61 protein-coding genes and 1 riboswitch (1 of these 62 only partly in view) are annotated in these 57,537 nt (G+C 45.2%); of the genes, 38 read left to right on the top strand and 23 right to left on the bottom strand.

Features of this window, described 5'->3' with window-relative positions; translation table 11 throughout:
• The 4 genes from AB4323_RS19205 to AB4323_RS19190 form a co-directional block, all read left to right on the top strand.
• A protein-coding gene (locus tag AB4323_RS19205; RefSeq protein WP_017063738.1) for an ornithine carbamoyltransferase crosses the window boundary here: on the top strand, positions 1–833 show its 3' portion. It extends 172 nt beyond the left edge of the window; 833 of the gene's 1,005 nt are visible here — the last part of the coding sequence; its start codon lies off the left edge, out of view; its stop codon occupies positions 831–833.
• A gap of 287 nt (positions 834–1,120) precedes the next feature.
• Positions 1,121–2,050, top strand: coding sequence for an aspartate carbamoyltransferase (gene pyrB, locus AB4323_RS19200; RefSeq protein WP_012604860.1), 930 nt, complete (start codon positions 1,121–1,123; stop codon positions 2,048–2,050).
• Between the two features lie 12 nt (positions 2,051–2,062).
• A complete protein-coding gene (gene pyrI / locus AB4323_RS19195; protein ID WP_017058927.1) occupies positions 2,063–2,524 on the top strand; it encodes an aspartate carbamoyltransferase regulatory subunit in 462 nt (153 codons plus the stop codon).
• 136 nt (positions 2,525–2,660) lie between these two features.
• The gene (locus tag AB4323_RS19190) at positions 2,661–3,050 is read left to right on the top strand and encodes a RidA family protein (protein ID WP_004735319.1); all 390 of its coding nucleotides are present in this window, start codon (positions 2,661–2,663) and stop codon (positions 3,048–3,050) included.
• 124 nt (positions 3,051–3,174) lie between these two features.
• Here AB4323_RS19190 and AB4323_RS19185 read toward each other — a convergent pair whose 3' ends face one another.
• The 8 genes from AB4323_RS19185 to mlaF all read right to left on the bottom strand — a co-directional run bounded on the left by AB4323_RS19185 (position 3,175) and on the right by mlaF (position 8,654).
• Entirely contained in the window at positions 3,175–3,900 is a 726-nt protein-coding gene (locus AB4323_RS19185) for a 1-acylglycerol-3-phosphate O-acyltransferase (RefSeq protein ID WP_017058926.1), read from the bottom strand.
• A 152-nt stretch (positions 3,901–4,052) separates the two neighbouring features.
• Positions 4,053–5,318: a UDP-N-acetylglucosamine 1-carboxyvinyltransferase gene (gene murA, locus AB4323_RS19180; protein WP_017058925.1), complete on the bottom strand. Its 1,266-nt coding sequence runs from the start codon at positions 5,316–5,318 to the stop codon at positions 4,053–4,055.
• Positions 5,319–5,326: 8 nt separating this feature from the next.
• Positions 5,327–5,581 carry a BolA family iron metabolism protein IbaG gene (ibaG, locus tag AB4323_RS19175; protein ID WP_017058924.1) on the bottom strand — a complete coding sequence of 85 codons (255 nt, stop codon included), beginning with the start codon at positions 5,579–5,581 and terminating at the stop codon, positions 5,327–5,329.
• Positions 5,582–5,594: 13 nt separating this feature from the next.
• The gene (locus AB4323_RS19170; RefSeq protein WP_017058923.1) at positions 5,595–5,903 is read right to left on the bottom strand and encodes a lipid asymmetry maintenance protein MlaB; all 309 of its coding nucleotides are present in this window, start codon (positions 5,901–5,903) and stop codon (positions 5,595–5,597) included.
• Positions 5,903–6,532: a phospholipid-binding protein MlaC gene (locus AB4323_RS19165; RefSeq protein WP_120459707.1), complete on the bottom strand. Its 630-nt coding sequence runs from the start codon at positions 6,530–6,532 to the stop codon at positions 5,903–5,905. Before AB4323_RS19165 ends, AB4323_RS19170 begins: the two co-directional genes overlap by 1 nt.
• A gap of 52 nt (positions 6,533–6,584) precedes the next feature.
• Complete coding sequence (mlaD, locus tag AB4323_RS19160; RefSeq protein WP_017058921.1) at positions 6,585–7,076, bottom strand: outer membrane lipid asymmetry maintenance protein MlaD; 492 nt, start codon at positions 7,074–7,076, stop codon at positions 6,585–6,587.
• Between the two features lie 2 nt (positions 7,077–7,078).
• Positions 7,079–7,858 carry a lipid asymmetry maintenance ABC transporter permease subunit MlaE gene (gene mlaE / locus AB4323_RS19155; RefSeq protein ID WP_017058920.1) on the bottom strand — a complete coding sequence of 260 codons (780 nt, stop codon included), beginning with the start codon at positions 7,856–7,858 and terminating at the stop codon, positions 7,079–7,081.
• 1 nt (position 7,859) lies between these two features.
• A complete protein-coding gene (gene mlaF / locus AB4323_RS19150) occupies positions 7,860–8,654 on the bottom strand; it encodes a phospholipid ABC transporter ATP-binding protein MlaF (protein ID WP_017058919.1) in 795 nt (264 codons plus the stop codon).
• 264 nt (positions 8,655–8,918) lie between these two features.
• Here mlaF and AB4323_RS19145 point away from each other — a divergent pair, with 264 nt between their 5' ends.
• From AB4323_RS19145 to mgtE, 12 genes are all read left to right on the top strand, one after another.
• Positions 8,919–9,884 (top strand): calcium/sodium antiporter, encoded by a 966-nt coding sequence (locus AB4323_RS19145; protein WP_017063737.1) that lies wholly within the window; start codon positions 8,919–8,921, stop codon positions 9,882–9,884.
• Between the two features lie 34 nt (positions 9,885–9,918).
• Entirely contained in the window at positions 9,919–10,890 is a 972-nt protein-coding gene (gene kdsD, locus AB4323_RS19140) for an arabinose-5-phosphate isomerase KdsD (RefSeq protein WP_017058917.1), read from the top strand.
• Positions 10,890–11,447, top strand: coding sequence for a 3-deoxy-manno-octulosonate-8-phosphatase KdsC (gene kdsC / locus AB4323_RS19135; RefSeq protein ID WP_017058916.1), 558 nt, complete (start codon positions 10,890–10,892; stop codon positions 11,445–11,447). The genes kdsD and kdsC overlap by 1 nt, the downstream gene beginning before the upstream one ends.
• Positions 11,444–12,007, top strand: a complete 564-nt coding sequence (gene lptC / locus AB4323_RS19130) for an LPS export ABC transporter periplasmic protein LptC (RefSeq protein WP_004735306.1) — start codon at positions 11,444–11,446, stop codon at positions 12,005–12,007. Before kdsC ends, lptC begins: the two co-directional genes overlap by 4 nt.
• A complete protein-coding gene (gene lptA, locus AB4323_RS19125; RefSeq protein WP_017058914.1) occupies positions 11,988–12,482 on the top strand; it encodes a lipopolysaccharide transport periplasmic protein LptA in 495 nt (164 codons plus the stop codon). Before lptC ends, lptA begins: the two co-directional genes overlap by 20 nt.
• 2 nt (positions 12,483–12,484) lie before the next feature.
• Positions 12,485–13,210 (top strand): LPS export ABC transporter ATP-binding protein, encoded by a 726-nt coding sequence (gene lptB, locus AB4323_RS19120; RefSeq protein WP_004735304.1) that lies wholly within the window; start codon positions 12,485–12,487, stop codon positions 13,208–13,210.
• A 54-nt stretch (positions 13,211–13,264) separates the two neighbouring features.
• Positions 13,265–14,725 (top strand): RNA polymerase factor sigma-54, encoded by a 1,461-nt coding sequence (locus AB4323_RS19115; RefSeq protein WP_017058913.1) that lies wholly within the window; start codon positions 13,265–13,267, stop codon positions 14,723–14,725.
• Positions 14,726–14,787: 62 nt separating this feature from the next.
• Positions 14,788–15,075: a ribosome hibernation promoting factor gene (hpf, locus tag AB4323_RS19110; protein WP_009847742.1), complete on the top strand. Its 288-nt coding sequence runs from the start codon at positions 14,788–14,790 to the stop codon at positions 15,073–15,075.
• A gap of 1 nt (position 15,076) precedes the next feature.
• Positions 15,077–15,538 carry a PTS IIA-like nitrogen regulatory protein PtsN gene (gene ptsN, locus AB4323_RS19105; RefSeq protein ID WP_004738707.1) on the top strand — a complete coding sequence of 154 codons (462 nt, stop codon included), beginning with the start codon at positions 15,077–15,079 and terminating at the stop codon, positions 15,536–15,538.
• Between the two features lies 1 nt (position 15,539).
• Positions 15,540–16,409 (top strand): RNase adapter RapZ, encoded by an 870-nt coding sequence (gene rapZ, locus AB4323_RS19100; protein ID WP_017063735.1) that lies wholly within the window; start codon positions 15,540–15,542, stop codon positions 16,407–16,409.
• A gap of 2 nt (positions 16,410–16,411) precedes the next feature.
• Positions 16,412–16,687, top strand: coding sequence for an HPr family phosphocarrier protein (locus tag AB4323_RS19095; protein ID WP_017066670.1), 276 nt, complete (start codon positions 16,412–16,414; stop codon positions 16,685–16,687).
• Between the two features lie 148 nt (positions 16,688–16,835).
• Entirely contained in the window at positions 16,836–18,191 is a 1,356-nt protein-coding gene (mgtE, locus tag AB4323_RS19090; protein WP_017058911.1) for a magnesium transporter, read from the top strand.
• Between the two features lie 96 nt (positions 18,192–18,287).
• Here mgtE and pmbA read toward each other — a convergent pair whose 3' ends face one another.
• Positions 18,288–19,631: a metalloprotease PmbA gene (gene pmbA, locus AB4323_RS19085; RefSeq protein WP_017058910.1), complete on the bottom strand. Its 1,344-nt coding sequence runs from the start codon at positions 19,629–19,631 to the stop codon at positions 18,288–18,290.
• A 118-nt stretch (positions 19,632–19,749) separates the two neighbouring features.
• Between pmbA and yjgA the strand changes: the two genes are divergently transcribed.
• On the top strand, positions 19,750–20,274 hold the full coding sequence (gene yjgA, locus AB4323_RS19080) for a ribosome biogenesis factor YjgA (RefSeq protein WP_017058909.1): 525 nt from the start codon (positions 19,750–19,752) through the stop codon (positions 20,272–20,274).
• A 125-nt stretch (positions 20,275–20,399) separates the two neighbouring features.
• On the opposite strand, the gene thiQ is transcribed toward yjgA, so the two are convergent.
• From thiQ to mpl, 5 genes are all read right to left on the bottom strand, one after another.
• Entirely contained in the window at positions 20,400–21,104 is a 705-nt protein-coding gene (thiQ, locus tag AB4323_RS19075) for a thiamine ABC transporter ATP-binding protein (protein WP_372153125.1), read from the bottom strand.
• Positions 21,104–22,717: a thiamine/thiamine pyrophosphate ABC transporter permease ThiP gene (gene thiP, locus AB4323_RS19070; RefSeq protein WP_017058907.1), complete on the bottom strand. Its 1,614-nt coding sequence runs from the start codon at positions 22,715–22,717 to the stop codon at positions 21,104–21,106. The genes thiQ and thiP overlap by 1 nt, the downstream gene beginning before the upstream one ends.
• Positions 22,718–22,808: 91 nt before the next feature.
• Positions 22,809–23,801, bottom strand: a complete 993-nt coding sequence (thiB, locus tag AB4323_RS19065) for a thiamine ABC transporter substrate binding subunit (protein ID WP_229647438.1) — start codon at positions 23,799–23,801, stop codon at positions 22,809–22,811.
• 53 nt (positions 23,802–23,854) lie between these two features.
• A riboswitch (TPP riboswitch) is annotated at positions 23,855–23,974 on the bottom strand.
• Positions 23,975–24,017: 43 nt separating this feature from the next.
• A complete protein-coding gene (locus AB4323_RS19060; RefSeq protein WP_372153123.1) occupies positions 24,018–24,641 on the bottom strand; it encodes a flavin prenyltransferase UbiX in 624 nt (207 codons plus the stop codon).
• 38 nt (positions 24,642–24,679) lie between these two features.
• Positions 24,680–26,038 carry a UDP-N-acetylmuramate:L-alanyl-gamma-D-glutamyl-meso-diaminopimelate ligase gene (mpl, locus tag AB4323_RS19055; protein ID WP_372056157.1) on the bottom strand — a complete coding sequence of 453 codons (1,359 nt, stop codon included), beginning with the start codon at positions 26,036–26,038 and terminating at the stop codon, positions 24,680–24,682.
• A 270-nt stretch (positions 26,039–26,308) separates the two neighbouring features.
• Between mpl and fbp the strand changes: the two genes are divergently transcribed.
• Entirely contained in the window at positions 26,309–27,319 is a 1,011-nt protein-coding gene (gene fbp, locus AB4323_RS19050) for a class 1 fructose-bisphosphatase (protein ID WP_008220458.1), read from the top strand.
• Between the two features lie 87 nt (positions 27,320–27,406).
• Here fbp and AB4323_RS19045 read toward each other — a convergent pair whose 3' ends face one another.
• From AB4323_RS19045 to AB4323_RS19035, 3 genes are read right to left on the bottom strand one after another with little or no spacing between them, the layout of a single operon-like run.
• Positions 27,407–27,763, bottom strand: a complete 357-nt coding sequence (locus tag AB4323_RS19045) for a gamma-glutamylcyclotransferase (protein ID WP_136973682.1) — start codon at positions 27,761–27,763, stop codon at positions 27,407–27,409.
• Between the two features lie 18 nt (positions 27,764–27,781).
• Positions 27,782–31,540, bottom strand: coding sequence for a translocation/assembly module TamB domain-containing protein (locus tag AB4323_RS19040; RefSeq protein WP_372153121.1), 3,759 nt, complete (start codon positions 31,538–31,540; stop codon positions 27,782–27,784).
• Positions 31,537–33,249, bottom strand: a complete 1,713-nt coding sequence (locus AB4323_RS19035; RefSeq protein WP_372153119.1) for an autotransporter assembly complex family protein — start codon at positions 33,247–33,249, stop codon at positions 31,537–31,539. Before AB4323_RS19035 ends, AB4323_RS19040 begins: the two co-directional genes overlap by 4 nt.
• Before the next feature lie 195 nt (positions 33,250–33,444).
• On the opposite strand from AB4323_RS19035, the gene msrA reads away from it, so the two are divergent.
• Entirely contained in the window at positions 33,445–34,074 is a 630-nt protein-coding gene (gene msrA, locus AB4323_RS19030; RefSeq protein WP_017058899.1) for a peptide-methionine (S)-S-oxide reductase MsrA, read from the top strand.
• Between the two features lie 110 nt (positions 34,075–34,184).
• Here the strand turns inward: msrA and AB4323_RS19025 are convergent, their stop codons facing one another.
• Entirely contained in the window at positions 34,185–34,385 is a 201-nt protein-coding gene (locus tag AB4323_RS19025; protein WP_017058898.1) for a DUF1107 family protein, read from the bottom strand.
• A gap of 253 nt (positions 34,386–34,638) precedes the next feature.
• On the opposite strand from AB4323_RS19025, the gene AB4323_RS19020 reads away from it, so the two are divergent.
• The 7 genes from AB4323_RS19020 (at position 34,639) to AB4323_RS18990 (ending at position 40,417) form a co-directional block, all read left to right on the top strand.
• A complete protein-coding gene (locus AB4323_RS19020) occupies positions 34,639–35,190 on the top strand; it encodes a YtfJ family protein (protein WP_017063723.1) in 552 nt (183 codons plus the stop codon).
• A gap of 91 nt (positions 35,191–35,281) precedes the next feature.
• Positions 35,282–35,572 (top strand): DUF2607 family protein, encoded by a 291-nt coding sequence (locus tag AB4323_RS19015; RefSeq protein WP_017063722.1) that lies wholly within the window; start codon positions 35,282–35,284, stop codon positions 35,570–35,572.
• 40 nt (positions 35,573–35,612) lie between these two features.
• Entirely contained in the window at positions 35,613–36,350 is a 738-nt protein-coding gene (locus AB4323_RS19010; RefSeq protein ID WP_372153117.1) for a DUF2796 domain-containing protein, read from the top strand.
• A 141-nt stretch (positions 36,351–36,491) separates the two neighbouring features.
• Positions 36,492–37,208: an ABC transporter ATP-binding protein gene (locus AB4323_RS19005; RefSeq protein WP_017058894.1), complete on the top strand. Its 717-nt coding sequence runs from the start codon at positions 36,492–36,494 to the stop codon at positions 37,206–37,208.
• Positions 37,205–38,464: an ABC transporter permease gene (locus AB4323_RS19000; protein WP_372153115.1), complete on the top strand. Its 1,260-nt coding sequence runs from the start codon at positions 37,205–37,207 to the stop codon at positions 38,462–38,464. The genes AB4323_RS19005 and AB4323_RS19000 overlap by 4 nt, the downstream gene beginning before the upstream one ends.
• A 14-nt stretch (positions 38,465–38,478) precedes the next feature.
• On the top strand, positions 38,479–38,994 hold the full coding sequence (locus AB4323_RS18995; protein WP_017058892.1) for a DUF3299 domain-containing protein: 516 nt from the start codon (positions 38,479–38,481) through the stop codon (positions 38,992–38,994).
• 514 nt (positions 38,995–39,508) lie between these two features.
• Entirely contained in the window at positions 39,509–40,417 is a 909-nt protein-coding gene (locus tag AB4323_RS18990) for a TIGR03899 family protein (protein WP_017058890.1), read from the top strand.
• Between the two features lie 163 nt (positions 40,418–40,580).
• Here the strand turns inward: AB4323_RS18990 and cysC are convergent, their stop codons facing one another.
• The 4 genes from cysC to cysD form a co-directional block, all read right to left on the bottom strand.
• Complete coding sequence (gene cysC / locus AB4323_RS18985; protein WP_102320278.1) at positions 40,581–41,201, bottom strand: adenylyl-sulfate kinase; 621 nt, start codon at positions 41,199–41,201, stop codon at positions 40,581–40,583.
• 24 nt (positions 41,202–41,225) lie between these two features.
• Positions 41,226–42,950: an SLC13 family permease gene (locus AB4323_RS18980; protein WP_017067554.1), complete on the bottom strand. Its 1,725-nt coding sequence runs from the start codon at positions 42,948–42,950 to the stop codon at positions 41,226–41,228.
• 65 nt (positions 42,951–43,015) lie between these two features.
• Positions 43,016–44,446, bottom strand: coding sequence for a sulfate adenylyltransferase subunit CysN (cysN, locus tag AB4323_RS18975; RefSeq protein ID WP_372153113.1), 1,431 nt, complete (start codon positions 44,444–44,446; stop codon positions 43,016–43,018).
• 18 nt (positions 44,447–44,464) lie between these two features.
• Positions 44,465–45,409 (bottom strand): sulfate adenylyltransferase subunit CysD, encoded by a 945-nt coding sequence (gene cysD / locus AB4323_RS18970; protein WP_226088532.1) that lies wholly within the window; start codon positions 45,407–45,409, stop codon positions 44,465–44,467.
• Positions 45,410–45,823: 414 nt separating this feature from the next.
• On the opposite strand from cysD, the gene AB4323_RS18965 reads away from it, so the two are divergent.
• From AB4323_RS18965 to AB4323_RS18920, 10 genes are all read left to right on the top strand, one after another.
• Positions 45,824–47,800 (top strand): bifunctional 2',3'-cyclic-nucleotide 2'-phosphodiesterase/3'-nucleotidase, encoded by a 1,977-nt coding sequence (locus tag AB4323_RS18965; RefSeq protein WP_372153112.1) that lies wholly within the window; start codon positions 45,824–45,826, stop codon positions 47,798–47,800.
• A 286-nt stretch (positions 47,801–48,086) separates the two neighbouring features.
• Complete coding sequence (locus AB4323_RS18960; RefSeq protein ID WP_017071303.1) at positions 48,087–48,674, top strand: DedA family protein; 588 nt, start codon at positions 48,087–48,089, stop codon at positions 48,672–48,674.
• A complete protein-coding gene (locus tag AB4323_RS18955) occupies positions 48,671–49,804 on the top strand; it encodes an ATP-grasp domain-containing protein (protein WP_102427909.1) in 1,134 nt (377 codons plus the stop codon). The genes AB4323_RS18960 and AB4323_RS18955 overlap by 4 nt, the downstream gene beginning before the upstream one ends.
• A gap of 19 nt (positions 49,805–49,823) precedes the next feature.
• Complete coding sequence (locus AB4323_RS18950; protein WP_032545608.1) at positions 49,824–50,366, top strand: hypothetical protein; 543 nt, start codon at positions 49,824–49,826, stop codon at positions 50,364–50,366.
• Between the two features lie 2 nt (positions 50,367–50,368).
• A complete protein-coding gene (locus AB4323_RS18945) occupies positions 50,369–51,118 on the top strand; it encodes an NRDE family protein (RefSeq protein ID WP_372153110.1) in 750 nt (249 codons plus the stop codon).
• A 12-nt stretch (positions 51,119–51,130) separates the two neighbouring features.
• Entirely contained in the window at positions 51,131–51,568 is a 438-nt protein-coding gene (locus AB4323_RS18940) for a YHS domain-containing (seleno)protein (RefSeq protein WP_017058881.1), read from the top strand.
• A gap of 12 nt (positions 51,569–51,580) precedes the next feature.
• A complete protein-coding gene (locus AB4323_RS18935) occupies positions 51,581–53,335 on the top strand; it encodes a lysophospholipid acyltransferase family protein (RefSeq protein WP_017058880.1) in 1,755 nt (584 codons plus the stop codon).
• Positions 53,336–53,406: 71 nt separating this feature from the next.
• Entirely contained in the window at positions 53,407–53,973 is a 567-nt protein-coding gene (locus tag AB4323_RS18930; protein ID WP_017058879.1) for a Crp/Fnr family transcriptional regulator, read from the top strand.
• Positions 53,974–54,030: 57 nt separating this feature from the next.
• On the top strand, positions 54,031–54,483 hold the full coding sequence (locus tag AB4323_RS18925; protein WP_372153108.1) for a GNAT family N-acetyltransferase: 453 nt from the start codon (positions 54,031–54,033) through the stop codon (positions 54,481–54,483).
• Positions 54,483–55,331: a DMT family transporter gene (locus tag AB4323_RS18920; RefSeq protein WP_017058877.1), complete on the top strand. Its 849-nt coding sequence runs from the start codon at positions 54,483–54,485 to the stop codon at positions 55,329–55,331. The genes AB4323_RS18925 and AB4323_RS18920 overlap by 1 nt, the downstream gene beginning before the upstream one ends.
• Before the next feature lie 59 nt (positions 55,332–55,390).
• Here the strand turns inward: AB4323_RS18920 and AB4323_RS18915 are convergent, their stop codons facing one another.
• Positions 55,391–55,975 (bottom strand): LysM-like peptidoglycan-binding domain-containing protein, encoded by a 585-nt coding sequence (locus tag AB4323_RS18915; RefSeq protein WP_017068022.1) that lies wholly within the window; start codon positions 55,973–55,975, stop codon positions 55,391–55,393.
• Positions 55,976–56,188: 213 nt separating this feature from the next.
• Between AB4323_RS18915 and AB4323_RS18910 the strand changes: the two genes are divergently transcribed.
• The gene (locus AB4323_RS18910; protein ID WP_008220519.1) at positions 56,189–56,809 is read left to right on the top strand and encodes an FKBP-type peptidyl-prolyl cis-trans isomerase; all 621 of its coding nucleotides are present in this window, start codon (positions 56,189–56,191) and stop codon (positions 56,807–56,809) included.
• A gap of 134 nt (positions 56,810–56,943) precedes the next feature.
• A complete protein-coding gene (locus tag AB4323_RS18905; RefSeq protein ID WP_065584306.1) occupies positions 56,944–57,438 on the top strand; it encodes a DUF2780 domain-containing protein in 495 nt (164 codons plus the stop codon).
• Positions 57,439–57,537 lie beyond the last annotated feature (99 nt).

Here is a 57,537-nt window from a genome sequence, read left to right as displayed (position 1 = left end):
CTCGAACACGATGTGCGTTTGAAGTGGCCGCCTTTGATCAAGGTGCTCAAGTCTCTTACCTTGGCCCTTCTGGTTCTCAGATTGGTCAAAAAGAATCAATGAAAGATACGGCGCGTGTATTGGGACGCATGTACGATGGCATCGAGTATCGTGGCTTTGGTCAGAGTATCGTTGAAGACTTAGGCGCTTATGCGGGCGTGCCGGTTTGGAATGGCTTAACCGATGAGTTCCACCCTACTCAGATCTTGGCTGATTTCCTCACTATGCTTGAGCATGGCCGCGGGAAGCATCTACACCAAATCAGCTTTGCTTATCTAGGCGATGCACGCAATAACATGGGTAACTCTCTGTTAGTCGGAGCCGCGAAGATGGGCATGGATATTCGCCTTGTCGCGCCAAAAGCCTTTTGGCCAGAAGAGCAGCTTGTTGAAGAGTGCCAAACCATTGCGCAAAACACTGGCGCAAAAATCACGTTAACTGAAGACGTTGCTGAAGGCGTGAAAGGTTGTGATTACCTATACACCGATGTTTGGGTTTCGATGGGCGAAGCCCCTGAAGCTTGGGACGAACGTGTGGCGGTAATGAAACCATACCAAGTGAATATGGATGTCATTAAGCTAACTGGTAACCCTCAAGTGAAGTTCATGCACTGCCTACCCGCTTTCCACAACAATGAAACTGTGATTGGTCAGCAAGTCTCTGACAAGTATGGAATGAACGGCTTGGAAGTGACTGACGAAGTGTTTGAATCTGACTACTCGATTGTATTTGATGAAGCGGAAAATCGCATGCACACCATCAAGGCGGTGATGGTCGCGACGCTTGGTCAATAGACAATAATGAAAGTAAACAAAAGCTTGATGTAATCGCTTGCGCTCACAAATTGAAAGCGTATAATTCTCGGCAATTTGTCTGAGAGTAGTGAAAATGACGCCAACCAATATTGTGATAACACATAGTAATATTGTGATAACACATAGTAATATTGTGAAAACACCAAATATTGCTCGTAAGCTAAGATGCTTACCAGGCCGTCTATTCTGCTTTTCAGCACTTTTTTAAAGCCTCCCATTATGGGGGGCTTTTTTATGGCCAATACATTATTGTGGGGAAGAAGATCATGGCGAATTCGCTCTATCAAAAGCACATCATCTCAATTCCAGAGCTTTCTCGTGAAGAGCTAGAATTAATTGTTCAAACGGCAGGTCAGCTAAAGGCTGAGCCAAACCCAGAACTCATCAAGAACAAAGTTGTTGCCAGCTGCTTCTTCGAACCTTCTACGCGAACTCGTCTCTCTTTTGAAACTGCGATTCAACGCATCGGTGGTGATGTGATTGGTTTCGACAGTGGTGGTAACACTTCTTTGGCAAAGAAAGGCGAAACGCTAGCGGACTCGGTACAGGTTATCTCTTCATACGTTGACGCTTACGTGATGCGTCACCCTCAAGAAGGCGCAGCGCGTCTGGCTTCTGAGTTCTCAAACGGTGTACCTGTTATTAACGCAGGTGACGGCGCAAACCAACACCCAACACAAACGTTACTAGACCTATTCTCTATCGCTGAGACACAAGGCCGCCTCGACAACCTAAACGTTGCATTCGTTGGTGACCTTAAGTACGGCCGTACGGTTCACTCGTTGACTCAAGCACTAGCAAAATTCGACAACATCTGTTTCTACTTCGTGGCTCCAGAAGCACTAGCGATGCCAGACTACATTTGCGAAGAGCTTGATGAAGCGGGCATCAAGTACCAACTATTGACGGACATGGAAGATGTGATTCCTGAACTAGATGTCTTGTACATGACTCGAGTTCAAAAAGAGCGCTTCGATGAGTCAGAATACGCGCACATAAAATCCGCATACATCCTGACCGCTTCGATGCTGGAAAATGCACGCGATAACCTGAAGGTTCTGCACCCTCTTCCTCGCGTTGATGAAATTACTGTCGATGTCGATAAAACACCTTACGCTTACTACTTCCAGCAAGCAGAGAATGGTGTTTACGCCCGTGAAGCATTGCTAGCCCTTGTTCTTAACGAAACGCTGTAGAGGAGAGATATAATGTCTAAAGAGACTCAATTAAAAGTTGAAGCAATCAGAAACGGTACTGTTATCGACCATATCCCAGCCAATATCGGGATCAAGGTTCTAAAACTGTTCGACATGCACAATTCTCATCAGCGCGTGACGATTGGCCTGAATCTACCGTCTTCTGCACTAGGCGGAAAAGACCTGCTCAAGATTGAGAATGTGTTTATCACAGAAGAACAGGCGAGCAAGCTGGCACTTTATGCGCCTCACGCAACAGTGAATCAAATCGAAGATTACGAAGTGGTTAAGAAACTACCACTAGAACTTCCTGAGCAAATCAACGATGTGTTCGAGTGTCCAAACACCAACTGTATTACTCACAATGAACCGGTTGAAAGTAGCTTTAAGATCTTTGAAAAGAAAGAAGATATTCGATTGAAGTGTAAGTATTGCGAAAAAGTCTTCTCTCGCGAGATCGTAACAGAAAGATAACGTCATACGGCAAAGCAGACCGAATGTAAAAACTATCAAATACCTCGCCTGTGCGGGGTATTTTGCGCTTTACCTATCCAAAGTTTGAAGGCACACTGAAAATTGATTTTTATCTAATAACTGATGGAATAAACCAATGACTAAAGTACTTCACACAGAATCTGCTCCAGCTGCAATCGGCCCATACGTACAAGGCGTTGACCTTGGCAACATGGTACTGACTTCTGGTCAAATCCCAGTAAACCCAGCAACTGGTGAAGTATCTGCTGATATCGCAGAGCAAGCTCGCCAATCTCTAGACAACGTTCAAGCGGTTGTTGAAGCTTCAGGCCTGACTGTAAAAGACATCGTAAAACTAACGGTATTCGTTAAAGACCTAAACGACTTCGGCACAGTAAACGAGGTTTACGGCAAATTCTTCGATGAGCACGGCGTTGCAAACTACCCTGCACGTTCATGTGTTGAAGTAGCTCGTCTACCAAAAGATGTAGGTATCGAGATCGAAGCTATTGCGGTTCGCAAATAGCTTTTAATCTCTAGATTAAACACCTTCGGATAAACGACTTAGCGTAATGCTGAGTGTTTATTAGATACAAAAAAGGTTGCCCCGTTGGCAACCTTTTTTATTGTTCATCGTTTCGCTTAGATAATTACTTTTTATTAAGCTCAACCACTTCTTTGTCTAACTCTTCAAGTTTCGCAGCCATCTGCTCACGAGCTAGGTTAGCCAGTTCACGAACATTAGACTTGTCGTAGCCTTCAGTGCTGATTGGTGGCAGCATTTCAACAATCACGTGACCATTGTTCCAACGGTTTAGCTTCACGCCACCGGTTGAGCTACACACGATAGGGATGATAGGCAAGCCAGCACCAATCGCAGCATGGAATGCACCTGTTTTGAATGGCAGCAGACCACGGCCACGAGAACGAGTGCCTTCAGGGAACATCCAAACTGAAACATCGCTCTCTTTTAGACTCGTCACGACCTGATCAATCGTACCTACCGCTTTGCTACGGTTAGCACGGTCAATTAGGATGTTACCCGTCAACCAGTAAAGCTGACCAAATAGAGGCATCCACACTAGGCTTTTCTTACCAACAGTTACCACTTTTGGCGTTACCGCTGATGAAATCGTGAATAGATCCCAGCTGTTTTGGTGGTTCGCCACATAAACATGTTGGCCGCGAGAGTAGGCATCTTCTGGGATGCGAAGCTCTAACTTCATGCCGAAGATCTTCGACATGCGACCGAAATAACGGCCAAAGGTAAATACGTGTTTCGGGTTGCGTGGACTTAATAGGCAGTAACCACAACCAAATACAAACATAAGAATCGCAAATATCGCCACTGCGAAAATACGTAATATTGCTATCATTTTGTTCCTCACCGACCGCCAAGTTGATTCATCTATTCGCGCACAAATGAGCAATAGATTTACTCGCGGTAAATACAACTATAAAAAAGCCGAAACCAAGGTTCCGACTTTTATGTTTTCATCTTACTGATTCATGAATCCACTAACCTAGGTTAGTTCGACTCACTAAATCGTGTAATGTTTGCGCCTAAGGCTGACAATTTATCTTCAATCTTATCGTAGCCACGATCGATGTGATAAATACGGTCAACGATGGTTTCACCTTGAGCAATACAGCCAGCAATAACAAGGCTCGCAGATGCGCGAAGGTCCGTTGCCATTACTTGAGCGCCGCTCAGTTTTTCCGTTTCACCACAGATAGCCGTGTTACCTTCGATTTCCGCTTTTGCACCCATTCGCTGTAACTCAGGAATGTGCATAAAACGGTTTTCAAAGATAGTCTCAGTGATAACACCACTGCCCTTCGCCATCATGTTAAGCAGAGTAAACTGTGCTTGCATGTCGGTTGGGAAACCAGGGTGAGGTGCCGTTACTATTTTCACCGCTTTCAGTTCACGACCCGTCATATCAAGACTGATCCAGTCTTCGCCCGTTTCAACCTTCGCACCCGCTTCTTCAAGCTTCGCTAAGGCAGCTTCAAGAAGATGAGCGTTGGTGTTGCGACAAACCACTTTACCGCCAGAAACAGCAGCAGCAACCAGGAAAGTACCTGTTTCAATACGGTCAGCAACCACAGAGTGTTGGCCACCACCAAGACGTTCAACGCCTTCGATAGTAATCGTATCTGTACCTGCGCCAGAAATTTTAGCACCCAGTTTGTTTAGGAAGTCAGCCGTATCAACAATCTCAGGCTCACGCGCTGAGTTATCGAGTACTGTTGTTCCTTCCGCTAGCGTTGCTGCACACATGATAGTAATGGTGGCACCCACACTTACTTTATCCATCACGATGTGCGCGCCTTTCAGACGGCCATCAACACTTGCTTTCACATAACCATCTTCCAACTTAATGGTCGCACCTAGTTGCTCTAGGCCGTGGATATGCAGATCAACAGGTCGAGCACCAATTGCACAACCGCCTGGAAGTGACACTTGGCCTTCACCAAAACGAGCGACTAGAGGACCTAAAGCCCAGATAGAAGCACGCATTGTTTTCACTAAATCGTAAGGCGCACAAAATTCATTAATTTCGCTGCCATCAACATGAACACTACCATTACGCGATACTTTTGCGCCTAAACGCTTAAGCAGTTCCATCGTAGTATCGATGTCACGTAGGTGAGGAACATTACTTACTTCCACTGGCTCTTCAGCAAGAATTGAAGCAAATAAGATAGGTAGCGCTGCATTTTTTGCGCCTGAGATCGTCACTTCACCGCTTAGCGGCTTATCCGATCCAATAACTCGAAACTTTTCCATCATAAACCTTAAAGTGACATCAGTTTCTTATCACGTTCCCACTCTTCCGGCGTGAAAGCCTTAATAGAAAGAGCATGGATGTCATTGCGTTGAATGTATTCCATTAGTGGGCCGTAGATTAGTTGCTGCTTCTTAACTCGATTCATGCCGTCAAAACATGGATCAACCGCAACAACTTCGTAATGACTGCCTTCCCCTTTCACGAAAATTTCCTGAAGGTTCAGTGCTTCTGCTAATAATTCTTGTACTTTTGTGCTGTCCACAAATAGCTCCTGCCTAATTTTTTATGTGTTCTGCCATCATTGGCTGGATATTGCTCAATTGGAACAACGTTCGTAATTGTTCTGGCACGAAACTGAGCATTATATGACAGTTTTGATTTTTTGCATGCTCTAATAAGTGAATTAGCATCACCATTCCTGCTGAATCGACTCGATTTATATGGCTAAGGTCAATTTCAACGCTCGATTCCGTCGTTTGCCACTTTTCCAATATACGCCAGATTGCAGGGACACTGTCTCGGTCTAAATCACCGAACAGTTGATACTCTTTAGAGCTTAGTGCTTGCCATTGAGAATGGCTCATTATTTGTTACTCTCAAAACGAATCGGTTGTGCGGCTAATTTCTCTAGTTCGTCTGCAACTTGTAAGATGCCTTCTTGACGAATCTTAGTATTCCACTCCGATTGCTTGCTCGACAACAAGCTAATACCTTCGGCAACCATATCAAATGCTTTCCACTCGCCAGATTTCTTGTCTTTGCGAAGCTTAAATTCAAGCTTAATGTTTGGTCGCGGCGTATCGATGATGTCGACCTTGATACTGGTAATGCGGCTATCCGCTTTGATTTTTGGTTCTGGACCAAATTCAATCGTCTGATCTGTGTATTGAGTCAGCACTTGGGCATAAGAAGAAACAAGGTATTTACGGAATGAATCGATAAACACGCCCACGTCTTTTCTATCCGCGCCTTTCAAGTTTGGTCCAAGTAACTTAAGAGCTGCATATTGTGCATTCACATAAGGCATCAACTCTTCTTCCACGATGACCTTCAATAACTCTGGATCTTGGTGGATGTTGTCTTGTTCACTCTTCAAACGCTCAAATGCCACTTCGGCAACTTGAGTCATCATCTGGTAAGGCTGAGTACGGTCAATCGATTCTGCAGCAAAGGCTTGGGTAGAAATAAGCAACGCCATTGCCGCCATAAACATTGATTTCAAGTAACCAATAGCTTTTAAATAACTAATAGTTTTCAACATTATCTTATTCCTTAGCTTCGCTGTCATTAGAACCACCAACGCTATACAGCACTTGGCCAATCAAATCTTCTAGTACCAATGCTGACTTAGTGTCTTCAATTGAATCACCATCGACCAACATCTCTTCATCATCAAAAATGAAGCCTGGAACCAGACTAATGTACTGCTCACCAATTAAGCCAGATGTTAAAATTTGAGCACTAGAGGTATCTGGAAATTGTGAGTACTTCCCGTCAATAGACAGTTCAACGACAGGAAGGTAGCTCTCGGTATCAAGCTCAATGCTTTTAACTCGTCCAACAACGACGCCACCCACTTTCACTGGAGAACGAACTTTTAGGCTGCCAATGTTGTCAAAGGTCGCTTTTAGATTGTAAGTATGGTTCGAACCTATGCCTTTTACGTCAGCGACTTGAAAGATCATGATTAAGATTGCGCAAATTCCGGCAATAACAAAGGTGCCGACCCATAATTCTAATTTTCGAGTTTGTTGCATGATTAATTCCCAAACATCAATGCGGTAAGAACAAAATCTAGCCCTAGTACCGCTAGAGAAGAGTGCACTACAGTGCGTGTGGTTGCCTGACTGATACCTTCTGAAGTCGGTACTGCGTCATAACCATTGAAAAGTGCGATCCAAGTTACGGTGATAGCGAAGACCATACATTTGATCATGCTGTTACCAATATCTCGGCCAAGTTCTACTGAAGACTGCATCGCAGACCAGAAACTGCCGTGATCAATGCCTTTCCAATCAACACCAACCAGTTGACCGCCCCAAATACCTACCGCCATAAAAATCATAGCAAGCAATGGCATTGAGATAAGCCCGGCCCAAAGACGTGGTGCAATAATGCGTTTAAGAGGGTCAACGGCCATCATCTCAAGGCTTGAGATCTGCTCTGTTGCCTTCATTAACCCAATCTCTGCCGTGAGTGCTGAACCGGCTCGACCTGCAAATAATAACGCAGTCACCACAGGCCCCAACTCACGCAACAGTGAAAGCGCGACCATTTGACCAAGGTTTCCCTCAGCGCCGTAGTCAATTAACACGACATAGCCCTGCAGGCTGAGCACCATGCCGATAAACAGACCCGAAACTAAAATAATAGCCAATGACTGAACGCCAACGCTATAAAGTTGTTTTACTAATAAGGGGAAGTTTTTTAGTCGCGGGATGCCAAACAAAGCCCCAAATAACATCAGGCTTGCTCGACCAAATGACTCACAGCTCGCAAGTGTACGCTTACCGACACCCGCAATAGTTTTAACAATCATATTAAAACAAATCCTTTTCTAAGCTCTTCGCAGGGAATCTAAATGGTACTGGACCATCGGCTTCGCCTTGCAAAAATTGCTGCACTCTCGGATCGCTATTGTTGTACAACTCATCAGGTGTTCCAGCGGCAATAATCTTGCTATCTGCCATGAGGTAAACCCAATCAGCAATACTCATCACCTCTGGCACATCGTGAGAAACAACAATCGAGGTTAAGCCCAAGGCTTGATTGAGATTTCGTATCAATTCAACCAATACGCCCATGGTGATGGGATCTTGGCCAACAAACGGCTCATCGTACATGATAAGTTCTGGATCCAGTGCGATTGCGCGCGCCAGTGCGGCACGCCTAGCCATTCCGCCAGACAACTCACTCGGCATCAATTGCGCAGCACCACGTAATCCTACCGCTTCAAGCTTAAGTAATACGATGGTACGAATGAATTTTTCATTAAGTTCAGTGTGCTCTCGCAGCGGAAACGCCACATTATCAAAGACATTGAGATCCGTAAAAAGCGCACCCGATTGGAATAGCATGCTCATTTTCTTACGTGCTTGATATAGCTTTCGACGTGATAATGCAGGGATATTGTCACCATCAAACCAAACTTCGCCTTCATCTGGCGGCAGTTGCCCACCGATCAAACGCAGTAAAGTCGTTTTGCCGATCCCAGACGGCCCCATGATGGCGGTTATCTTGCCTTGAGGCACCTCTAAACTGATGTCATCAAAGATAACGCGGTCACCGCGTGAGAAGCTGAGGTTCTTAACTTTCACAAGCTCAGTATTCAACATATTTTTGTTGTTTCCTTGCTTTAAAAAACGCCAATTATGGCTGCAATAATAATGAGTCTACTTTAGAATTAAAAGCACTGTTCAATTAATTCATATTAAACAGGAATCTATGCAGGGATTTGAAAGCATTAGGAAATTATCTATTGATCTCTCTTTCTTGCCTGCTAACTGGTAATTAATTTGCCGAGTGACTTCCCTTTTATCTAGCAACAGGTCAAAATTAGCGGTTAATTCTCCGTTTTTATTAATTTTTTAGGAATCATCATGCTTGAAGCGATTGCGTTTCTTATTATCGGTCTAGGTTTTTTGGTGTGGAGTGCAGATAAGCTGGTTTACGGTGCCGCTGCTCTTGCTCGCAACTTCGGTATTTCACCACTAGTTATCGGTATGACGATCTTAGCAATGGGGTCTTCGGCTCCTGAAATGATGGTTTCTGCGACAGCAGCCCTTGATGGCAAAACAGATACAGCTGTAGGCAACGTACTGGGCTCTAACATCGCCAACATCGCGCTGATTTTAGGTATTACAGCCCTTATCAAGCCGTTATCGATTAGCTCAGGCGTGATTCGTCGTGAACTACCATTAATGATCGGTGTCACTCTGCTAGCGGGCGCCCTATTGTGGGATAACCATTTAGGCTTCTATGAAGGCGTGTTGTTGTTTGTTCTTTTTGCCGCGTTTTTGTTTGCTATGTTGCAAATCAGCCGCAGCGAGAAAAAGAACGGCGATGCTTTCCTTGATGAGCAAGAATCAGAGATCCCTGAAGGCGTAAGTAACCCTAAGGCTGCAATGTGGGTCGTGATTGGTCTAATCGTCCTACCTTTAGCTGCTGATATGCTGGTAGATAACGCTGTGATCATCGCGAAGTTCTTCGGCATGAGCGACCTTGTCATTGGTTTAACCATCATTGCTGTTGGTACTAGCCTTCCTGAACTTGCAGCATCACTAGCCGGCGTTATGAAGGGTGAAGATGATATGGCTGTAGGTAATATCATTGGTTCAAACGTATTCAACATCCTTGCTGTTATGGGTATCCCGGGCATCCTAAACCCTTCGATCTTGAGCGAGTTCGCTATGGGTCGTGACTTCTGGGTAATGCTAGGCGTATCGCTACTACTTGTTGTGATGGCACTAGGAAAATCTCGTAGTGTGAATCGTATTGAAGGCGGCGTGTTAATTGTGACGTTCGTGGCCTACCAAAGTTACCTATTAATGAACATGTCGGCTTAATTGTTGATTTAACTTCCCGTACTTGGAGTATTTGATGTCTCAGCCATTTGATTACCGCAGCGTTGCAAAACAAGTTTTGGAAACCGAAGTTGCAGGTCTCACTCAATTAGACCAATATTTTAATGATGATTTTTGTAAAGCTTGCGACCTTATCCTGAACAACAAAGGCAAAGTCGTTGTGATGGGCATGGGTAAATCAGGCCACATTGGCAACAAAATCGCAGCAACATTGGCAAGTACCGGGACATCGGCTTTCTTTGTTCACCCAGGCGAAGCGGCGCATGGCGACTTAGGCATGATCGAACCTGGTGATATTGTGATTGCAATATCCAACTCCGGCGAATCGGGAGAAATCCTCAGCCTATTTCCTGTGTTAAAGCGTCTGAGCATCAAGATCATCAGCATGACAGGCAAGCCAGCATCAAACATGGCAACCCTGTCTGATATCCATTTACAAATTTCAGTACCGGAAGAAGCTTGTCCGCTGGGCTTAGCACCAACAACAAGCACCACGGCGACTTTGGTCATGGGTGATGCATTAGCCGTTGCACTTTTGCAGGCTCGAGGCTTCACCGCTCAAGACTTTGCCCTGTCTCATCCTGGTGGCGCTTTAGGTCGTCAGCTGCTGTTGAAGCTCGACGACATCATGCACACAGGCGATTCACTTCCTGTTGTAGCACCCGACGCACTAGTAAGAGACGCTCTACTAGAGATATCTCAGAAAGGCTTAGGCATGACAGCAATCGTTGGTGAAGATGGCCAAATGGCCGGTATTTTTACCGATGGTGATTTACGCCGTATCTTAGACAAACGCGTTGATATCCATAACACGCAGATCGGTGATGTGATGACGCTAAACCCGACGGTAGCCGAGCCAAACATGCTCGCGGTTGAGGGCTTAAACTTGATGCAAGCGAAGAGCATCAATGGCCTGATGTTATGCCAAGAAGGTAAATTAGTCGGAGCGTTAAACATGCATGACTTACTGAAAGCAGGAGTAATGTAATGACACAGACAGTCGAAACTCTATACGGCACTGTTAATTCAGATGTATTTGCAATTGCAAAAGAGATCAAACTGCTGATTTGCGATGTCGATGGTGTCTTCTCTGATGGTCGCATCTACATGGGCAACAACGGTGAAGAGCTGAAAACCTTCCACACTCGTGACGGTTACGGTATCAAATCACTGATGAACGCAGGCATTGAAATCGCGATCATCACGGGTCGCAAATCTCAAATTGTTGAGAATCGTATGACCGCTCTAGGCATTAAGCTGATTTATCAAGGTCAAGACGATAAAGTTAAGGCATACCAAGATATTTGCGATAAGCTTTCTGTAAACCCTGAAAATACAGGTTACATCGGAGACGATCTGATTGACTGGCCTGTAATGGAAAAAGTTGGCTTGAAGGTCTGTGTGGCAGATGGGCACCCGCTACTTGCAAAGCGTGCAAACTACGTGACAACCATTAACGGTGGTCATGGCGCGGTACGTGAAGTCTGTGACCTTATTTTACAAGCAAGAAATGAACTCGACGTGCATAAAGGTTTAAGCATATGAGTTTTACTCGTATTATCTATTTAATACTCATATTTATTGCCTCTTGGTCGACCTATTACTTGTACGACAAAGAGCAAACATCAACGATACAAGTGGCTCCAAATTTGGAGCTGCCCGCGTTTAGTGGCAAAAGCCTGAACAACATTAGCTACGACGAAAGCGGTATTCGCAGCTATCAGGTTGAATCGACGTATTTAGAACACTACTCAGTAGTTGGCGATACGCACTTTCAAAACCCAGTTCTTTCGGTATTCCGTGAAGGGCACACGATTGAATGGCAAGTCACCGCTGATCGCGCGATTATGGATGAGAATCAAGTTGTCACGTTTTATGATAACGTCGTAGCAAAGAACCTGTTGCCAGAAGCCAGCTTCGATACAATGACCACAGATAAAATGGTTGTTGAGCTGCCTAGCCGAGATTTTTATTCAGAGACTCCGGTCCATATGATCGGTACATTTTTTGAAACTGAGGGACAAGCAATGAAAGGTAACTTCGGTACCAACAATGCAACCCTCTTTAATTCTGTTCAAGGTAGATATGAAACTCTTACACCTTAGTTTATTCGCTTTGACCCTTGCGGCACCTAATGTCTATGCTCTGTCTTCGGATAGTGAGCAACCTGTCTACATTGACTCAGACAGCCAGCAATTGGATATGAAAAGTAACCAAGTGACTTTCCTTGGTGATGTGAACCTTAAACAAGGCAGCATCAATATCAATGCCGATAAGGTTATTGTTACTCGTAACGCCGTAAACGGTGAGATTGAAGAAATTCAAGGCTTCGGTAAGCCAGCAACCTTCTCTCAGCTTACTGACGACGGTAAGACACTCTACGGTGAAGCTGACGACCTGCACTACCAGCTTGTTGCCGACCGACTGATCATGACTAAGAATGCGATGTTATCTCAAGATGGCAGCATCATTCGCGGTTCTAAGATCACTTACCAGATCGGTTCTCAGAAATTAGTCGCTGACAGTGGTGAAAACAAACGAGTGTCAACGGTTTTACAACCAACGGAAGTGAATAAGTAACGATGGCTGTTCTTAAAGCAAAAAACCTAGCGAAAACCTACAGTAAACGTAAGGTTGTTACCGATGTAAGCTTACAGGTAGAGTCAGGCCAGATCGTCGGTCTGCTTGGGCCTAACGGTGCAGGTAAAACCACATCTTTCTATATGATTGTTGGTTTGGTGGCGCGTGATGAAGGTACCATCAGCATTGATGACCGAGACATCAGTATCTTACCAATGCACAGCCGCTCTCGTCTTGGTATCGGTTACCTGCCTCAAGAAGCATCGATTTTCCGTAAGTTGTCCGTAGAGAACAACATCATGGCGGTTTTACAAACCCGTGATGAAATGACCAACGAACAACGCCAAGATAAGCTGGAAGACCTGCTAGAAGAGTTCCACATCCAACATATCCGCACCAGCAATGGTATGGCTCTGTCGGGTGGTGAGCGTCGTCGTGTAGAGATTGCTCGTGCACTAGCAGCAAACCCGCAGTTCATTCTATTGGATGAACCATTCGCCGGTGTTGACCCGATCTCAGTAATCGATATCAAAAAAATCATTGTTCACTTACGTGATCGCGGCTTGGGCGTTTTGATTACCGACCACAACGTTCGTGAAACATTAGACGTGTGTGAAAAAGCTTACATCGTAAGCCAAGGACACCTGATCGCTGAGGGTACTCCTGAAGATGTTCTCAATAACGAACAAGTTAAACAAGTTTATCTAGGCGAACAATTCCGTCTATGATTATATAGAGAGTATCGAGAGTTCTAAGAATAATAACTAGGTAAGTCACACTGAATGAAACCCTCATTACAACTTAAGCTAGGCCAACAGTTAGCAATGACTCCTCAATTGCAGCAAGCGATTCGTTTGTTGCAATTGTCTACTTTAGATTTGCAGCAAGAGATTCAAGAAGCACTTGAATCTAACCCACTACTCGATGTCGAAGAAGGCAATGAAGATACGCCAACATCGGAAGAAAAACCTAGCAGTGACGAAAAAGAAACTGTTGAAGCCACAGAGCAAGACTTACCTGATAGCTCAGACTTAATCGAAAAATCAGAGATTGGCAACGAACTAGAAATCGACACAACTTGGGAAGACGTCTACAGCGCGAACACCGGTAACACGGGTATTGCGATTGATGACGACATGCCGGTTTATCAAGGCGAAACCACTCAAAGCCTGCACGATTACCTACTTTGGCAACTCGACTTAACGCCATTCACTGACACCGACCGAAGCATCGCTTTTGCATTAATCGATGCCATCGACGACTACGGCTACCTCACTGTAACTTGTGAAGACATCCTTGAAAACTTCGACAATGAAGAGATCGAGCTTGATGAAATTGAAGCGGTACGTAAACGAATTCAGCAGTTTGATCCGCTAGGTGTCGGTTCAGTCAACCTGCAAGATTGCTTGTTACTGCAACTGGCAACCTTTCCCCAAGATACGCCTTGGCTTAACGAAGCTAAGTTAGTACTTACTAGCCATATCGACCAACTCGGCAATCGCGATTACAAACTGGTTATCAAAGAGACCAAGTTGAAAGAAGCAGAACTACGTGAAGTTTTGCAACTGATTCAACAGCTGGACCCTCGTCCTGGCAGTAAGATTACTCCGGATGAAACTGAGTATGTGGTTCCAGATGTATCTGTCTTCAAAGACCTTGGCAAATGGTTAGTGACCATTAACCCTGATAGCGTGCCTAAGTTGAAAGTGAATCAGCAGTACGCTGATCTGGGCAGTAAAGGCAACAGCGCCGACAATCAATACATCCGCTCAAATTTGCAAGAAGCAAAGTGGTTAATTAAAAGCCTAGAGAGCCGAAATGAGACGCTACTCAAAGTTGCGCGATGCATTGTTGAACATCAGCGTGATTTCTTCGAACATGGCGAAGAAGCGATGAAGCCAATGGTTCTTAATGATGTTGCGTTAGCTGTTGATATGCACGAATCCACGATCTCTCGTGTGACGACTCAAAAATTCATGCATACGCCACGTGGCATCTTCGAGCTCAAATACTTTTTCTCAAGCCATGTCAGCACTGACAATGGCGGTGAATGTTCATCTACAGCAATTCGCGCACTCATCAAGAAGCTTGTCGCAGCGGAAAATACCGCGAAGCCTCTAAGTGATAGTAAGATTGCTGCTTTACTGGCTGACCAAGGAATTCAGGTAGCTAGACGTACCATAGCGAAATACCGTGAGTCTCTGGGCATTGCCCCATCGAGTCAGCGTAAACGCCTGCTATAAGCTCATTTAGTCGCTAGTTACTTAGCAACTATGATCAGGCAACCAACTGAAAAGGAAAGTCTATGCAAATCAATATTCAAGGCCATCACGTTGATCTTACCGATTCAATGCAAGACTATGTTCACACCAAATTCGACAAACTTGAGCGCTTCTTTGATCATATCAATAGCGTTCAGGTTGTTTTAAAAGTTGAGAAAATCAATCAAATCGCAGAAGCTACCCTGCATATAAATCAGGGGGAAATCCATGCGACAGCAACAGATGAAAGCATGTATGCAGCGATTGATTCATTGGTTGATAAACTCGTCCGCCAACTCAACAAGCACAAAGAAAAGCTAAGTAGTCACTAACATGCAATTAAGCGAAGTACTTTCATTGGACTGCACCAAAAGTGCAGTCCAATGCACAAGCAAAAAAAGAGCCCTTGAGCTCATCAGCCAGATAGCAGCTGAGAGCTGCGGTCAAGATTCAACAGAGCTATTTGAGTGTATGTTGAGCCGTGAGAAGATGGGCAGTACCGGTATTGGTAATGGTATCGCGATTCCCCATGCTCGTATGAATGTCAGTGATAAAGCGATAGCTGTATTACTGCAATGCCAAGATCCTATCGAATTTGATGCGATTGATAATCGTCCTGTCGACCTACTATTTGCCCTGCTTGTTCCTAGCGAACAATGCAAAGAGCATCTAAAAACCCTTTCTTGTATGGCAGAACGACTAAACGACAAGCAGACTCTTAAACAGCTGCGTAATGCTCAGAGCGATCAAGAGCTTTACGACATCATGATTCAAGTGCCAACTTGCGAGCAATAACATGCGATTAATCGTGGTTAGTGGCCAATCAGGGGCCGGTAAAAGTGTTGCGTTACGAGTCCTAGAAGACTTGGGGTATTACTGTGTCGATAATCTACCAGTAAACCTGCTCAACAACTTTGTCGAATCGGTACGCGAAAGCAACCAAAACGTTGCGGTAAGTATTGATATACGTAACCTACCGAAAGAGCCTCAGTTAGTCACCGACACGCTCGAGCAACTCGAGTCAGCTACAAACATCGATGTTGATGTATTGTTCCTCGATGCCAGCAAGCAGACACTCCTTAAGCGCTACAGCGAAACCCGCAGAATCCACCCTTTATCAATTGGCCAAGAAAAGCTCTCTCTTGAGCAAGCGATTGATTTAGAGAAGACACTTCTGACACCTCTCGCAGAGCACGCCAGCATTGTGATCGACAGCAGTGACTGCAACCTCTACGAATTGAGTGAAAAGGTTCGATTTAAAGTTGAAGGCAAAGAGAAGCAAGAGCTGATCATCGTCTTTCAATCTTTCGGTTTTAAGTATGGCTTGCCAAGTGATGCCGACTACGTGTTTGATGTTCGCTTTTTGCCGAACCCTCACTGGGAACCTGCACTACGACCACTAACCGGGCTAGATGCACCAATTCACTCCTTTCTAGAAGAACACTCAGAAGTTCTGGAACTCAAGCAACAGATCCAAGGCTTTGTTGAACAGTGGTTACCAATGTTAGAGAAGAACAATCGCAGTTACCTAACGGTCGCGATTGGCTGTACTGGCGGCAAACACCGCTCGGTTTATCTAACCCAGAAAATTGGTGAGTACTTTGAGCAACTTGGCCATCAAGTTCAAATCAGACACGCCTCCCTAGAGAAGCACCAACAGGGCTAACCATGGAATTAACTCGAACTGTACTGATCCAAAATCGCTTGGGTCTTCACGCTAGAGCAGCCGTAAAGTTGGTTGAGCTTGCACAAAGCTTTGATGCAACCATCACTATCCATAGCGAAGAAGATAAAACAGCAACAGCAGACAGCGTAATGGGGTTACTTATGCTGGAATCAGCGCAAGGGCAACATATTACGATTCAAGCTGCAGGTACCGATTCACAGCAAGCACTGGATGCCGTCTGTCATCTCATTGAAGACAAGTTTGATGAGGGTGAGTAGCGAAAACGCTTCACTCACAACGCCTAAGACTCAAACAACGAACCAACCTATATTAAATCTTAGTTCTACCTAAGTTTATGATTTAAATAAGCCCTAGAATTAAGTTACTATTCCAAGCATTGTAAGAATAATGAGATAGGAGGAAAATATGGCAGAGCAATTAGAATTCGACCAAGCTCACCAAACCCTCCAAGAAGTCAGCGAAGCCCTAGAAAACGGCCGATTTGTTCACGTACGCCGACAACTTCAGGACATGGAACCTGAGGATATTGCACACCTTTTAGAAGCCTCCCCTCGCAAAAGTCGTGACGTACTCTGGCAACTCACCGATCCTGAAGACTACGGTGAAATTCTTGATGAACTAAACGAAGACGTCAAAGATGCTCTTGTGTCAAAAATGGCACCTGAGACCTTGGCAGAAGCAACCGAAGGCATGGAAACCGATGACGTCGCGTACGTACTTCGAAGCCTACCCGACGATGTTTCTCGCGAAGTCCTTTCTCAAATGGACTCCGTCGATCGTGCGTTAGTTGAAACCGCCCTGTCGTACCCTGAAGATTCAGCGGGTGCGATCATGAATACCGACGTAATCACGATTCGTGGTGATGTCGATGTCGACGTTGTATTGCGCTACATGCGTATGCGTGGCGAACTGCCAGATGCAACTGATGCTCTGTATGTTATTGATGAAGAAGAACGTCTTATCGGTAACCTATCACTTACCACGCTAGTAACGACTCAACCTGATGTCCCTGTTTCAGAAGTGATGGATGATGCCGACGAAGCGATCGCGGTAGAAACCAGTGCGTCAGATATCGCGAGCCTGTTTGAACGTCGTAACTGGGTTTCTGCGCCTGTCATCGATAGTAACCAGCACCTTGTTGGTCGTATCACCATCGATGATGTGGTTGATGTTATCCGTGAAGATGCCGAACACTCAATGATGAGTATGGCGGGTATGGACGATGACGAAGATACCTTCGCACCGGTCGTAAAATCTGCTCGTCGTCGTAGTGTGTGGCTTGGTGCTAACGTACTCGCAGCACTGGCGGCAGCATCTGTATCAAACATGTTTGAAGCAACGCTCGATCAAATGGCAGCGATTGCGGTTCTGATGACTATCGTGCCTTCGATGGGGGGTGTTGCGGGTAACCAAACCGTTGCTCTGGTGATTCGTGGTTTGGCACTCGGTCATATCGGTGACAGTAACAAACGCGAACTGCTACTCAAAGAGGCAGCCATCGGCTTCCTAAACGGCGTTCTATGGGCCGTTATCATTGGTGGTATCGTGGTGGCTTGGAAAGGTAACTGGATACTGGGAGGCATCATCTCAGCGGCGATGATGACCAACTTGATTGTCGCAGGTATTGCTGGTGTAACTATCCCAGTGATGTTGAAGAAGATGAATATCGATCCAGCCCTTGCTGGCGGTATGGCACTGACCACAGTAACCGATGTTATTGGCCTATCGGTGTTCCTAGGCTTAGCGACCATACTGATCTAGTTAGCATAAGCAGTTAGCCAATTTTTGGCGAAATACAGAAAACAAAAAGGGAGCCACGGCTCCCTTTTTTAATTCATCAGATTCGCTTTAATTGAATTACTCACCCGCGACTTTCATCGACTCAAGCAGGATAGAACCCGTTTGAATTTGCGAACGTGTTTCTACGTCGTTACCCACAGCAACAATCTGAGTAAACATGTCTTTTAGGTTACCTGCGATTGTTACTTCTGATACTGGGTATTGGATCTCTCCGTTTTCAACCCAGAAACCTGCAGCGCCACGTGAATAATCACCCGTTACGGTGTTTACGCCTTGGCCCATCACTTCAGTGACTAGGAAGCCAGTACCCAACTCTTTTAGCATCTGCTCAAAGTTTTGACCGGTCGATTTAACGAACCAGTTATGAATACCACCAGCATGACCGGTTGGCGTCATATCCATCTTACGTGCGGCATAGCTCGTTAGTAGGTAAGTTGCTAGCACACCGTCAGTGATGATTTCACGATCTTGAGTGAACACACCTTCGCTATCAAATGGGCTTGAAGCCAAACCACGTAGGATGTGAGGACGCTCAGAGATATTGAACCAATCAGGTAGGATTTTCTGACCTAAATGATCCAATAAGAAAGATGACTTACGGTAAAGGTTGCCGCCACTGATCGCCATCACAAGGTGACCGATAAGACCTGTCGCAACATCGTTAGCGAACATAATTGGGTATTGGCCTGTTGGTAGCTTTTTCGCATCCAAACGGCTAATCGTCTTTTCTGCAGCTTCCTGACCTACACGCTCAGGCGTCCACAGCTCATCACGGTGACGTGCAACGGTGTAGCTGTAGTCACGTTCCATTTCACCGTTAGCGCCTTGCCCAATCACGCAGCAGCTCGTGCTATGGCGACTTGAAGCGTAGCTTGCTAGTAAGCCATGGCTGTTACCATAAACCTTAACGCCATAGTGGCTATCGTAGCTTGCGCCATCACTCTGTTTGATCTTGTCGCTATAAGCTAACGCTTGCTTCTCAGCAGCAATCGCAATCTCAGCGGCATAGTCAGGGTTTGGTTCATCAGGGTGAAAAAGATCCAAGTCTGGAATTTCTTTTACCATGTATTCTTTTGCTGCAGGACCTGCAAATGGGTCTTCAGACGTGTACTGAGCGATATCAAGCGCAGCCGCGACTGTTTGAGCAATAGCCTTTTCACTCAGATCAGATGTAGATGCGCTGCCTTTTTTCTGGCCGCGATAAACAGTAATACCTAGCGCACCATCACTATTAAATTCAACGTTTTCCACTTCACACATACGTGTTGAAACACTTAAACCCGTTGACTTAGTAATAGCGACCTCAGCTGCGTCTGCACTCACTGATGCCATATCCAACGCTTTAGCTACTGCGGCTTCTAGCTCAACTCTTTGCTGGGCGACTTGCTGTTTTACATCCATATCTATTCTAATTTTTTAGGTCAATATTACGTAGGATAACAAGAATTTCGCTTTCTCCCCAAGATTCTTGCTAAAATAGGCAATATATTCGTTTGAGATAGTGACATAGGCAGAAAAGATGGCTCGCAAAAACCAAAAAGCCCCATGGGAACCAGAAGAAGAAATCATCTGGGTAAGTAAGACAGAAATGAAAACGGACATGGATGCCCTGCAAAAGCTGGGAGAAGAGCTTGTTGGTCTAAAGCCTTCTGTATTAGATAAATTTCCGCTGTCTGAAGATTTGGCACAAGCGATTAAAGATGCACAACGCTTTAAAAATGAAGCGAAGCGTCGTCAACTTCAATACATTGGTAAAGTAATGCGTAATGTCGATCCTGAGCCAATTCAAGCGGCTTTGGATAAAGTACGTAACAAGCACTCACAAGCAACAGCTGAACTACATAAGCTTGAGCAACTGCGTGATCGTGTTGTTGCTGAAGGTGATGCGGCTATTTCAGAAGTAATGGAAATGTACCCTGAAGCAGACCGTCAGCGTCTTCGTCAGCTAGCTCGCCAAGCTAACAAAGAGAAATCAGCGAACAAGCCTGCAAAGTCTTCTCGTGAGATCTTCCAAATCTTAAAAGAGCTAAAGCTAGAAGACTAATCGTTATCTCGCTTTACTCATAGAGTGAATAAAAGACCTAGCACATGCTAGGTCTTTTTGTTTTTGACGCACTCGATATCAAGAAGCACTCAATATCAATAAATACTCACAGGAGTGATGAGTCGTCACTCACCCGCTTTAACAAATGAGCTTAATTCTGTCTGTGGATGATCCGCCGTCAGTGCCTCTATCGAGTCTTCAACCAACACCTGACCTAGCGCCACAAACACAAACTTATTCGCGATACTGCGTGCGTCACCTAAATGGTGAGTCACCATCAAGACCGTAATATTTCGCTCTGCCGCTAATCGCTTCACTAAGCTAAGCATCTCTTCGCGAAGCAAAGGGTCAAGCGCAGAGAAAGGTTCATCAAGCAGCCAAATATCATGAGGTTGGACAAAACAACGCGCTAACGCGACACGCTGGCGTTGACCACCGGATAAGTGCTCAGGCAATCTATCCAAATACTCTGCAACACCTACTTGTGCGGCTGCTTGCTCAACTTTGAGCTTTTGGGTTGCCGTAAGCTTTAATCCCGGGTGCAGACCTAAACCAATATTTTCACGTACCGTGAGATGGGCAAACAGGTTGTGCTCTTGAAACAACATCGCCAACGGACGCTGATGTGCTTCTTTACCAATAAGCGACTGCCCAGCCACTGATATCTCACCCGATGTAGGCTCGATGAAACCAGCAACTAGCGCCAACAGTGTAGACTTACCCGCACCACTCGGCCCCATAAGCGCAACAATATCGCCCTGCTCAGCTTGAAAATCAAAGCTAAACAACTCTCTGTGATAATGGTAATCCACATCTTTCATCACTAACATCATCGGTTCCTTAATTCTTTAGCATCGAGCTTAGATCTTCGAGTAAATAAGAATTCTATTAAGCTAAAACTGCCGACGCTCAGTAACAGTAAGCTCACAGAAACTACCGCCGCCGCTTCCATTTGATAGCTGCCTAACAATTGGAATAGGTACAAAGGCAGAGTTCTAAAATCTTGGCTACCAAACAAAGCAATCGCGCTTAAGTCACCCATCGCCAACATAAAGCTAATCGAGAAGGCTTGCGCCATCGGCTTACGCAATGCTCGCCACTCCACTAACCTAAAACGCGTGAAACCTGTCATACCCAAGCTTGCACACACATACTGGTACTGCTGAGACAAATGCAGCATAGGTTGAGCTAGGGTTTTAATTACGTAAGGCAGCGCCATTAAGCTGTTGACGGCAATCACGATAAAGAAAGCTAAACTGAATACATCGGTGAATGAACGCAGTAATAAGAAGATACCCGTACTGATCACCAGCCCCGGAGTCACCAAGATAATAGTGCCAATCAGCTCGATTTTATCGGCTCGAAAATTCTTGTTCTGTAAACGCCATGCTCGGCTAGTCAGTAGTATGGCGATACCAATACCAACTGCGATAACACTTGCTAATGACGCGACTTTAACCGAGGTCATTAACGCCGCCCAAAACGGCTCGCTGCTGAGTACGGTTAATGCCTGCGAGTTAATTCCACTGACGATAACCATAGCTAATGGCGGCAATACCAGCATTGAGACTATGATGATCCAAAAGCTATCCCAAGCTTTTGACCACCAGCTGTCCTTAACCAAATATTTCTCTTCAGACAACTGACTGGCCGTCACTGAAATAGGCTTCGATAGGCGTTGAATGCTCACCGCTAGCACACCACACAGCAGCATTTGCCATATCGCGAGCAAGGCACCAGCTTGAAGGTCAAAGTCGAATTTAATCGCCTGATAAATAGCGAGCTCGATAGTGGTTGATTTAGGTCCACCGCCTAGCGCCATCACGGTAGCAAAGCTGGTAAAACACAACATGAAGACTAAGCCACACACATGTGGTAATTGCTGTCTTAAGCGAGGCCATTCAACCCATCTGAATTTGTTCCAATGACTCATACCCAAGTGAGCACAAAGCTTGTGTTGCTCGGCAGGCACGGTATCTAACGCTTGCAGAAGTAAGCGACTGGCATAAGGCAAGTTGAAGAAAACGTGCGCCAGCAAAATACCATTCAATCCGTATATGGAAAATGGCAATTCAATATCGAAGTTCGCCAAAAACTTAGCTAACCAACCACTATTGCCATAGATCGCAAGTAAGCCAAATACACCCACTAACACTGGCAGGACTAAGGTCGACGCGAACAGCCTTAACAACAAAGCGCGTCCAAAAAATTGTCTACGACACAGCGCATGAGCAATAGGTATAGCAAAGCCAACACTCAGCACCGTTGAGAGTGTCGCCTGATAAAAACTGAATTTCGTTACATGCCAATAGTAGGGATCGGACCATACTTGGCTGATATCAAGAGAAGGGGCATTGCTAAGCAATGCCCCAACTGCTGAAACCACGAAGGCAGTAATGAGTATCGCTACCCAAATCCCAACCTTAGGTGTTTTCTTTATCATAGATTGTTTTTTACCGTAAATGGTTCGCTCAGTTAACATCGAACAAACCTTTAAATACAGAAAGTTAGAAAGCTAATTTTTTAAAAGCAAATTAAAAAGTAAGTGCACTCTGCCATTCACGAATCCATGGCTTACGCTTCTCGGCGATCTCTTCTGAGCTAAAGCTCAGCGCTTTCTGAGGAACCGTAAGTTGCTCAAACCCTTTTGGTAACTCAACATCCGTCACTGGGTACATCCAGTTACCTGTTGGCATCGCCGTTTGGAATTCATCACTTAGGATAAACGCCATAAACTCATCAGCAAGTTTCTCGTTCTTACTGCCTTTAACCTTGGCGGCCACTTCCACTTGAGTGTAATGCCCTTCTTCAAAGCTTGCCGCTGCGTACTTAGAATCGCTCTCAGCAATAATGTGGTAAGCAGGAGACGTTGTGTAAGACAAGACTAAATCCGACTCGCCTTCTAGGAACATAGAGTAAGCTTCAGACCAGCCTTTGGTTACAGTCACTGTTTTCTGAGCAAGCTTCTTCCATGCTGCTGTCGCTTCATCACCGTATACTGATTTCATCCAAAGCATCATGCCTTGGCCTGGTGTTGATGTACGTGGATCTTGGTAGATGACCTTAAGATCATCACGCTGCTCAACCAGTTCTTTCAAGCTCTTCGGCGGGTTTTCCAGTTTCTCTTTATTGTAAACAAAAGCAAAGTAGCCAAAGTCATAGGGTACAAAAGTGCTGTCGTTCCAACCATTAGGAAGCGTTACCGATGACGTATCAACATTATGCTCAGCCAATAAGCCCGTCGCTTTCGCTTCAGCCATTAGGTTGTTGTCTAGGCCTAATACGATGTCAGCTTTGCTGTTGCCGCCTTCGAGACGCAAGCGGTTAAGAATAGACACGCCATCTTCAAGCGCGACAAAGTTCACATCACAACCACACTTCTCTTCGAATGCTTTTTCAACGGCAGGACGAGGGCCCCAATCCGCAGCAAAAGAGTCATAGGTGTATACAGTCAAAGTGTTGTCTGCAGCAAAGGCAGAAAAAGAAATAGCTGTAGTAACAGCAAGGGTAGTTAATGTGAATTTCACTGGACGCTCTCCATGGTCTGAGCGGCACAGGTTTGAGGGAGGAGAACGGTAGAGGTTGTTCCTAACTCAATTCCTACGCCAGCATTATCTGGTTCAGGTTTACGGGTCCCAAGCACCTGCTTGATCTCAGCTCGCATTCATTATTTGAATGGTTCGCTCCCCGATGAGTGTTCAGAATTGTAATTTGATTTTTAACAATAAGCTATCAAGTTTGGATCAATTACGTTGATCGTAACCCCAACGTGGCACTAAACCTTGTTCGATACCAAGGTGATCTAGAATACGCGCCACCATAAAGTCGACCAGATCTTCAATTGACTTGGGTTGATGATAAAAACCCGGAGCTGCAGGCATGATCGTCACGCCCATGGTCGAAAGTTTGTGCATGTTCTCGAGATGAAGCGTCGAAAATGGCGTCTCGCGAACCACCAACAACAGCTGTCCTCGCTCTTTCATGACTACGTCTGCTGCTCGCTCAATCAGGTTATCCGACAATCCATGTGCAATCGAAGCCAAGCTTCCCGCGGAACATGGGCAAACGACCATCTGCTTCGGTGCAGCTGAACCAGAGGCAACCGGCGAGAACCAATCATCTTTGCCACACACCACCAGCTTTTCAGGGTCGCAGCCAAGATGTTTAACCAAAGCTTGTTTCGCCGTATCTGGCCCAGCAGGTAACTTAAGTTCATGCTCGGTCGCCAATACCACTCGCGCTGCCGATGAAATCAGCAAGTAGACCTGATAGTCGGCTGCCAAAAGGCATTCAAGTAAACGCAGGCCATAAGGCGCACCAGATGCGCCAGTGAAAGCAAGGGTTATCGCTTTATCGTGTTTTGTCATGTTCTCAATTACTTCAAATTATAAGGTCGTGGATGCCGTTAGCCTTTGAGTGCCAATCCATCCAACAGTTTTTGATGAATGCCACCAAAGCCACCATTACTCATTACCAAAATTTGGTCGCCAGCTTGTGCCTCTGAGACAATTTTAGCAACGAATGCATCCATGTCATCACTCACGTGTGCCGGTTGGTGACAAGCGTCTGCAACATCTTGAACTGACCAATCAATGTTATCCGGTTGGAATAAGTAGGTAGAATCCGCCTGCTTCAACGAATCAGCCAGGATTTCTTTGTGCACACCACGTTTCATGGTGGCAGAACGAGGCTCTAAAACGGCAATGATTTTCTTAGTGTCGACCTTATTACGTAATCCGCCAAGCGTAAGTTCAATCGCCGTTGGATGATGAGCAAAATCGTCATAAACAGACACACCTGCCACCTCGCCTTTAAACTCCAAGCGGCGCTTAGTATTAATAAAGGTAGCTAGTGATTCACAAGCAAGGTCAGGTGTCACGCCCACATGACGTGCAGCTGCTATCGCCATCAAAGCATTATTTACGTTGTGGTCGCCAACCAAGTCCCAATTTACGGTTCCAACACATTCATTTTGGAAGTAAACCTCAAATTGAGAGCCGTCTTTGACCAGTTTCTTGGCATCCCAGTCGCCTTGATCGCCACTCGATTCAGTTTCACTCCAGCAACCGCGAGCTAGAACATCTTCAATAGCAGTATCTTGCTTAGGTGAGAATATACGGCCATTGCTCGGCACAGTGCGCACCAAATGATGGAATTGACGCTTAATCGCTTCAAGATCGTCAAAGATGTCCGCATGATCGAACTCTAGGTTATTCATCACTAAGGTTCTTGGGTGGTAATGAACGAACTTAGATCGTTTATCGAAAAAAGCACTGTCGTATTCGTCGGCTTCTACCACGAAGAACATACTTTCACCAAGGCGAGCAGAGATACCAAAGTTACCCAACACTCCGCCAACTAAGAAGCCCGGTGCATAGCCACAGTCTTCCAAGATCCAAGCCAACATGCTTGATGTCGTGGTCTTACCGTGCGTTCCCGATACCGCTAACACCCAACGGTCTTGCAGCAAGAACTCTTGCAACCACTGAGGACCAGAGGTGTATCTAAGGTTGTTATCCAACACATACTCTACACACGGATTACCGCGGCTCATTGCGTTACCGATAACCACGAGATCTGGCCTTGGTTCTAATTGGCTAGGGTCGAACCCTTCAATAATTTCAATCCCTTGTGATTCCAACAAGGTGCTCATTGGTGGGTAAACATTCGCGTCACTACCCGTAACCTTGTGACCTAATTGACGAGCCAATACCGCAGCACCACCCATGAAGGTACCACAAATTCCTAAGATATGAATATGCATAAATTGCTTCCAAACGCTTGGCTAAATAAACGATGTCTAATTAAAACGGCTTGCACTCATTATCATTAAATGGCGATTAAAAGCGAGCGGCAATGCAAAACAAATTGAGTCGACATAGTAAGTGAGATCTGTGTCGCTTAGTTCATTACCATTAAAAAGATCTAACCTTTAGAATTTAGGTAAGCGTCTAGATGAATAAAGCCCACTCAAGAGGCCGAATCTACAGTGCTCAAATCCCCCCTAATATTGAGAGAAGTTTAAGGAAATAACATGTCTGAGATGCGCACCCTTGGTGAGTTCATTGTTGAGAAACAGAGTGACTTCCCCCATGCAAGCGGTGATCTATCATCCCTTTTGTCGTCTATTCGACTTGCTGCAAAAATTGTTAACCGTGAGATCAACAAGGCTGGCCTAGTCGACATCACTGGCGCTGTTGGTACAGACAACGTGCAAGGTGAAGAGCAACAAAAGCTAGACCTTTACGCGAACGACAAATTTAAAGCGGCTCTAGAAGCCCGTGACCAAGTTTGTGGTGTTGCAAGTGAAGAAGAGGACGAAGCGGTTGCCTTCAATAAAGAGCTCAACAAAAACGCAAAATACGTCGTGTTGATGGACCCACTTGATGGTTCATCAAATATCGATGTAAATGTATCGGTTGGTACAATTTTCTCTATCTACCGTCGAGTATCACCGATCGGTACACCACCAACACAAGAAGATTTCTTACAGCCCGGACACAAGCAAGTAGCCGCGGGTTACGTGATTTACGGTTCTTCAACCATGCTTGTATACACAACTGGTGCTGGCGTAAATGGTTTCACCTACGATCCATCTCTGGGTACTTTCTGTCTATCTCATGAAAACATGATGATTCCAGACGAAGGCAAGATCTACTCGATCAACGAAGGTAACTACATCCGCTTCCCAACCGGTGTTAAGAAGTACATCAAATACTGTCAGGAAAGCGAGCCAAGCGATAACCGCCCTTACACGTCACGTTACATTGGTTCTCTTGTGTCTGATTTCCACCGTAACTTGCTAAAAGGCGGCATCTACTTATACCCAAGTACAGAGAGCCACCCTCAAGGTAAATTGCGTTTGCTTTATGAATGCAACCCTATTGCTTTCCTTATGGAGCAAGCTGGCGGTATTGCATCAGACGGTGCACAGCGTATCATGGATATCAAACCAACTGAGCTACACCAACGTGTGCCTTTCTTCGTTGGTTCAACAAAAATGGTACGTAAAGTAGAAGAGTTTCTTGAGCTGAACCCTGAGTAACCCTCTCATTTCATTCTCAAACTAACGCTATTAAAAAGCCAGCACCTCAGTGCTGGCTTTTTGTTGTCTCGTAAGGTGATTAACTAGTTAGGAATCATTGTTCCGCTGACACCAGTTACCCGAAAGTATTTCTTTATTAGCTGTTAGATCAAGCTGATACAAATATACCCATGCTAATCCAAATATAGTCTCTATTTGCTCGCGACGATACTCAACAGGAACATCTTCTAGCCGATCGAGCGACTCTAAAATTTCGTCGTTAATGATATAGACCTCACCAGCGACACTTTTCTTTCCCAAAATCATCGCCGGATAGACACCTAAATCAAAAAGTGCGTATTCCTTAGGTGTATCAAACTGCCCTAATAAATCGCAGCCCTGCAAATAATGGTGATTGGACTGACCTTGCCTCAAGGTTCCATAGACAAAAACAAGATGCTGCATATGCCCTCCCATACGGCTCTACTCGAACTCAAATTGATAGAGAAGATCCACAGCACTGTCTAGGCCAGAAACAGCTTCAACATAGAGATCCTGCATCAATCTATAACGAACGGTAAACTCACCTAACGAGTTAAAGATACCCACACCATACTTCACCTGTAAGCCAGGCAGGATGTAACCACTTACCGTCACTTGAGAGTCATCGCCAGAGCCTGCAGTATCCAGTTGCAAGTCCTTTACACCAAAGGCTTCACCGATTTCACCAACAACCTTACCACTCTTCGCTAAACTCAAACCGATTAAAGTCGTTGTCATCGAACCGCTCGACTCACCGTCGATATCTTGGCCACGCAAAATATAAGACAGTGCGTTCGCTTGTGGCATCGCTGGGTCAGAATAAATCTCGATGGTAGGCTCTGTCGCAGGGCCAGTCACTCGAATACCAGCGGTCACGTCATCCTGAGTATTATCAGGATTACGAATCGCGTTGATGGCTACGTATGGCTGATCCGGTGGTCCATTCATTAGGATCTTACCCTCTTCGATCAAGAGGTCTTGCCCGAATGATTGATAAGTACCATCGACGATGTTCACTTCACCTGTAATAAATGGACCTTGGTCTTTTTGAGCCACGTTGAGCTTACCGACCAAATCACCTTCAAGACCGAAGGCAGACAGTTTAAAGTCATCACCAATGGAGATATTAATGTTGGTCATCACATTGAATGGAATCGTATCTTCGTTTTCTGGCTCTAGATCTTTATTCAAAATAACCTGATCAGAAGAGACGCCAACCGCTGACGGTGGTAAATCTTCAACAACAATTCGTCCCCATGGTAATGCAATATCACCGGTGATTTTCGCCAGATCTGGTGTGACATCAATAGTCATATCAGGTACGACCTTCACCTTAACCATCGGTGGGATATCAACCATCAACTCATCAGCGAAAACTCTAACGTTCGAATGCCATGCTTTAAGATCTTGCCAATCTCCGGTTCCCTCAATATCAAGGTGACCATCAGGTGTTTCGACATTCGCATCCAGTTTTGCACTATAACCATCAAAGTCGAGGTCGATGCGGCCATCTTTCACATCAACAGGCGTAACATCGCCTTTGACTTGAATACCATCAACAGAGAATTGGCCAAAGACTTGAGGGTGCATCAGAGAGCCTTTAACTTGAAGATCACTCTCAAGGTCGGCTTTCAATAAGCTGTATTCACCTAGAATTGGTTGTAAGAAATCAAGATGGAACGTGGTCAGCTTAATTGCCGCATCGACCATTTTGTCTTCGGCGAGAATATCCGGTAACGACACCGTGCCAGACAGGTCACCATTGTCGGAAACATCCAACTTAAAATCGGCATCCAGTTTGTTGTCTTTCAGTTGGGCATTCAATGCAACGCTTTCCCAACCCAGTGTGATTGGCTCACCCACTTGTTGAACAACCTGACCTTTCGGCATATCAACACTTACCGTGACCTCAGGCTCACCTTGTTCAGACCACTTAGCATGAGCGGTCGCATTGACTAAGCCCTGTAATTGCGTATCTTTAGGCACAAAGGCTTTAATCTGCTCGAAATCGAATTGATTGATGGCCACTTTGGCCTCACCCGATTTTCCGACACGAACATCTTCATCCAAACACACGCTCGAACCCGATTGGTTCCAACAGTGCGCTTGAACATCGGCAAACTGCTTATCGACATCCGCCTTTATCGCGACAGGTTGATCTAACACCCAAGGACCTTGCTGAGTGGTGATTTTGACTCTGTCTAACGATCCATCCCAAATAAGAGAAGGCTTTTGAATCAACTCTCCGGAAATAGCTAAGCTTGTAGACACGATGTCGGATATCACATCAAGTGTCACTGTGTGTTTCTTCTCACCACCACTCACCGTGAGATCAATGCTTTTTACGCTCTGATCTTGATAGGTTAGGTTGTTAGCTTTTAATTCAAGATCAGCTTGAGCTTCAGGCAATGGCAGAGGAACCACAGAACCATTAAGCGACAAGGATTCTAGTGTTGCTTCGTTATTCCAATCTACCTTATCCACATTTAGAGCGAGATCGACTTCAGGCTTTTTCGTTGGACCACTGAGCTGGATGTTACCAATCACTTTACCTTTCAAATCAGGGACGCTTTTTACAAGCTCAGGGAAGTGAATCTCAACACCCATGTCCCATTTCTTATCAAGCTCACCCTGAGCCTTAATCGAGTTAACACCGTGAGCTAAGCTCAAACCACTGGTTTTCAGTTTTGGTTCACCGCTCGCGCTGCGATCCGACGCTGACAACTGACCTTCGATATCCAGAGGGTATTCTCGCAAGATCCCTTCAATATCCAATTTAGGCAGTTCAATCGCCCAGCCGCCCGCTTCCGTCAACTCACCTGAGGTGACGATGTTTCCACTAATGTTGCCCTCAGCTTCTGGCCACTGCAGACCCGGTTGAATATCTTTGAGTGTCACGTCAGCTTGCCAGTTAACGAGACTCTTCCAGTTCGCTTTAACGACACCGTTAAGCTCACCGCCTAGCGTGTTGAGCTTTAGACGCTCGAGATCAATTTGTTCCGTCGTGCCTTTACCCTGTAGATCGATGGCTAATTCAGGGATTTCCTTACCATCGGCTTCACCTTTAAGAAGAACATTAAAACCATCTAGTGAGCCATCAGCTTTAAATTGCTCAATTGTCGCTTGGTAATCGCTTTTTCCGGTAAGGGGCCACTGTGCTTGTCCGCCCTCTAAAAGAAGGTCAAATGGCAGAGTCGGTTCTAAGGGTTGAATATCCCCAGACAACTTTGCCTCAATCAGCTCAGAAAATTGGGAGTCTAGGTTTAGCTTAGCCACGCTGCCTTGTGCTTTCAGAGACAACTTCTGCCCAACAAGGTCGGTTTCTTTCACCAACGCATCCAAAGAAAGTTCTAGCGGGTAACCGCCCTTGAGCTCAACCTTCGTGGTTAGATTGGCGCTTGCTTGTGGCATATCGAGTTCGAGAGTTGAAACATCAACCGTGTGTTTGCCCGCGCGAGCTTCTAGCCCAAGGTGGTTAACAACGATTGGTGTTTCTTGTTCTAAGGTGAAACGGTTGAGGTCAAAACGCTCCAACACAACCTGCAGAGGAATCCAGACTTCCGGCAATTCGATAGCCGTTTTAACGGCAGCTTTTGGCTCAACCTTTTCTGCTTGCGGTTCTTCTGTCGACTCCGCGAGTTTAACCTTAAGATCATTGAATAAGGTTGGCGATACAGTTAGCTTTTCGCCCTGCATACTCAAAGCCGTAGAGAACAAGCTCCATTCAATTTCATGCCCTAAGATATTCAACTTGATATCAGACAAAGCGATACGGTTGATTACGATTGGCAACGGTGTTTTTACCGATGTTACGGGCGGAGTAGGTTCTGTTTCTTCTGTAGAGGGTGGAGGCAGTTCAGTAACTGCGAAGTCCAACCCTTGAATCGCTAAACGATCGACACACAGCTTAGGGTCAAGCAGACAGCGAGGATTAATAGCCAAGTTCAGCTTTTGAACCTTGGTGTCGATATGCAGGCTGTCATCTTTAAACTGAACATTATTAAGCGTAAAGCTTGGGAACAGGGCCCCTTTAATACTTTCCACTTTAAGTTGTGGTAATGCTTTTTCAGCACCCCACAACACGGTGTTCAACCCTGGATTGGTGAACAAAACAAAACCAAGCAGGGCTATCAACAATAGCAAAATAGACGTCAATGAGATCGACGTCCACTTCAGGCACTTGCCCATCACTTTGATCATAATTCAGGTCCTAAACTAAAGTGCAGTTGGAACTCATCGCCTTTCTTCGCATCTAGGCCCCAAGCAAAATCTAAGCTCACAGGGCCGACGGGCGACGCCCAACGAACCCCGACGCCGGTACCATGTTTCCATTCAGGTTTATCATTGAAGGCATCACCAATGTCGTAGAATGCTGCGCCCCACCAGTTTCCAACCAAGCGGTATTGGTATTCAAACGAGCTGGTTGCAATGAATTTGGCACCCGTTAGTGCGCCACTTTCATCTCGAGGAGAGATCGACTCATAACCATAACCACGAATGCTATTGTCACCACCAGCAAAGAATCTTAGGGAGGGAGATAGCTTATCAAACTCGTCGGCAAAGTTGCCGCCAAATTGAAGTCGAGTTAAGCCTCGGTGATTGTCGCCAATGCTTCGAATCCAAGCGGTTTGACCTTGAAAACGAACAACCTTAGTTTCAGATAACAAGGTATCATCACCCGCTTCAACCATAATGGTTTGTTTATCGCCCCACATCGGCATCGAACCGCCTCGCGTTCGAGTGCGTGAGAAAGAGATACCCGGCAGCACAAATTGCGCTAAATCATCCTGCAAACCTTGCTCATAGTTTTCGACCAAGTATCGAATGAAGACCGTGCGTTGCCAACCGTTATCCAGTCGCCAATATCTTTCTAGCGCTAAGTTTGACTCCAAACTCTTGGTATCACGATTATCCAAGTTTTTCATACCGTACTTAACTTGATAGTAGTCGTTCAGCACGTCATCCAGAGGGATTTTATAGGTAGCGGTAATCGTCTGTTCAGGTTTAGAAATCGACAGGCTGCTATTGAAGCTATGGCCTTGTTCATTAACCCAAGGTTTTTTCCACTTCAGAGTGCCTTTTACGCCAAGGTCGGTGGATACACCGATACCCGTTTCGATTTGGTTACGAGCTTGCGGAGCAAGGCTAACCTTCATCGGGATCTCTCGGCCTTCGCCTAACTGGCTTAAATCTGGTTCAACAAATACCGAGGAGAACCAATCCGTATTGGACAGGTTTTGGTTGTACTCACCGACTTTGGTGATTGAGTAAGGTTCGCCATCCTCAAATGGTTTAAGTGACTGCACCTTATCTTCTTCTATCTGGCTACCAGTAACCTGAGTAGTACCAAAGTGATAGCGGATACCACTGTTATAATGAAGACGAACATAAGCGCGGTTCAATTCAGGAGCGACTTCTAGCTTACTAAGATCATAAGCACCATCGAAGTAGCCTTTCGCTAAGCCAAGGTTGCGGATCGACGATTTCAAAGAGTCATAATTACCATGATTCAGAGTCGAACCTTTAGACAAGCTACTCTTCGCTATCAAGGCTAAAAAGTCTGGGTCATCCTTGGCTTCACCAGTTAGAACGATATCTGAAGTATAAATAACAACAGGCTCTCCCGGCTCAACCGTAACGGTCATTTCGGTATCATCTTCGGAGTGAGTAAATGTGATTTTAGGGTGGTAGTAGCCTAACGCATTCAGGGCTTCTTTAATCATAGATTCCAAGCGGGATTGGAATCTTAGTGAAACCGAATACTCTTCTTCAGGGATCGCACTCAGATAAGCATCAACATTATCCTCAAGCGCTCCATCTAGCCCTTTGATTTCAAGGGAAACGTCAGCGAAAGCGAGCGTCGATGACAATAGAGTGCCAATCAGAACTGGTAAAGTTTTTCTTATCATGTTTAATTGGTGAAGAAGTTATCAATACGTTAATAAGTGAAAAGAAATAATACCGCTAAATAGGCATTGAGTCTGTAATAAATCCTGGAATAACACGGTCTAATTTAAAGACTTATTCAATATTGACCAACAGTTAATATGAACCCACGTTAAATAAAAGCCAGCGCGGTAAACGTATGCGAAAAGGAATATAACATGCTAAACAAACAACAACTGGTTTCTGCAGCAACCGCACTACCGGGAAATGCTGACCCAATTCGAATCACTGAGCGCCATTTCGTCAATCAAACCGACCTGCTCGATGCACCCACGGGCTCTCAACAAGAAGTCCTGTTTGGTATGGGGTGCTTCTGGGGAGCTGAGCGTTTGTTTTGGCAATTGGATGGCGTTATTTCAACATCCGTTGGTTACGCTGGCGGATACACAGTTAATCCCACTTATGAACAAGTATGTACTGGGCAAACCGGCCATACCGAGGTCGTTCGTGTCATATTTGATAGTGAACAAACCTCTCTAGCTCGAATACTTGAAACCTTTTGGGAGCGTCATGACCCAACTCAAGGGATGCGCCAAGGCAACGATTTAGGGACTCAGTACCGTTCTGCGATTTACACCTTCAGTGAAGAACAACAATCTATCGCTGAGCACTCTAAACGTGAATATCAACGAGCAATGACTGAATCTTTAGGCAACGAGATCACGACGGAAGTTCTGCCTGCTGGAAAATATTTTTTCGCAGAAACCTACCACCAGCAATACCTAGCTAAAAATCCGAATGGGTATTGCGGGTTGGGTGGAACAGGTGTGTGCTTCCCTCCACAATAAAGTGCCGTTCGACATACCATCGTGAACGACACGCATTAAAAAAGGGCTTCCATCAGGAAGCCCTTTTCATTGTTAATCTATTCGGTGCAAGACAAATCGATAAAGCTCAGTTACACCGGCAACGCTGCAATGGTGCCGTTAACTTCTTTAAAAATAGTGAGCTTTTGTTTGTCTGAAACTTCAGGAAGTAGCACCTTGCCTTGGTCGAAGCGAAACTCTCCAACACCTTCAATAGCAAATTGGCCTTTGAACAGGACTTTAACGAAACGCGCCACCTGACGTGGACGGTAAGTAGAAAATTTTCTTAACATAATACAACCTCAATTCCATTTGAGTACTACAGTCACATACCTGAACAGCGTCGCTGTTCAAAGCACATTTAATCGCTAATTCCTTTAGCAAACAGCAAGATAATCTATTGTTCATCTTGATATTGATGCATTATACCTTTTGGTAACAAGCCTGCAACTTCTTTCTACGTCGTACGATAAAAAAGTTAAAGAGGCATTTTTCAAATTTCATATTATACTTCCTGTGCAAACCAATAAGCGGAACAAAAATATAATGAAAAACAAAACTCTACTGGCTTTTCTAGCCGCAGCCTCTCCACTCTTCGCCAATGCTCACAACCTATCAGTAGGCGCTACCCTGCCTGCCGTTGATGTGAGTAACTATGGTGAGATTGTTCTAAACGACGGAAATACTGGATATCAAGCTTGGGCAACCAATGATCTTCTAGGTAAAGTTCGCGTCGTTCAAGCTATCGCTGGCCGCAGCAGCTCTAAAGAGCTCAACGCACCACTGATGGCAGCCATTACCGCATCGAAATTCTCAGAAGACAGCTACCAAACCACCACTATCATCAACCAAGATGATGCGATTTGGGGTACTGGGTCTTTTGTTAAGTCGTCTGCCGAAAGCAGCAAAGAAGAATTTCCATGGTCTTCTATGGTCCTAGATGAAGACGGCGCCGTTGCGTCAACATGGGCTCTAAAAGAAGAAAGCTCAGCGATTATCGTTCAAGACAAGCAAGGTAAAATCTTGTTTGTAAAAGAAGGTGCATTAAACGAATCAGAAGTCACTCAAGTCATTGAGTTGATTAAAGCGAGCCTTTAATAAGATATTCGCGTCTTTTTCGAGACCTAACCAAAGGATATTGTTATATTATAACAGTATCCTTTTTTTAATTCTGTGGTTAATCATCCTGATGTGGCAAAACACACCCAACAATGTGAAACGCAAAACAGGCTTCTTGCTTGGGCTTATGCTCATGTTAAGCGTGTTAGCCGCAACACACATTGTGGATATCGCACCAGAGCACCACACTTCACACCATTGTGAGCTATTTTCGCTTAATCAGTTCATCACAGCGCACTCACTACCACAGATTCCAGAGTTCCATTCGGAATTTACTGTCGCTATTACAGAGTCAGTAACTTCACTACAGCGGCTATATTTCGCTTATTTGGCACGCTCACCTCCTGTAAATATCGCTTAATTACCACTACTTTTTAATTAACCTTTATTCAGGAAAAAACATGAAACCTACTTTTTTAGCCGTTGTTATCGGCATGACTGTCTCTACAAATGCTCTAGCTAACGAAGAATTCCGCTCTCATGATGCACACGTACATGGCCAAGTTGAAGTAAACATCGCGCAAGATGGGCAAGAATTGCTTGTTGAAGTAACAGCTCCAGGCGCAGATGTGGTTGGGTTTGAACATGCTCCAAAAACTGCAGAACAGAAGAAAGTGTTTGAACAGGCTATCGCACAATTAAACAAGCCAGAAGAGCTGTTTAGTTTTAACAATGCGAGTTGTACTCTGAAGTTCAAGTCAGTAGCAAACACCTTAGAAGGCGGTCATGACGACCATGAAGGCCATGACCATGCGGAACACGGTCATGGCGACCACAAAGACCATGATCACGCTGAACACGATCATGACGACCACAAAGACCATGACCACGCTGAACACGATCATGATGACCACAAAGACCATGACCACGCTGAGCACGATCATGATGACCACGAAGGTCACGACCACCACGATCATGAAGGCCACGATCATGAAGGCCACGATCACTCAGAAGGTGGCCACGGTGAGTTCACTGTTGAGTACCACTATGAATGTTCAGATGTTGCTAAGCTAGACACAGTTAGCACTCAGTGGTTCTCTAAGTTCAGCAACACTGAAAAAATGACGGTGAACCTACTAACAGACACAGCTCAAGTACAAGAAGTGCTTAACGCAGAGCGTATTAGTTTCCGATTCTAATCACTCCTAGATCGGATTAAACGTAAAATAAACAGCCAGGTAAGTCATCGCTTACTTGGCTGTTCAAATCGGTGTGTTCCTGGGAATTTATGTTTCAAATTACTGTCCAGTAGATACACCGCTTTAATTATTGGAGCTAGCATGTCTTCTGACAGTTCATCACTTGTGGTCAAACTCGAAAATATCAGCTTTCGTTGGAAGCCTGAATTACCACCAACGCTAGAGATCCCCTCTCTTCACATCCAAGCCCAAGAGCACCTTTTTATTAAAGGGCCAAGTGGTTGTGGAAAATCAACTTTGTTAGGGCTACTGACCGGAATCAACCAAGCTGAGCAAGGAGAAGTCTCTATCCTTGATCAAGACCTCACTCAGCTTACACCTCGTCAAAGAGATAAATTCAGAGCCGATCATATTGGTTATATTTTCCAACAATTTAACCTGCTTCCTTATCTATCAGTTATCGATAACGTGACGCTTCCTTGCCAGTTTTCACAGATTCGTAAACAGCAAGTCGCTGAAAGCCAGAAAAGCTTACAAGAGACGGCTCGAGAGTTGTTACTCCGATTAAAGCTACCTCAAGCTTTAATGGACAAGCCCGTTACCGAGTTGAGCATCGGTCAACAACAACGTGTTGCTGCCGCTCGTGCTTTGATCGGCCAACCCAAAATCATTATTGCCGACGAGCCAACCTCGGCTTTGGATCATGACAACCGAGAAGCTTTTATCGAACTGTTGTTAGAACAAGCCAACCAGGCAGGTTCTACTCTTATCTTTGTTAGCCATGATCCAACACTAGAAAAATTATTTACTCGAACCATAGATTTAAAAACCGTTAACCAAGCTAAGGTTGTCGTATGAAAGTAATTACTCACTTAGCCTTAAAAAGCGTACTCAACCGTAAAGCCACGGCTATTCTCACCATTCTCACGGTGGCGGTATCTGTCATTCTCTTGCTCGGCGTAGAACGCGTTAGAACCGAAGCAAAAAGCAGCTTCGCCAATACGATTTCAGGTACTGACCTTATCGTTGGTGGCCGCTCTGGTCAGGTCAACCTGCTGCTTTACTCAGTATTCAGAATCGGTAATGCGACCAACAACATCGACTGGAAAAGCTATGAAGAATTTAGCCAGCACAACGCAGTAAAGTGGGCGATACCAATATCATTGGGCGATTCACACAAAGGCTTCCGTGTGATGGGTACAAATCATAGTTACTTTGAAAACTATCGCTATGGAAGTAAGCAATTACTTACTTTCCAACAAGGTAAAGAATTTGAACAGCTATTTGATGTAGTGATTGGTGCCGATGTTGCGAAGAAGCTAGATTACAAAATAGGTGATCAAATCATTCTTGCGCACGGTATCAGTGATGTTGCGTTTAGCCGTCACGATAATCTGCCCTTCAAGATTGTGGGAATACTCGCGCCAACAGGAACACCAGTAGACAAAACCGTACACGTATCGCTAGAGGCAATCGAAGCAATTCATGTTGGCTGGGAATCAGGTGCCAACCTCGGGCACACACCGAATGCTGAAGCGCTAAAGCAACGTGACTTCCAACCGAAGCAGATTACCGCGATGATGGTTGGCCTTAAATCGAAGATCCAAACCTTCGCACTGCAACGAGAAATCAATAACTACCGCCAAGAACCTTTAAGCGCCATTATGCCGGGCATTGCGCTTCACGAATTGTGGGGAATGATGGCCGTTGCTGAACAAGCACTGCTGATTGTTTCAGGGTTTGTTGTTGTCGCCGGATTATTGGGTATGCTCAGTAGCCTACTCACTAGCTTGCAAGAAAGGCGTCGAGAGATGGCTATCCTACGTGCGATGGGCGCAAGACCTCCTCATGTGTTTGGTTTACTGATCAGTGAAGCCAGTGCGCTAACCTTCCTTGGCATTACATTAGGTGTTGCAGTGCTGTTTGCGCTGATCGCAGTGGTTGCTCCTATTGTGCAACAAAGTTATGGTATCAACATATCGATATCCGCAATCACACCGCATGAGTGGAAACTGCTTATGCTGGTACAAATTGCCGGAATCATTATCGGCTTTATTCCCGCTTTCAGGGCTTACCGCCAGTCATTGTCTGATGGCATGACGATTCGAATCTAAAATAGGAACCTACGATGCAACGCAAATTCCTACTGATACTTGGGCTACTTCTGTTCCCATTTATCAGTACAGCTCACGCTGAAACCACTCAGAATGACGAATCGGTATTAACACTTGAATGGATTGATTTGATTCCAGAATCAGAACGTGCTCAGCTAGATTCATTTGGTATGCCGATGGTTGACCACAATAGTATGGACAAACCTCAACAATCGACACTTGGTGCTGTTCGCCCAGAGCTGAATGGCAGCACAGTGAAGATTCCTGGCTTTGTGATTCCATTGGAAGGTGATGAGAATATGATCACTGAGTTTCTGCTGGTACCGTACTTTGGCGCATGTATCCACGTGCCACCGCCGCCACCGAACCAAATCATCTACGTGAAGTTCCCGAAAGGTGCACCAATACAGCAGTTATGGGATGTGATCTATTTGGTCGGAACGCTGAAAACTGAGTCAATCAGCCATGACTTAGCGCAAACCGGTTATCTTATTGAAGGTACTGCGATTGAAGAGTATGACGACATGTAGTCATTAGAAGGGTGGCTCAAGGATGAGCTGCCGTCACTGAACGAGTGTGATCATTCAATAACAGTTTAATAACGATAATTTTCTTCTGAATTACGCGATGTAATTAGATAAGTAAGCTAGAACAGCGACATAAGTCGCGAGTAATAACCCTATACTAAGCTGTTTCTTCAGCTTGTTATCATTGGCTTGATTCATAACTCCTCCTTGAGAATTACAACAAATTTAACATTTTATTATCACTAGCAAAAGTAAAATTTTGTTGAAACCTTCAACTCTGCACGCAAAATCTAGCCACCAATAAGATAAAGAGTTACATTTTAGACAGTTATACCAATCACAATAAGTAAGTGTTCAGAAATAGCGTAGAAAAAAGGCTTGAGAACCAGGCGGAGCTTTTTGATAAGTGGTTATTCTACAATCAAAAGTTCTAACGCCGTTATCGAGCGTTTTAACAAGCTAGAGCGAGCAATTATTTACTAGGATTGGTCTTGAGTCGTCTCCTAACGGTACTCTTATGTCAGAAACCAAACAGCCAGTGATCATTGAGCATGCTAGCGATACACAGCAAAAGCATGAGAAAAAGCCTCATATTGCCGACAGTGCCAGCAGAATGCTGCACATCGCACAAAGCTTCGGCCTCGATTTCTTAATTAGTCATAGTGCCAAGCCAAAGGATAAAGCTGAGAGTACGCTTATCGAACGGGCACTATTGCGAGAGAAAAAACGTAGAGAGCTTCGCCAAAAGAACCTAGAACAGATTCTAAAGTTGGCGCACTCTTCATGTAAGGATGAAGCGGCTGGAGACCCGGATCAGGACTGGTTATACCGTTTCTTCGACATGGCACAAGAGATCCACAATACATCGATGCAGAGGCTATGGGCTCAAGTACTGAAACGAGAAGTCACCAACCCAGGCTCGACGTCGATGAAGGCACTGCAAATCTTAAAAGACATGACACCAAAAGAAGCGTTAACCCTACAAAGGGCAGCATCACTGGGTTGTAGCTTTGGTAGCGATAACAGCAGAAAGCTCTTACTCGGCTTTAAATCTCATGCTGGGCTATTCAACTTTGGCAAAAGGGACACCACCAACACCATCAACCTTGGTGGGCACAACCTGCCCTACTCCAGCTTGCTCCACTTGATAGAGCTCGGGATTATTCTGGGCACAGAATTAGAATCCGGAGAGATTGATTTCGATCCAGCCCTGCACCTAACCTATCAAGGTAAGAGCATGTCACTGGCACCATTATCAAAAGGCGTGAAGCTGGTTTACTACCGATTCAGCCCTACAGGCAATGAGCTTTGTACCTTGCTCGGTAACAAGCCAAACACGCAGTATTACGATCAACTGATTGCACTATTGAGCCAGAAATTCACAGTACAGACAGAAGTGAAAAGCAGCGTAAATTACACCGTCTAGACACTCGACGGAGCTAAAATAGACGGTGTAAAAAGTGAAGTATAGAGAGGAATAAAGAGAATCTAGAGGATAGGTTTCTTGTCTCGGTAAACTAAGGCTGCACTATTTATCGGTCGTGAATAAACAGATAAACAGCTGAGTAGCCTTAGTCATACCAACGATCTCAGTTGGCTAAGATATTTCGCTTCTCCAACGCATCAATACACAGTTCGACCAATTCATCGAGTGTCTTCTCACCTGCAGGTAGATCAATCTCAGGGTTCTGAGGCGCTTCGTACACTGAACTAATACCTGTAAAGTTCGGGATCTCTCCGGCACGTGCTTTCTTATACAGACCTTTAGGGTCACGCTGTTCGCAAACCTCTAATGGAGTATTGACGAACACCTCAAGAAACTCACCTTCCGGCAATAAATCTCTCACGAGTTGCCTTTCAGCTTGATGCGGAGAAATAAAGGCTGACAACACGATCAAGCCTGCATCTGCCATCAATTTAGCAAGCTCACCAATACGACGGATGTTCTCTCGACGATCTTGCTCAGAGAAGCCAAGGTCACTACATAATCCATGACGCACATTGTCGCCATCCAATAAATAAGTATGGTAACCAAGCTGTGCCAAGCGATTTTCTAATGCTCCAGCGACTGTCGATTTACCAGAACCAGACAACCCCGTGAACCAGAGCACGGCTGGCTTTTGTGATTTCAGATCCGCGCGAAATGTTTTATCAATCGAGTGTTGATGCCACACAACATTCTCATCTTTGGATTTGAGTACTGCGGTCATAATTAGTCCTTTAAATAAACAGCATTAAAATGGGAAAAAATAAGGAATTAGGGTCAGCACCAAGCCCGAATATACAATCGAGATTGGAATGCCGATACGCAGATAATCCGTTAAATGGTAATTACCTACGCTATAAACAAGTAAGTTGGTTTGGTAGCCGTATGGAGAGATAAAACTGGCACTGGCACCAAACAGTACCGCCATGATGAACGGCATAGGGTCAACGCCATAACCTACTGCCATACTGTAGCCAATCGGAAATGAGAGTGCTGCAGCCGCATTATTGGTCACCAGCTCTGTCAAAACCAAAGTCATAAAGTAGGTCGCAACTAACGCACCGAATACGCCCCAGCCATTAAACGCCTCCATAAACATCAGCCCCATCCGCTCAGATAAACCCGATGAAATCATCAGTTGAGCAATAGAAAGTGCAGAGCCCACGATCACCACAATATCGACTGGGAAACGGCGGCGGAGCTCACCCAGTTGCACCACGCCAAATGCCACCAGCAACAGTAGAAAACCAGCTAAGCCTTTGATAATAGGTACTGCATCGATAAGGGCTAAACCAATCACGCTAGCAAAGCCGAGCAACACGAACGTCGATTTGTCGGCATCAAGCTTGGCACTCGAATCTAAGTCATTCATCAACACAAACTCTTTGTTGTGTTGTTGGCGCTGTTCTTCAAAGCGTTTACCTGGAACCAAAATCAAGGTATCACCAGCGGTCAATGTGATATTCCCTAGCCCACCTTCTAGGCGTTCATGGCCACGACGAATAGCAACCACAACCGCATCGAAACGATCTCTAAACTGGCTAGTTTTCAGGGTTTTGTTACAAAAACTTGCTGATGAACTCACCACCACTTCAACAAAGCTCTGGCCATTCAAATGATGCTGACCAAACAGAGTCAGTCCTTGAATTTCTTGCAGTGTCGCCACGCTCTCAACATCACCACAAAACAGCAATCGGTCACGAGCTTGAAGAATAAAATCAGGGTCAATCGACGCGGTGGTTTTACCGTCTCGAATCACTTCGGCTAAGAACAGTTTTCTAAGAGCTCTAAGATTATTTTCACTGACGCTACGGCCAACTAATGGAGAACCTGGCTCAACTCGCGCCTCGAGAAAGTAAGGCAGATCATCTTGAGAACCATCATCGTAGCTGGGTAGAAAATAGCTAAGAGGAATAAGGATCAATACCCCACCGACCAAAACCGCTAAACCGATCAAGGTAGGTGTGAAAAAGTTTAAGCTCGGTAAACCTGCATCTTCAACAAAACTATTGATGATCAAATTGGTAGAGGTGCCGATCAATGTTAGGGTGCCACCTAAGATGGCAGCGTATGACAAAGGGATAAGTAACTTAGACGGCGCGTGCTGTTGATTACGTTTGATCGCCCCGATCAAAGAAACAACCACCGCGGTGTTATTAGTAAAAGAAGAAAGTAACGCTGTAGAAATACCCAACTTCGCAACCACGGTACCTAGCCTACCTTCAGAGATATTGCGGCTAACCCAGCTGATTAAGCGAGTTTTCTCCAACGCACTTGATGCGAGGATCAGAAGAATTAAAGTCAGTAACGAGGAGTTAGTGAAGTTATTAGCCAAGCTCGACAAGTCGATCATGCCAGCCATAAAAGCAATAAACGCCGCGCCAGCAAAGATAAAGCTTGGCTTAATACGGGTAACGAGCAGGCAAGTAATGATGCCGAGCAAAATCGCTAATACAAATCCTTGTTGCCACATATACCCGTCCTTTATGGCGGAAACGATCGGTTTCCGCCTGATTCAATAAGCTGTTACTTGGTCGTTTATGACTTCAGTAGTTGGCTTAGATCTTTGGCATCCCAATGAGGGAAATGTTTGCGAACCAATGCGTTGAACTCAAGTTCAAATGCAGAGAAGTTACCGACTTGCTGTTCAACAGAGTCCAAACGGTCTCGAATCAAACCCGCGCCAACCGTCACGTTGGTTAGTCGGTCGATAACGATGAAGCCACCGGTATCGGCACTTTCACGGTATTTATCCAGCGCGACAGTCTCGTTCAGTGACCATTCACACAAGCCAATGCCATTCAATGGCAACTCATCGACAGCGTGAGTCGATAGGTTGTTGATGTCATATTGGTGACGAACCGTTTCAACCTGACCGACGGTTTTCTTGCCTGCGATTTTGATGTCGTAAGCTTTACCCGGTTGCAGTGGTTGCTCTGTCATCCATACGATGTCAGCTAATACATGGTTAGTTGATTCAATTTGCGCATTTTCCAGCACAATCAAATCACCACGGCTGATATCGATTTCATCTTCAAGAGTCAGCGTTACTGCCAAACCCGCTTGCGCTGATTCAAGTTCGCCATCAAAGGTCACAATACTAGCCACCTTAGACGTTTTACCTGATGGCAGCGCCTTGATTTCATCACCCACGCTGACACGACCAGAAGCCACGGTGCCGGCAAAGCCACGGAAATCTAAGTTAGGACGATTGACATACTGAACAGGGAATCGGAATTCACCTGCAGAACGTTTTTGGTCAATATCGACGTTCTCTAACACTTCCAATAGAGACGGACCTTCGAACCATGCAAGCTCTTTGCTTTGCGCTGCAACGTTAATGCCTTCAAGCGCAGAAACAGGCAGAATTTGAATGTTAGTTTCGCCTTCTAGGTTTTCAGCAAACTCTAGATACTGATCGCGAATCTCCTCAAAACGATCTTGCGAGTACTCGACGAGATCCATTTTGTTGACTGCGACGATGAAGTGCTTCAAACCAAGCAGGTTAGAAATAAACGAGTGACGACGTGTTTGATCCAGAACGCCCTTACGAGCATCAATCAAGATCACCGCTAGATCACACGTTGAAGCGCCTGTTGCCATGTTGCGCGTGTACTGCTCATGCCCTGGGGTATCAGCAATAATGAATTTACGCTTTTGAGTCGAGAAGTAACGATAAGCCACATCGATCGTAATCCCTTGCTCACGCTCAGCCTGCAAGCCATCAACAAGCAGTGCTAAATCAGGTTTCTCACCCGTGGTACCCACTCGTTGGCTATCAGAGTGAACCGCTGCTAGCTGATCTTCATAAATCTGCTTTGTATCATGGAGCAAGCGACCGATTAACGTACTTTTACCGTCATCTACCGAGCCACAAGTTAAAAATCTAAGCATAGATTTATGCTGATGCTGACTTAGATAACCTTCAATCCCTAGTTCAGCCAATTCGGCTTCTACTGCACTATTCATTTTTCTTTCCTTAGATTCTTAGAAATAACCTTGGCGCTTTTTCAGCTCCATAGAGCCCGACTGATCATGGTCAATCGCTCGACCTTGACGCTCACTAGACGTCGCCACCAGCATCTCTTCAATAATGCCTGTTAGCGTATTCGCCTCAGATTCAACCGCTCCGGTTAATGGGTAACAGCCTAAAGTACGAAAACGAACGCTTTTCTCTTCAATCACTTCACCTTCTTGCAGCTCCATACGGTCATCATCAACCATGATTAGCATGCCATCACGCTCAACTACAGGGCGTTTGTCTGAAAGGTAAAGTGGAACAATATCGATGCTCTCTAGGTAGATGTATTGCCAGATATCAAGCTCAGTCCAGTTAGATAGCGGGAAGACACGAATGCTTTCGCCCTTATTAACCTGACCGTTGTAGGTGTGCCAAAGCTCTGGACGCTGGTTTTTTGGATCCCACGTATGGTTCTTATCACGGAAAGAATAAACACGTTCTTTCGCACGAGATTTTTCTTCATCACGACGCGCACCACCAAAAGCCGCATCGAACCCATACTTGTTTAACGCCTGCTTAAGGCCCTGTGTTTTCATGATGTCAGTGTGCTTCGAAGAACCATGTACAAATGGGCTACAACCCATCTCAATACCTTCTGGGTTCTTATGTACTAAAAGGTCGAAGCCGTACTTTTTAGCCGTACGATCACGAAACTCAATCATCTCGCGGAATTTCCAATCCGTATCTACATGCAATAGTGGGAATGGAATCTTGCCTGGATAAAACGCTTTGCGAGCTAAATGAAGCATCACAGAAGAATCTTTTCCGATGGAGTACATCATCACTGGGTTATCAAACTCAGCCGCTACTTCACGGATAATATGAATACTTTCCGCTTCGAGCTGTTTTAGGTGGGTTAAACGTTCTTGGTCCATTTCAGTGCTTCCTTTAAGGCTCGCGTTACGAGCAATTCATTACTTGGTCTTGCCAAGCAAGGGATTTAACTCATCCACTTGAGTGAATGGGAGTATTGGCACTAGAAGAAAACAGAAGCTTCGTTTTGAGCTATCCTTGCTATTCATCTGCCTGATACGTCCTTGATATAGGCATTATGACGAGCCTCTCATATTACTGGAAATTCTAAAATTTCATTTTTTATTCGAAAAGCTGATAAGGGATTGAATTTACCGATAAGCCGGTGAAATGAATGAACTAATATTATCGATATCAGTTGCGCATGGATTGAGCAGCTTTGGGAGGCGTCTTGCAGAACACCATAAAGTAATCGATCTAAGTCACGAATTAACATTCGTTGTAATCATTGTTTCATTCGGTTTTGTTACATTACGCAACGAATTTTCTACTATCCACTTTGGAGCTACAAAATGAAAGTTGCAATGAAACCTTTGTCATTGGCTGTACTTGCGGGTCTTGGTTTGACTTTAGCAGGCTGCACAACAACACCAGATACCGATGAAGTGATTAAATTACGTGTCGTAGAAACGACGGATATCCATACCAATCTAATGGATTACGACTACTACAAAGACAAGCCATCGAAAAAAATTGGCTTAGCACGTACTGCAACTCTAGTAAAAGAAGCTCAAAGCGAAGTAACCAACAGCGTATTAGTTGATAACGGTGACTTGCTGCAAGGTAGCCCAATGGGTGACTACATGGCAGACAAAGGCATCGAAGCGGGCGAAGTTCACCCTGCATACAAAGCTATGAACCAACTAAGCTACGACGCTGCAAACCTAGGTAACCACGAATTCAACTACGGTCTTGAGTTCCTAGAAGAATCTATCAACGACGCTGATTTCCCGTACATCAGTGCTAACGTTTACGACGCAGAAACCAAAGAACACTACTTTACGCCTTATATCATCAAGACGCACACGTTCGAAGATACTGCTGGCGTAGAGCACGAAGTAAAAGTGGGTTACATCGGTTTCGTTCCACCACAAATCATGACGTGGGATAAGAAGAACCTTGAAGGTAAAGTGATCGCTCGCGATATCATTGAGACGGCTAACGAATTAGTGCCTCAAATGAAAGCGGAAGGCGCTGAAGTTATCGTTGCTATCCCTCACTCAGGCGTATCAACTGACCCATACAAAAATGGCGAAGAGAACTCAACGTTCTACCTATCTGAAGTAGACGGCATCGATGCGATCGCATTCGGCCACTCTCACGCAGTTTTCCCAGGTAAAGGTTTTGATGACATTCAAGGCATCGACAACGAAACTGGCACAATGAACGGCGTTGCGGCAGTAATGCCAGGTCGTTGGGGTAGCCACGTTGGTGTTATGGATCTAACACTTGCACAAAAAGACGGTAAGTGGGAAGTCGTTAAAGGCCAATCAGAAGCACGCCCTATCTACGACAAGATCGAGAAGAAATCTCTTGCTGCTGCTGATGAAGGCATCGTAACGGCACTAGAAAAAGATCACGCTGGTACTCGTGAGTTTGTTAACCAACCGATTGGTAAAGCAGACGATGTGATGTACAGCTTCTTGTCTCTAGTACAAGACGATCCAACAGTTCAAATCGTTAACCTTGCACAGAAAGATTACGTTGAACAGTTCATCCAAGGTGACCCAGACCTAGACGGTACGCCAGTACTTTCTGCTGCTGCGCCATTCAAAGCCGGTGGCCGTAAGAATGACCCAGCGAACTTCACTGAGGTTGAATCTGGCCAACTGACATTCCGTAACGCGGCTGACTTATACCTTTACCCGAACACGCTAGTTGCAATGAAGGTAACAGGTCACGAAGTAAAAGAGTGGCTTGAGTGTTCTGCTGGCCAATTCAACCAAATCGATGTGAACTCAACAGCACCACAACAGCTGATTGAGTGGGATAACTTCCGTACTTACAACTTCGATGTTATCGACGGTGTGGATTACCAAATCGACGTAACTCAGCCTGCGAAATACGATGCAAACTGTAAAGTCGTTAACCCTGATTCTCAGCGTATTGTTGGCCTAACTTACCAAGGTAAGCCAATCGACATGAAGCAAGACTTCCTGATCGCAACCAACAACTACCGAGCTTACAGCGCTAAATTCCCAGGCACAGGTGAAGACTTCATCGCATTTGATGCACCAGATGAGAACCGTACTGTACTGGCGAACTACATCTCTCGCGTAAGCAAAGAGCAAGGTCAAGTTAGCCCAAGCGCGGACAACAACTGGTCATTCGCACCAATCAAAACGGATAAAAAGCTAGATATCCGCTTTGAAACGTCGCCAAGTGAGAAAGCGGCACAGTTCATTAAAGAGAAGGGTCAATACCCAATGAAACGTGTTGCCACTGACGATGTTGGTTTCGGCGTTTACCAAATTGATCTAACTAAATAGATTACTCTAGTAATCAATAGTTAACCTTCTAAAAGGCTGAGTTTAACGACTCAGCCTTTTTCTTTTCTTATCTAAATTCTTAGTGTAAGGCCTCAGCTTTCGAAGCTTAAACTCCTGCTCATTCTTCGCCTAATATCGCACACCTCAAATCACCTATTGAATCCAATCAACGTAAAAAAGCAGCAATTCGCTGTAAGTTTTTCTGAGCTCCTCCTGTCTATTTAATTTACTACACTCAATGAATGGCCGATAAGCCATTCATCTATAGGATAGATAAGGACATTTGATGGGCACCGTCGAGAGCATTCAAGCATGGTTACATTCAGGGGAGGAGTCGCTGCTATGGCTGATGCTTGGCATTATCGCGCTTTCTTACCTGCTTGAAGATCTGGCAATCGTGACGGCCGCTGGTTTAGCGACTCAAGCACTCATCCCACCGCAATATGCGTTACTTGCAATTTTCATTGGCATTGCCACTGGTGATCTTGGTCTTTATTACCTTGGTAAATCAGGACGTTACTTCCGAGGCGTTCGATATAAAGCCCTCACCAATAAGTACTTTCGTTCGCTTCGTACCAAATTACGCCAAAACGCATTCAGCAGCCTTTTTGTTATCCGCTTTATTCCTGGGCTACGCACCGTTGGTTTTACTCTGAGTGGCTTTTTCGCCATCCCACTGCCTACTTTCTTATTTGCCGTCATCAGCGCAACTGCGCTCTGGACTGGCATTGTCTTCTCTGCCATCTACTATTTAGGGACATCAGCCTGGCTGCAAGCCTCTGAATATCAATGGATCATCATCCCGTGTGCCATCGTTTTGCTGTTTATCGGCAATCGATTAATGAATAAAACCTACTCTAGAGGGCTATCATGAGTTCACCGCAAGATATTCGCATCATTCCCGCACATCAAATTAATGCAGGTATGCCTCTGCTTGAAAAAGATACCGTGCGAAGTGTCTCTCCTTATGAGTTTCTTCCGACTTGGTTCTTCTACACGCCAGTGGTCATTCAAAGCCTGATGCAAGGGTTACGGCACTTTGACTGGGCGCTGCCGCTCATCGCCAACCCGAGCATCAAGTTAAGCGGCATGGTAGGCGAATCAAAACACGAGATATTGAGCCTTGCCGGATCTTCAAGTCAGCGTTGGATCTCACCGTTTATAACCCTAACCAAAACGGATCTCGGCAGTAAAAAACAAGCCGAAGACGCACGCAGCGCACTCATACAAACGGATCTTGATTTCCCTATCGTGGCAAAGCCGGATCTTGGCTGTCGAGGTGTTGGCGTTAAGCTGATCAACAACCAAGATCAACTTGAGCAATATGTTGAATCTTTCCCAAATAATGCTCGCTTTCTATTGCAGAAAAAGGCGCCTTATCAAGCCGAAGCGGGTGTTTTCTACGTTCGTTACCCAAACAAAAAGCAAGGTGAGATCATCTCGATCACACTCAAATATGCGCCAATGGTGATGGGTGATGGCAAGTCGACACTCAAGCAGTTAATTGAAAACAGCCCGCGCGCTGGGCAACTCAGCCACCTGTATCTACCAAGGCATGAAGATAAATTGGATCAAGTGCTCGCAGAGGGTGAAGAGTTCCAACTCGCGTTTGCAGGCAGCCATAGCCGTGGCTGTATCTTCCGAGACGGTAATCAATACATCACTCAGGCTCTAACAGAACGCTTAGACGAGATATTCGACGACTTCGATGGCTTTCACTTTGGTCGACTCGACGTCAAGTTTAAAGACATGTACAGCCTAATGAACGGTGAGGATTTCACGATTCTTGAGGTCAATGGCGCAAGCAGTGAGGCTGGACATATCTGGGATCGCAACACCCCATTACGAGAGATATTTTCTACGCTACTCCTGCAATATCGCATTCTTTTTGATATTGGCGCTCAGCAAAAACAACGAGGCCACCAATCCCCTTCTTTCAAGAGCTTATTTGCGGCGTGGCAAGAAGAGCGACGTCTTGTTCAACAATATCCGACTACCGACTAACTTTGCACGAGGATCATGAATGAACCCCATAGCCCAACCGAGCGCCCTTACTTCTTTCTCTCCTAGTATCAAGGGAGCGGTAGAGATATTGAATCAGGGTCTAGAGTTTTTGTTAGCGATTTCTGACAGCGATTACCTGACACGAGCAAAGCCACACGTTACAAGCTCTATCGGTGAACATACTCGTCACACACTGGATCTTTTTCACGCCTTGATTTTAAAAGAGGATGAGGCCGTTGATTACAACACTCGTCGTCGTGGTCATCCTGTCGAATACGACCGCTCTATTGCAGTCAAAGAGATCCACTATGTGATCAACTGGCTTGAACGATTAGACCGTCGAGATCTCGAAGCGCCTATCATGATCCAAACCGAGGTTTCGATGGATGCTCAAGTGTTCGCAAGCCTGCCTTCAACGCTCGAAAGAGAGGTCACCTTTGCCGCACTGCATGCCAATCATCATTACGCGATGATCAAGGTGATCACCACCTTCCTAGACGTCGAGACCTGCAACACCTTTGGTTATGCCCCAACCACCAACAGCTATCTGAGGGAGCAATAATCATGTGTTCAGTATCTTGGCTGCTTGAAGAGAATGGTTATCAGGTCTTTTTTAATCGTGATGAACAAAAGACGCGAGCACTGGCAATGCCACCCAGACAATATCGAGTTAACGGCGTCGATATCATTATGCCACTCGACCCAACTGGCGGCGGTAGCTGGATAAGTATTAATGAGTTCGGGCTTTCGCTATGCCTACTCAATAACTATCAAGGCACAGTGCCCGTTGGGCCGTTAGTCAGCCGCGGTTTGCTACTTAAAAATCTATCATCGAGTCGTAATATCAGTCAGCTCTCTGAAGCATTTCACAAGCTAGACCTACACTTTTTTGCCCCATTTACCTTGCTGGCTTTCGCGCCCAATCTAACCCAACACAATGGTCTGGTTATCGCCTATATGTGGGATGATATTCAACAAAAAATAGTCGACACTGATTCTCCACTGTTCTCATCCGGTGTTGATTTAGAGCGAGTGCAAGCCTACCGACAAGCAAAATATGATCAGCTTATGGCGGCAGGTAAAAATCAACAGAACTTACTGAAGTTTCATTCTCATCATCACAGTGAACAGCCCCATTTAGCAACTTGTATGCATCGCGAAGACGCACATACCGTGAGCTTTACACACTTACGTAACCTGCATGGTCAAGCCTCTATGTTTTATGCACCCGGCTCACCATGCGAACCCATTAAACCATGTCAGATAAATCAGCAGCGCTTTACCTTTGATTTATCACCCGCAATCAATCTATAGATGGAGTCCATCATGAGAAAACTATTCACCATGGTTCTGCTACTTGTTAGCCCGTACGTATTTGCCGCCGATGAAATCTACACTGGTTTCTTTAGCAGTAAGGCGCTCGATGGCTACGATACCGTCGCATATTTCACTTCCGGTAAGCCCATTGAAGGCAGTAAAAAATTCAGCACTGAGTACAAAGGGGCGGATTGGTATTTCTCTTCTGAAAAGAATCTGACTTTATTTGTTAATAATCCTGAAAAATATGCCCCTCAATATGGTGGTTATTGCGCATGGGCCGTTTCTGCCAAAAACGACTTCGCACCAGGTGACCCACAGTATTGGACCATAGTTGATGACAAACTTTATCTTAACTACGACCAAGAGATTAAGCAGCGCTGGGAACAAGACCAAGCACAGCATATTCAACAAGCCGATAAAGTTTGGCCGCAACTGATTAAGTAAGGTAATTTCATTATGATTGATAGTCCTTTTCGTTTACCACGTTACACGCCTTTTGGTTTAGGTGAGTCTGTTGTCGAGTGGGCAACTGGGCTATCTAAGCTAGACCGACTCTACCAAGATCGTAAAAACGAGTTATCTAGCTTCGAATTCATGAATTACACTCTGTCGGCGCTCAATATCGACTACTCGGTTGCATCGGGAAGCACGGAAAACATCCCGGAAGAAGGGCCTGTCGTGATTGTGGCGAACCACCCGCTTGGCGCCATCGAAGGCGTGATCCTTGCCGATCTCGTAGGATCAGTAAGAAAGGATGTGAAGGTGCTGGCCAATGAGTTACTTAAGCGCCTGCCTGAACTGGATGATCTTTTCATCGGTGTCGATGTCTTTAACAGTAAAGAATCGAAACGCACCAATGCCAAAGCGATTCGAGATGCCAATCGTCATTTGGCTGATGGTGGACTATTGATTGTATTCCCAGCAGGTGAAGTATCAAGCTACCGTAAAGGGGCAAAAACACTGACAGACATCGAGTGGAGCAAGTCGGTAGCGAAATTCGTCAAACGTCACCAAGCCACCACGGTACCTATCTTTATCAATGGCAAGAACAGTGAGCTTTTCTATCAAGCGGGTCGTGTTCATCCACTGTTGAGAACCGCTCTACTCGGGCGTGAACTTCTTAATAAACAAGCGACAACTATCTCTATCTCGATTGGCTCATCGATTCCGTATTCAGAGATAAAATCGTTTGAAAAAGAGATGGATATCGTCAACTACCTACGACTTAATACCTATCTAATGAGTCAACAAGATAGTCCGAACACGCCAATCCACGCGCCCTCTTTCGATACCCAAGTGATAGCGCCTATTCCACCAGAAGTCTTATCAATAGAGATAGACTCACTCCCTGAAGAGATGAAACTGCTCGAGCAAGGGAACTTTGAGGTCTACTGCACACCAAGCCAATCCATTCCTAACTTAATGCGCGAGATTGGTCGAGTAAGAGAAGAAAGCTTTAGAGAAGTCGGAGAAGGCAGCGGGCTGGCCTGTGATTTAGATGAGTATGACCTTTACTACCATCAACTGTTTGTGTGGAATAAAACCAAGGCAGAACTGGTTGGCGCGTATCGACTCGGTATGGTCGACAAACTCATCGCTGAGCACGGGCTTGATCAGCTCTACTCTCGTAGCCTGTTTAACTACAACCAAGAATTCATTGATACTCTAGAAAACAGCATTGAGCTTGGGCGATCGGTAGTAAGTAAACCTTACCAAAAGAGCCTGAACTCACTGTTACTATTGTGGAAAGGCATTGCGACCTTTGTGTCTCGTCACCCTCAATATACCCATCTGTTCGGCCCAGTCAGTATCAGCAATGATTACAGCCACAATGCGCGTCTGTTGATCGCGACCACGTTATCAATCCACCATTATGATGAGGAAAAGGCGAATTTGGTTTCACCTTCGTCACCACTCAATACCAGCAGTCATGTGTTCTGGCAAAATCACCTGCTCTCTTCACTGGCGAGTGTGCCTCTGCTCTCTAAAGTGTTAGCACGCATGGAGCAAGGTAAAGGCCTGCCGGTACTGCTGCGCCAATATCTAGGGATGAACGGTAAACTGGTGTGTTTTAATGTCGACCCATCGTTTAATGATGCCTTGGATGGCTTGATTGTGGTGAACCTTAAAAAGGTACCACTGAAGACTCTGGGTAAATACATGGGCAGAGAGCTTGCTCAAGATTACCTAGAGCAACACGCACGCCGCTGATTTATCCCGCTCTGTACCTCTCTCCAAATAAGTGCGATGATTTCGGCACTTATTTGGGTTAGGTTATTTTCATGCACACCTCTTTTATCGAACAACTACAAAGCTTCGACTTCTCTGAAAGCCAGATTGAATCTCTAGTTGCTGTCGCCAAGCCACTTGAGTTGCCAACCAGACACATCTTGATCAATCAAGGTGAGATGGCGAGTTCAATCTACTTTGTACTTGAAGGCTTGTGCCATGCCTGCTACCTCACTGATGATGGTAAGCAATACAGTAAAGAGTTCTATTGGGAACAAGATTGGATCATCGGCTTTGAGAGTCTGATAAAAAGCCAAGCGTCCCCTTACCTATTAGAAACGCTGACTCCCATCACCATGTTAGAGCTGCCAATGAATGCGGTTATCGAGTGGCGTGCATCAAATAATCCTTTGTATTTAAAGCTGTTAGAAACACAGCTGATGCATAAGGAAAACAAAGAACGCTTCATGCTGCTCTATACACCAGAGCAACGTTATCAGCTGTTCTGCGAGCACTATCCCGACCTTGAGCAGCGCTTAAATGACAATCAAATTGCCGCTTATCTAGGAATCACCGCAATCAGCCTGAGCAGAATTAAAGGTCGAATTAACAATAGTTAATGCCAACAATCATCACGCATAGTACATTCAGGGCATCGATAATCTCTGGATGTAAACATGATCACTTGGCACTCAATTCCTTTTTCTGAACTCTCAACACAACAGCTTTATCAACTACTTAAATTAAGAGTCGATGTATTTGTGGTTGAGCAAACTTGTCCTTATCCAGAGCTCGACGGTAAAGATACACTCGCAGGTGTTGAGCACCTGCTTGGTTATTCTGATGATGAGTTGGTTGCGTGTGCACGTTTATTACCACCAGGTAGCTCTTACGACAACACCAGCATCGGCCGAGTCGCAACCAAGCAATCAGCAAGAGGTGATGGCTTGGGGCATCAATTAATAAAAGAAGCATTAACACGCTGCGAGGCTCTTTGGCCAAATACGGCCATTGATATTGGCGCGCAGCAACACCTAGAAAACTTCTATGCGAGCCACGGCTTCAACACCATCTCGGATATGTACCTCGAAGATGACATTCCTCATATAGACATGAGATTAGAAAAATAATGACGAATATCACTGCCGGTATTCTATTGTTGGTTGCAGGTAACTTGTTTGCCTCGCTTTCCGACGTAGCGGTAAAGCTGTTAAATGGCGAAGTACCGCCCTTACAGTATATTTTTTTCCGACAGTTGATATCTCTGCTCATCATCACCCCTTTGTGGCTACAGCAGAAAAAAGAACAACGGCGCTTACAGCAGGCTAAGGTAACCTTCATTCGAGGTCAGTTAATTCTGATCGGCAGTGGGTGCATGGTGGTCGCGATCACTCACTTGTCTTTGGCAACCGCCAACGCAGTATTTTATGTCGCGCCTTTACTGATGTTGCCGCTCTCAATGTTGCTATTGAAAGAGCAACCGGCACTCGGCAAGGTGATCGGCACAACCATAGGTTTTATTGGTGCATTGATTGTCTTGAGGCCATCACAATTTCATTGGGCGGCACTGTTTGCTTTGGGGACAGCACTCACCCTAGCACTATTTAATGTACTCGTAAGAAAGCTTCCTAGTGAGCAAACGGTGGTCACTACGCTGTGGTGGACAACCTTATTCTCTATTCCAGCCTCATTAGTACTGTGCTTCTTATACTGGCAGCCGGTGTCTGTGGAGCATTTGGGATACATAGCCCTGAGTGCGACGCTAATCTTAAGTTACAACGGCCTTGCGGTTGCTGCCTATCAAAAAGCACACTCTAGCCAAATTGCCTTGGCTGAGTATTCAGGATTGGTGTTTGTCGCGCTAATAGGTGCAATATGGTTCGATGAGATTCCGGATACATTAACCTTTATCGGAATCATGCTTATCATCTTGCCACTCGCCCCTTTCAAGCGACCAAAAAAAAGAGCTAATGCTTAGCTCTTTTCTATCGTTTATCTGTGTCTGGTGAAGCGCTTTAAATCAGGCTCACTATTCATCTACTTACTGCGACCAAAGCCACCATCGGATAAGCGGAAGAACATCACCGAAGTGTCGCCTTTCTCTAGCTGAAGAATGTCCAACTGCCCAGTTTCAGCAAGTTTGAAACGAACCAGCTGGCCTTTACGAATCTGACTGAGCGGCTTATCTGCACCTTCAATTCGCACTAACGCATTCAAGTCAGACAATGGCAAATCGTTGTTTCGAAAAACCTGCGCTAACGTATCCCCTTGCTTAACAAGGTACTCCTGCCAATTTTTGTTACTCGGTTCTAATGAGCTGTTCTTGGCATTTTGCTGTTCGCTTAAGCCGACGGTGTTTATTTCAAGCTCAACGCGCGATGTTGTTGGAGCTGTGTCTACTTTAGGTTCTGGTAGCGGCACAAAAAGTAATATCAGTACGATCGGAGAAATCACCATCAACAGTCTTTGGTGTAACTTCGGCAATGAACCCCAAGTTTGCGCTGTCGAGGTTTTCATTTTCTTCACATCGATCGAACTCAATTTCTCTTTGACCTGATTCAGTCGATCCTTGAATTCTGCTAAGTGGTCAACTTTCTGTTTTTTCTTTTGACGACGATTCATACCACTGCGTCCTATACATTGAATAACTACAGTATAAAAACCAAAGTACCAACAGTATAGATCTTTCCGTCACAACAAGGCCCAAAGCGAGAAAATTGACATGGCTGTGATTTGGGCACGGTAAAGCGCAAGTGATCAGGGACTAGCCGTTTCTTCACGCTGCTAATACTGGTATTCTTACCCTTTTCGTACTGACAAAAAGAGTGACTTTTCATGTCTGAAGTAAAATTTGAAACTGTAGAGCAAAAAGCTAGCTACGGTATCGGTCTACAAATGGGCCAACAACTTGCTGGTTCTGGTCTTGAAGGCCTAAACGTTGACGCAATCGCTGCTGGTATCGCAACAGCTCTAGTTGGTGACATGCCAGCTATCGAAGTTGACGAAATCAACAACGCACTACAAGAGCTACACACTCGCGGTGAAGCTGCACGTCAAGAACTAGCTAAAGCTGCTGCTGCTGACGGCGAAGCTTTCCTAGCTGACAACGCTCTTCGTTCAGAAGTAACGGTTCTTGAGTCTGGTCTTCAGTACGAAGTACTAACTGAAGGTACTGGCGAAATCCCAACTGCAGACAAGCAAGTACGTGTTCACTACCACGGCGAACTAACTGACGGTACTGTTTTCGACAGCTCTGTATCTCGCGGTCAACCTGCTGAATTCCCTGTAACTGGCGTAATTCAAGGTTGGGTACAAGCTCTACAAATGATGCCTGTTGGCTCTAAGTGGAAGCTATACATCCCTCAAGATCTAGCATACGGTGAGCGTGGCGCAGGTGCTGCAATCCCACCATTTGCTGCTCTAGTATTTGAAGTAGAACTTCTAGCTATTCTTTAATTTTTATAAAAACCTTTAGTAAAACAAAATACTATTGGCAAATAAAATTGAAATAATCCAACGGCGATGTGACTACATCGCCGTTTTTCGTTTATAGTGAAAGAGTAAATTACTTTATTACTTAAGGACGAATAATGAAGAAAGTACTCATCACAGTTTTAAGCAGCCTTGCTGTTGTCTCTTGCGCTAGCACGAGCGACTCTGAACAAACAAGTTCATCATCAGATACCAACTATTCCCAACTATCCCAAACTGCACTGATGGCAGCAGTGAATATGTGGTCTCAACAGAACGAAACAACACCACTTGTAGATACGGTAGCTGACCAAGCTTCTGTTAGCAGTGACCAAGCAGTTGGCGGTATTGGTTCAATGTTAGCCCTTGCACAAAACTCACTTGGCACAGCCGACAACAAAGAACTCGCAACGCTGATTCCGGGTATGTCGAGCCTTGAGTCTACGGGGCTATCATCGCTATTAAGCTCACAAGGTGCCGTTGAAAGTGCGTTTTCTGGATTAGGTATGGATCCATCAATGGTTACAACATTTGCACCCATCATTCTTCAAGCACTGCAGTCACAAGGTGCAACGAGCGGCCTGATGGATTCACTTGCAGCTGTTTGGCAATAAGCGTTAGTTATTAATAGCTAGCTTAAAATCTGATAGGAGCACTTCGGTGCTCTTTTTTGTGCGTGGAAGAAAAGATATTTGAGATACGAGATACGAGAT

Source organism: Vibrio sp. 10N.261.52.C11 (assembly GCF_041471405.1).
GTDB classification, from domain to species: domain Bacteria; phylum Pseudomonadota; class Gammaproteobacteria; order Enterobacterales; family Vibrionaceae; genus Vibrio; species Vibrio crassostreae_C.
Note: the sequence above shows the minus strand (reverse complement) of the source record. Positions and strands in the feature narration are given on the sequence as shown.

Coding starts and splice junctions, on each gene's coding strand:
- AB4323_RS18960 (WP_017071303.1), top strand. CDS start 48,087: ATGGGCACCGTCGAGAGCATTCAAGCATGGTTACATTCAGGGGAGGAG.
- lptA (WP_017058914.1), top strand. CDS start 11,988: ATGAAACTCTTACACCTTAGTTTATTCGCTTTGACCCTTGCGGCACCT.
- AB4323_RS19035 (WP_372153119.1), bottom strand. CDS start 33,249: ATGATAAGAAAAACTTTACCAGTTCTGATTGGCACTCTATTGTCATCG.
- AB4323_RS18940 (WP_017058881.1), top strand. CDS start 51,131: ATGAGAAAACTATTCACCATGGTTCTGCTACTTGTTAGCCCGTACGTA.
- AB4323_RS19045 (WP_136973682.1), bottom strand. CDS start 27,763: ATGCAGCATCTTGTTTTTGTCTATGGAACCTTGAGGCAAGGTCAGTCC.
- thiP (WP_017058907.1), bottom strand. CDS start 22,717: ATGATAAAGAAAACACCTAAGGTTGGGATTTGGGTAGCGATACTCATT.
- AB4323_RS18990 (WP_017058890.1), top strand. CDS start 39,509: ATGTCAGAAACCAAACAGCCAGTGATCATTGAGCATGCTAGCGATACA.
- AB4323_RS19190 (WP_004735319.1), top strand. CDS start 2,661: ATGACTAAAGTACTTCACACAGAATCTGCTCCAGCTGCAATCGGCCCA.
- AB4323_RS18965 (WP_372153112.1), top strand. CDS start 45,824: ATGAAAGTTGCAATGAAACCTTTGTCATTGGCTGTACTTGCGGGTCTT.
- mlaF (WP_017058919.1), bottom strand. CDS start 8,654: ATGTTGAATACTGAGCTTGTGAAAGTTAAGAACCTCAGCTTCTCACGC.
- AB4323_RS19015 (WP_017063722.1), top strand. CDS start 35,282: ATGTGGCAAAACACACCCAACAATGTGAAACGCAAAACAGGCTTCTTG.
- AB4323_RS19060 (WP_372153123.1), bottom strand. CDS start 24,641: ATGACAAAACACGATAAAGCGATAACCCTTGCTTTCACTGGCGCATCT.
- rapZ (WP_017063735.1), top strand. CDS start 15,540: ATGCGATTAATCGTGGTTAGTGGCCAATCAGGGGCCGGTAAAAGTGTT.
- kdsC (WP_017058916.1), top strand. CDS start 10,890: ATGACACAGACAGTCGAAACTCTATACGGCACTGTTAATTCAGATGTA.
- mpl (WP_372056157.1), bottom strand. CDS start 26,038: ATGCATATTCATATCTTAGGAATTTGTGGTACCTTCATGGGTGGTGCT.
- AB4323_RS19095 (WP_017066670.1), top strand. CDS start 16,412: ATGGAATTAACTCGAACTGTACTGATCCAAAATCGCTTGGGTCTTCAC.
- ptsN (WP_004738707.1), top strand. CDS start 15,077: ATGCAATTAAGCGAAGTACTTTCATTGGACTGCACCAAAAGTGCAGTC.
- cysN (WP_372153113.1), bottom strand. CDS start 44,446: ATGAATAGTGCAGTAGAAGCCGAATTGGCTGAACTAGGGATTGAAGGT.
- AB4323_RS18945 (WP_372153110.1), top strand. CDS start 50,369: ATGTGTTCAGTATCTTGGCTGCTTGAAGAGAATGGTTATCAGGTCTTT.
- lptC (WP_004735306.1), top strand. CDS start 11,444: ATGAGTTTTACTCGTATTATCTATTTAATACTCATATTTATTGCCTCT.
- mlaE (WP_017058920.1), bottom strand. CDS start 7,858: ATGATTGTTAAAACTATTGCGGGTGTCGGTAAGCGTACACTTGCGAGC.
- AB4323_RS18980 (WP_017067554.1), bottom strand. CDS start 42,950: ATGTGGCAACAAGGATTTGTATTAGCGATTTTGCTCGGCATCATTACT.
- AB4323_RS18950 (WP_032545608.1), top strand. CDS start 49,824: ATGAACCCCATAGCCCAACCGAGCGCCCTTACTTCTTTCTCTCCTAGT.
- AB4323_RS19000 (WP_372153115.1), top strand. CDS start 37,205: ATGAAAGTAATTACTCACTTAGCCTTAAAAAGCGTACTCAACCGTAAA.
- msrA (WP_017058899.1), top strand. CDS start 33,445: ATGCTAAACAAACAACAACTGGTTTCTGCAGCAACCGCACTACCGGGA.
- AB4323_RS18930 (WP_017058879.1), top strand. CDS start 53,407: ATGCACACCTCTTTTATCGAACAACTACAAAGCTTCGACTTCTCTGAA.
- kdsD (WP_017058917.1), top strand. CDS start 9,919: ATGTCTCAGCCATTTGATTACCGCAGCGTTGCAAAACAAGTTTTGGAA.
- AB4323_RS18995 (WP_017058892.1), top strand. CDS start 38,479: ATGCAACGCAAATTCCTACTGATACTTGGGCTACTTCTGTTCCCATTT.
- AB4323_RS19005 (WP_017058894.1), top strand. CDS start 36,492: ATGTCTTCTGACAGTTCATCACTTGTGGTCAAACTCGAAAATATCAGC.
- AB4323_RS19145 (WP_017063737.1), top strand. CDS start 8,919: ATGCTTGAAGCGATTGCGTTTCTTATTATCGGTCTAGGTTTTTTGGTG.
- AB4323_RS19115 (WP_017058913.1), top strand. CDS start 13,265: ATGAAACCCTCATTACAACTTAAGCTAGGCCAACAGTTAGCAATGACT.
- hpf (WP_009847742.1), top strand. CDS start 14,788: ATGCAAATCAATATTCAAGGCCATCACGTTGATCTTACCGATTCAATG.
- AB4323_RS18915 (WP_017068022.1), bottom strand. CDS start 55,975: ATGAATCGTCGTCAAAAGAAAAAACAGAAAGTTGACCACTTAGCAGAA.
- yjgA (WP_017058909.1), top strand. CDS start 19,750: ATGGCTCGCAAAAACCAAAAAGCCCCATGGGAACCAGAAGAAGAAATC.
- AB4323_RS19170 (WP_017058923.1), bottom strand. CDS start 5,903: ATGAGCCATTCTCAATGGCAAGCACTAAGCTCTAAAGAGTATCAACTG.
- AB4323_RS19010 (WP_372153117.1), top strand. CDS start 35,613: ATGAAACCTACTTTTTTAGCCGTTGTTATCGGCATGACTGTCTCTACA.
- AB4323_RS18955 (WP_102427909.1), top strand. CDS start 48,671: ATGAGTTCACCGCAAGATATTCGCATCATTCCCGCACATCAAATTAAT.
- AB4323_RS19185 (WP_017058926.1), bottom strand. CDS start 3,900: ATGATAGCAATATTACGTATTTTCGCAGTGGCGATATTTGCGATTCTT.
- cysC (WP_102320278.1), bottom strand. CDS start 41,201: ATGACCGCAGTACTCAAATCCAAAGATGAGAATGTTGTGTGGCATCAA.
- AB4323_RS19020 (WP_017063723.1), top strand. CDS start 34,639: ATGAAAAACAAAACTCTACTGGCTTTTCTAGCCGCAGCCTCTCCACTC.
- fbp (WP_008220458.1), top strand. CDS start 26,309: ATGTCTGAGATGCGCACCCTTGGTGAGTTCATTGTTGAGAAACAGAGT.
- mgtE (WP_017058911.1), top strand. CDS start 16,836: ATGGCAGAGCAATTAGAATTCGACCAAGCTCACCAAACCCTCCAAGAA.
- AB4323_RS19025 (WP_017058898.1), bottom strand. CDS start 34,385: ATGTTAAGAAAATTTTCTACTTACCGTCCACGTCAGGTGGCGCGTTTC.
- AB4323_RS19165 (WP_120459707.1), bottom strand. CDS start 6,532: ATGTTTATGGCGGCAATGGCGTTGCTTATTTCTACCCAAGCCTTTGCT.
- lptB (WP_004735304.1), top strand. CDS start 12,485: ATGGCTGTTCTTAAAGCAAAAAACCTAGCGAAAACCTACAGTAAACGT.
- AB4323_RS18920 (WP_017058877.1), top strand. CDS start 54,483: ATGACGAATATCACTGCCGGTATTCTATTGTTGGTTGCAGGTAACTTG.
- thiQ (WP_372153125.1), bottom strand. CDS start 21,104: ATGTTAGTGATGAAAGATGTGGATTACCATTATCACAGAGAGTTGTTT.
- pyrB (WP_012604860.1), top strand. CDS start 1,121: ATGGCGAATTCGCTCTATCAAAAGCACATCATCTCAATTCCAGAGCTT.
- AB4323_RS18905 (WP_065584306.1), top strand. CDS start 56,944: ATGAAGAAAGTACTCATCACAGTTTTAAGCAGCCTTGCTGTTGTCTCT.
- mlaD (WP_017058921.1), bottom strand. CDS start 7,076: ATGCAACAAACTCGAAAATTAGAATTATGGGTCGGCACCTTTGTTATT.
- AB4323_RS18925 (WP_372153108.1), top strand. CDS start 54,031: ATGATCACTTGGCACTCAATTCCTTTTTCTGAACTCTCAACACAACAG.
- pmbA (WP_017058910.1), bottom strand. CDS start 19,631: ATGGATGTAAAACAGCAAGTCGCCCAGCAAAGAGTTGAGCTAGAAGCC.
- AB4323_RS19040 (WP_372153121.1), bottom strand. CDS start 31,540: ATGATCAAAGTGATGGGCAAGTGCCTGAAGTGGACGTCGATCTCATTG.
- pyrI (WP_017058927.1), top strand. CDS start 2,063: ATGTCTAAAGAGACTCAATTAAAAGTTGAAGCAATCAGAAACGGTACT.
- murA (WP_017058925.1), bottom strand. CDS start 5,318: ATGGAAAAGTTTCGAGTTATTGGATCGGATAAGCCGCTAAGCGGTGAA.
- AB4323_RS18935 (WP_017058880.1), top strand. CDS start 51,581: ATGATTGATAGTCCTTTTCGTTTACCACGTTACACGCCTTTTGGTTTA.
- AB4323_RS18910 (WP_008220519.1), top strand. CDS start 56,189: ATGTCTGAAGTAAAATTTGAAACTGTAGAGCAAAAAGCTAGCTACGGT.